Below are 56239 nucleotides of genomic sequence, written 5' to 3'. Positions count from 1 at the left end.
AGCGGCCGGCACTACCGTGTCCGTCTGCCGGAAGGGCTGGCGCCCCTCCGGCAACACAGTTGCTACATGGACGTATTCACGGCCTCCCCCTCAACCGGACCCGCCCCGCCAACCCACGGATAGCCAGCTTTTGACGTTGCCGTTGATTGCGGCGGGTGCAGGGCTGCAAGTCCTGCCAGTACAAACCCCCGGCCGGGCTGGCAGAATAGGCGTCTCTGCCGTTATCCGAAGCCGACGATGCGCCTCTCCCAGTTCCACCTGCACACCACCAAGGAAACCCCCAGCGACGCCGAGCTCACCAGCCACCGGTTGATGCTGCGGGCGGGCATGATCCGCAAGCTGGCATCGGGCCTGTACACCTGGTCGCCGCTGGGCCTGCGCGTGCTGCGCAAGGTCGAGCGCATCGTGCGCGAGGAAATGGACCGCGCCGGCGCCGTCGAATTCCAGATCCCGACCATCCAGCCGAAGGAACTGTGGGAGCAGACCGGCCGCTGGGAAAAGTTCGGCCCGCAGCTGCTGAAGATCAAGGACCGCAAGGAACAGACCTTCTGCTACAGCCCCACCGCCGAAGAAGCCGCCTGCGATTTCGCACGCAGCGAGCTGTCCAGCTACAAGCAGCTGCCGGTCAACTTCTACCAGATCCAGACCAAGTTCCGCGACGAGATCCGCCCGCGTTTCGGCGTGATGCGCGCGCGCGAATTCCTGATGAAGGATGCCTATTCGTTCCACCTGCACGATGACTGCCTGGTGCGCGAATACGAAAACATGAAGGCGGCCTACAGCCGCATCTTCACCCGCCTGGGCCTCGATTTCCGCATGGTGCAGGCCGATTCCGGCGCCATCGGCGGCGATGCCTCGCAGGAATTCCACGTGATCGCCGATTCGGGCGAGGACGCGCTGGTGTTCTCCACCGGCTCGGATTATGCCGCCAACATGGAAGCGGCCGTGGCCGCTGACCCGGCACCGCGCGCGGCTGCCGCCGAAGCCATGCGCAAGGTCGACACGCCCACGCAGAAGACCTGCGAGGACGTCGCTGCCCTGCTCGGCCTCGACCTGACCCGTACCGTGAAGTCGGTGGCGCTGATGACCGAAGGCGGCTTCGTGCTGGCCCTGGTGCGCGGCGACCACGACGTCAACGAGATCAAGCTGGGCAAGGTCGCCGGCCTGGAAGACCAGCGCTTTGCCAGCGAGGCGGAAGTCGCCGAGTACCTGGGCAGCGTGCCGGGCTTCCTCGGCCCGGTCGCCCCGGCCAAGGCCATCCGCGTGGTCGCCGACCGTGAAGTGGCGGCCATGGCCGACTTCGTCGTCGGCGCCAACGAAGCCGGTTTCCACCTGGCCGGCGTCAACTGGGGCCGCGACCTGGCCGAGCCGGAAGTGGCCGACATCCGCAACGTGCAGGCCGGTGACCGCGCCGTGGACGGCGGCGAACTGAAGATCGCCCGCGGCATCGAGGTCGGCCACGTCTTCCAGCTGGGCCGCAAGTACGCCGAAGCACTCGACGCCACCGTGCTGGACGAGAACGGCAAGGCTGCGGTGATGGCGATGGGCTGCTACGGCATCGGTATTTCCCGCGTGGTCGCGGCGGCGATCGAACAGAACCACGATGACGCCGGCATCATCTGGCCCGACGCGATGGCGCCGTGGCAGGTGGTGGTGTGCGTGATCAACCCGAAGGGTGACGCCGGCGTGGCCGATGCGGCCGCCGGCCTGCTGCAGGAACTGCGCGATGCAGGCCTGGATGCGGCGCTGGATGACCGCGGCCTGCGCCCGGGTGCCATGTTCGCCGACATGGAACTGATCGGCGTGCCGCACCGGGTGGTGGTCAGCGAACGCGGCCTGGCCGCTGGCACCTTCGAATACCGTTCGCGCCGTGCCAGCGAGGCGGAGAGCCTGGACAAAACCACCCTGCTGCAGCGCCTGCAGGGTTGATTGGAAAGACCGGGGCCTGCCCCGGTCTTTTTTTGCCTGTTTTGTGCGCACCAGCAAAATGCCGGCGGACATAATCCGGTCAAAATGGACGGATTGGGGCCACCCGGCCGCCATGTCGCGACTGCCGGTATTTGTGCTGGGATTAATTCGTCATTATTCTGTCCCGCGACGCCACGGACCGGCTCGTCCCTGTCCCTAATTCAGTTTCCGGAGTAATCGTAAATGAGCATCGACCTGAGCGGCCTGTCGGCACGCGAGCTGGGCGCCCTGATCCGCACCGCCAAGAAGCAGCAGACCATCGTGGCCAAGCGTCGCCCGATCACCAAGGTACGTGCCCAGCTGAGCAAGCTGGCCAAGGCCGAGGGTTACACCATCGAGGAACTGTTCGGTGACGCGCCGGCCGCCCCGCGTGCGCGCAAGGCCACCAAGGCCACCAAGGCACCGGCGAAGACCGCGGGCCGCAAGCTCGGCAAGGTTGCGCCGAAGTACCGCAATCCGGCCAACCCGAAGGAAACCTGGACCGGCCGTGGCAAGCAGCCGCGCTGGATGGCCGAACTGACCGCCAAGGGCGGCAAGAAGCCGGAAGATTTCCTGATCAAGAAGGCCTGAGGCCCACGGTCGGAATGAAATGAAAAACGCCGGCGCAAGCTGGCGTTTTTTTGTTCCCCGGCGTGTGGACCAACGGTCCACACGCACCAAGGGCATCAAGGCGTGTGGACCAACGGTCCACACCCACCAAGGGCATCAGGGCGTGTGGACCAACGGTCCACACCCACCAAGGGCATCAAGGCGTGTGGACCAACGGTCCACACCCACCAAGGGCATCAGGGCGTGTGGACCAACGGTCCACACCCACCAGAGGCATCAGGGCGTGTGGACCAACGGTCCACACCCACCAGTCCACACCTACAGGGTTTTTCTCGCCGGCATCAGCAGGTTGCCGAACAGCAGGCCGGCCACCAGTGCCATCACCACGTTGAGCACGGTGAGGAACACGCTCTGCCCGGCGCCCACGTCCTGCTGCTGCACCAGGGTCAGCACGCCGCGCAGGCTGGTGCTGCCGGGCACCATCATGATGATGCCCGGCAGGCGGATGATCGCGCCCGGGCGCCCGACCAGGCGGCCGAACAGATTGCCACCGGCGGTGAGCAGCATGGCGGACAGGAAAATGCCGGCCGGTGCGCCCCAGGCGTGGCCACCGAATTTGGAAATGGCATAACCGGCCACCGACGCCGCCATCACCCACGGATAATCGCGGCGATTGGCCTTGAACAGCATGGCGAAGGCGAAGGCGGCGGTCAGCAGCGAGCCCCATTCCACCCACGGCCCCTGCGGCCGCGAGGCGCGGATCACCGGCTCCAGGCCCAGTACGTCGGCCAGGGTCACCGCGATCATCGCGCCGACGCTGAGTTTCATGATGGTGGTCAGCGCGCCGGCAAAGCGTGCCGTGCCCGATACCCAATGCTGGCTGGCCAGTTCATTGACCGCGTTGGTCAGCGACATGCCGGGCAGCAGCACCACCAGCGAGGCGATGATGACGGTATTGAGGTTGAGCGCGCCAACGAAGGCTGCCACCAGGGTGGCGACCATGCCGGCCAGCAGCGCGGCCAGCGCCTCGGCGGCCTCGCGGGTGGCCGGGCGACGGTCGGTGACCATGCCCAGCAGGCCGATCATCAGGCCGATGACACCGGCGGTGGCGATGTCCAGCCAGGGCAGCTTCCACATGCCGGCCACGCCGGCCGCGCCCAGGCTGAAGGACAGCATGGTGCGCAGCTTGCCGCGCCGGCCAGGGTCCTTGTCCAGCTGGCGCAGCGCGGTGTGGCCCTGGGCGATGCTCATGCGGCCGTTGGACACTTCCTCGGCGATACGGTCGGCCACGCTCAGCTTGTGCAGGTCGTTCTCGCCCGGCGCCAGGCGGATCACCCGGGTGATGTCGCTGGAACCGATGGCCTGCGCCGGGTCGCTGAAGCTGAGGATGATGCCGGTGGGGTTGGACCACGGTTCACAATCGAGGTCCAGCTGCACCGCCAGGGCCACCACGGCCGTTTCCAGGCGCTGGGCGGTGGTGCCATAACTGTGCAGGCGCCCGGCGATCTCGGAAACAAACGCCACGCGCTGTGCGTAGGTGGCCGGGGGCGTGGGGATCGTGTGAGCGTCTGCAGACATGCGCCGTAGTATTACCCACGCGGGCCCCGGCAGGAGAAATTCATCCCGGTTCGACGCGGCGCGCAGGGCGAAACGGTTATGCTGCGAGCCGAATGGCCCCCATGACCCCGAACCACGCCCCCCGGCTTGAACAGGACGCCCACGATCCCGGGCTGATCCGCCTGTCCGGGCATTGGACCCTGAAGACCGCGCTGGACGCGGCAGAGGTGCTGCGTGGCATTCCCGACACAGTGACCGGCATCGACGCCACCGGCATCGAACAGCTGGACTCGGCGGGCGTGCTGCAGGTGCTGCGCGTGGCCCATCGTGCCGACCTGGGCGAACAGGCGCTGCAGTTCCGCCCGGACCACCAGGCGCTGGTGTGCACCATCGAGGAAGTGGCCGACGACCGCCCCAGGCCCAAACGCGATTTCGGCGTGCTGGCCGCGCTCGAGCGCCTCGGCGTCAGCGTCCATGCCACCGGCCACAACATCAAGGCGCTGTGCAGCTTCCTCGGCGAGAACCTGGTGAAGGCCGCACGGCTGGTGAAGGAACCGCGGCGCTTCCGCCTGACCGCCACCGTGCACCAGATGGAACAGGTGGGGCTGGATGCGGTGCCGCTGGTCGCGCTGCTGTCCTACCTGGTCGGCGCGGTCATCGCCTTCCTCGGCTCGACCATCCTGCGTGACTTCGGCGCGGAGATCTACGTGGTCGAACTGGTCAACATCGCCTTCCTGCGCGAGTTCGCCGTGCTGCTGACCGCCATCGTGCTGGCCGGCCGTACCGCCAGTGCGTTCACCGCGCAGATCGGCGCGATGAAGGCGCGCGAAGAAATCGATGCGATGCGCACGCTCGGCCTGGACCCGGTCGACCTGCTGGTGCTGCCGCGCCTGCTGGCCCTGCTGGTGACCCTGCCGCTGCTGACCTTCATCGCGATGATCGCCGGCCTGGCCGGCGGCATCACGGTCGGCGCGTTCGACCTGGACATTCCGCCGCAGATGTACATCGCGCGCATGCACGAAACGATGGAAGTGCGGCACATGCTGGTGGGCCTGTCCAAGGCCCCGGTGTTCGCGCTGATCATCGGCCTGATCGGCTGCCTGGAAGGCCTGAAAGTTGAAGGCACGGCGCAGTCGGTGGGCGAGCGCACCACCTCCAGCGTGGTGCAGACCATCTCGCTGGTCATCATCATCGACGCCTTCGCGGCGTTGTGGTTCATGCACATGGACTGGTGACATGAACACACACGACACCGATACCGACACCGCGATGCACGACGACCAGGGCCACGACCTGGCCATCCGCGTGCGCGGGCTGGTCAACCGCTTCGGCAGCCAGACCGTGCACGAAGGCCTGGACCTGGATGTGCGCCGGGGCGAGATCCTCGGCGTGGTCGGCGGCTCGGGCACCGGCAAGTCGGTGCTGATGCGCTCGATCCTGGGCCTGCGCGTGCCCGACGAAGGGCAGATCGAGGTACTCGGCCGTGATGCACGCGCCGACGATGCCGAAAGCCGCCTGCACATCGAGCGCAACACCGGCGTGCTGTTCCAGGATGGCGCGCTGTTCTCCTCGCTGAGCGTGGGCGAGAACGTGCAGGTGCCGCTGAAGGAACACCACCGCGAGCTGCCCGAGCGCTGGCATTACGAACTGGCGCTGCTGAAGGTGAAGCTGGCCGGCCTGCCTGCCGATGCCATCAACAAGCTGCCCTCGCAGCTGTCCGGCGGCATGCGCAAGCGCGCCGGCCTGGCCCGTGCGCTGGCGCTGGACCCGCCGCTGCTGTTCCTGGACGAACCCACCGCCGGCCTGGACCCGATCGGCGCGGCCGCCTTCGACCGCCTGATCAAGACCCTGCAGGAAGCGCTGGGGCTGACCGTGTTCCTGATCACCCACGACCTGGACACGCTGTATGCGATCTGCGACCGGGTGGCGGTGATCGCCGACCGCAAGGTGGTGGCCAACGCGCCGCTGCCGGAGATCGAGAAACTGGACCATCCCTGGATCCAGGAATATTTCCACGGACCCCGTGCGCGTGCTGCGCGCGGCGAACAGATCAAGAGTGCCTGAGCCATGGAAACCAAAGCCAACTACGTGCTGATCGGCGCGTTCACCCTGATCACCGGCCTGGCCCTGCTGGCCTTCGGCTTGTGGGCGGCCAAGTACTCCTCCGACCGCACCTGGCAGGAATACCGCGTGGTGTTCCGCGAGGCGGTCACCGGCCTGTCGGTGGGCAGCCCGGTGCAGTACAACGGCATCGCGGTGGGATCGATCACCGAGCTGAACCTGGTGCCCGATGACCCGCGCCAGGTGGTCGCGCGCATCCGCCTGAACTCCAATACCCCGGTCAAGACCGATACCCGCGCCAAGCTGGCCATCACCAGCCTGACCGGCCCGTCGATCATCCAGCTCAGTGGCGGCACGCCGCAGGCACCGACGCTGACCACCGTCAACAAGGATCCGGCGCCGATCATCCCGACCACGCCGTCGGCCCTGCAGAACATCACCGATGTGGCCAACCGCATCGTCGAGCGCATGGACCAGATCCTGAGCGACCGCAACGTCGCCTCGATCAACGCCACCCTGGCCAATCTGGAAACCATCAGCGGCGGCCTGGCCGACCGTGACCAGGGCACCCAGGCGCTGCTGCTGAGCGCGCGCGATGCCGCACGCAGCCTGGACACCACGCTGAAGACCACCAACGGCACCATCGAGCGCCTGGACAAGAACCTGGTGCAGCAGCTGCCGGGCATCATCGACAAGCTCGACGCCACCCTGGGCAAGCTCGATTCGGCCGCAGGCAATGCCGATTCGATCCTGGGCGAGAACCGTGCGGCCATCAACAGCTTCGCCAACGATGGCCTGGGCCAGCTGGGCCCGACGCTGAACGAACTGCGCGGCCTGATCCGCGACCTGCGCCGGGTCAGCGACCGGCTCGAGAACAACCCCGCGCGCTACCTGCTGGGCCGCGACGCACCGAAGGAGTTCGAACCCAAATGAGCCCGATGACCCTTCCGCGCCTGCTGCTGGCCGCCTCGGCCGTCGCCCTGCTGGGTGGCTGCTCGATCCTTGGCAGCGGCGACAAGAGCCCGGTCACCCTGTATTCGCCCGCGGTGCAGGTGAAGGTGGACCCGAGCTGGCCGCAGGCCGACTGGCAGCTGGTGGTGTCCAAGCCCAGCGCCGCGCGCATGGTCGACAGCCCGCGCATCAACGTGCGGCCGACGCCGTCGGAGCTGGAGATCTACAAGGGCGCCAGCTGGGCACAGCCGGCCACCGACATCATCGAAGACACCCTGCTGCGCGGCTTCGAGGATTCCGGCCGCCTGCGTGGCGTGGCACGCACCGCCGCCGGCATCCGCGCCGATTACAAGCTGGCCACGGATATCCGCCGCTTCGAATCGGACTACCAGGGCCAGGCGACGCCAACGGTGGTGATCGAAGTGAACGCCAAGCTGATCCACACCACCGACCAGCGCGTGGTGGCTGACCACACGTTCCGCCAGGCGCAGCCGGTGGGCAGTACCGACGTGCCGGCCGTAGCTGCCGCCTTCGAGCGTGGCCTGCAGCAGCTGGCGCAGGACGTGGTGGGCTGGACGCTGGTCAGCGGGCAGAACGACGCAGCGTCGATGAAGCGCTGAACCCTGTCCGCTGCGCTCGCCGGGCATGGCCCGGCGCTACCGCCGCGCGATGCAGGCAGCGCCGGGCCATGCCCGGCGGAGCGCGCTCAACGCGGCTGGATCCAGCGGAATGTCAGGTTGATGCGTTCGCCCTGCACCCGTGCCATCTTCGGCAGGGCGTGCTGGTAGAAGCGCTGGGTGCTGCCACCCATCAGCAGCAGGTCGCCGTGGCCGAGCAGGAATTCCGCCTTGCGCGCATGGTCCTCACGCCGCCGCAGCAGGAAGCGGCGCGCCGCGCCCAGGCTGAGCGAGGCGATGAGCGGCGACGGCCCCAGCTCCGGTTCGTCGTCGCTGTGCCAGCCCATGTAATCGCCGCCGTTGCGGTAGCGGTTGACCAGCACGCTGTTGAACGCACCGATGCCCTGCGCCTGCAGGCGCTCGCGCAGGACCTGCAGCCGCGGCGGCCACGGCTGCGGCACGAACTCGGCGCCGGAATAGCGGTAGCGCGCCTGCGGGTCACCGATCCAGCAGCTCAGCCGTGGCGAATCCACCCAGCGGCCGAACATGCGGATGCGATGCACCTCCCACGGCAGTTCCGACTGCAGGGCCGACAGCAGCGCATCGGCGGCGGCGGCGGGCAGCCAGCCCGGCAGGTGCTGGACGTCGGCATCAGGCAGGTCGTGGGGGAACAGCATCGCGGTCGTCCTCATGCGCGGGGCGGCAGAAGCGCCCCGCGCACGTTCACTCAGGCGCGCCGGAACGGCACGCCGGTCTTTTCCTTCAGTTCGTCATCGGCCACGCCCGGCGCCGCTTCCACCAGCACCAGGCCGTCGTCGGTCACGTCGAACACGGCCAGGTCGGTGATGATGCGGTCGACCACGCCGACGCCGGTCAGCGGCAGCGAGCATTCGGCCAGGAGCTTGTGCTCGCCGTTCTTCGCGGTGTGCTCCATCAGCACCACCACGCGCTGCACGCCGGCCACCAGGTCCATGGCGCCGCCCATGCCCTTGACCATCTTGCCGGGCACCATCCAGTTGGCCAGGTCACCCTTGTCGGTCACCTGCATGGCGCCGAGGATGGCCAGGTTGACGTGACCGCCGCGGATCATCGCGAAGCTGTCATGGCTGCCGAAATAGCTGGCACCGGCACGCGCGGTGACGGTCTGCTTGCCGGCGTTGATCAGGTCGGCATCCACTTCGGCGTCGGTCGGGAACGGGCCGATGCCGAGCAGGCCGTTCTCGGACTGCAGCCACACGTCCACGCCTTCGGGAATGTGGTTGGCCACCAGGGTCGGCAGGCCGATGCCGAGGTTCACGTAGGCGCCATCGGTCAGTTCGCGGGCGGCACGTGCCGCCATCTCGTCACGGGTCCACGCCATGTCAGTTGCCCTCCGCGCGGATGGTGCGCTGTTCGATGCGTTTTTCAGGATGGGCGTTGTGCACGATGCGGTGCACGTAGATGCCCGGCAGGTGCACCTGGTCCGGATCGATGGCGCCCACCGGCACCACCTCTTCCACTTCCACGATGCAGACCTTGCCGGCCATCGCGCAGGCCGGGTTGAAGTTGCGCGCGGTCTTGCGGAACACCAGGTTGCCCGCCTCGTCGGCCTTCCAGGCCTTGACCAGGGCGACGTCGGCGCGCAGCGCGGTTTCCATCACGTAGTGCTTGCCGTCGAACTCGCGGGTTTCCTTGCCTTCGGCCACCACGGTGCCGTAGCCGGTGGCGGTGAAGAACGCCGGGATGCCCGCACCGCCGGCGCGCAGGCGCTCGGCCAGGGTGCCCTGCGGGTTGAACTCCAGCTCCAGCTCACCGGCCAGGAACTGCCGTTCGAATTCCTTGTTCTCGCCCACGTAGGACGAAATCATCTTCTTGATCTGCCGCGTTTCCAGCAGCTGGCCCAGGCCGAAGCCATCCACGCCGGCATTGTTGGAGATCACGGTCAGGCCCTTGGCACCACTGTCGCGCAGGGCGGCGATCAGCGCCTCGGGAATGCCGCACAGGCCGAAGCCGCCCACGGCCAGGGTCTGGCCATCGGCGATGACGCCCTGCAGGGCCTCCGCCGCCGAAGCGAAGCGCTTGCTGCGCTTGCCGCTGGAAGTTGCGTGTTCCATTTCTACAGCCCTACGGGGGAAGAATCAGCGCATTCTAGCCGGACCCTGCCGATGGGCTGGGATGCGCCGCAGCAATTGCGGCGGGCAATCAACCGCGGGCGATCGCTGCCATCACCTGCTTGAGGCCGTGCTGCCAGGCCGGCAGCACGATGCCGAAATCCTGCTGCAGCCTGCGATTGTCCAGCACCGACCACGCCGGGCGCTTGGCCGGGGTCGGGTACTCGGAACTGGGAATCGCTTCGACGGCCGGCACGCGCGCCAACACGTCAGTGGCCAGTGCCTCGGCGAAAATCGCTTCTGCAAAGCCATGCCAGCTGGTCTGGCCGCTGGCGGTCAGATGCCAGGTGCCCGACAGCTGCCCCGGGTGCTGCAGCGCCTGTGCGGTGGCATCGGCGATCAGCGCGGCCGAAGTCGGCGTACCGATCTGGTCGGACACCACCCGCAGGTGGTCGCGCTCGGCGCCCACCCGCAGCATCGTGCGCAGGAAATTGGCACCGTGCGAGGCATACACCCACGCCGTGCGGAAGATCAGGTGGCGGCCACCGGCGGCGCGAACGGCCTCTTCGCCATCCCGCTTGCTGGTGCCGTAGACGCCCAGCGGTGCGGTCGCATCGTCTTCGCGGTAGGGCGCGCTGCCTTGGCCATCGAACACGTAGTCGGTGGAGTAATGCACGAACGGCACGCCCTGCGCTGCACACCAGCGCGCGATCACGCCCGGCGCCTGTGCGTTGGCCGCGAACGCGGCCTCGACATCCTGCTCGGCACGGTCGACCGCCGTGTAGGCGGCAGCATTGACCACCACCGACGGCTGCAACCGGTCCAGCAACGCTGGCAGGCTGTCGGGCTGGGCAAAATCGGCCACTTCGCACGCGCTGCCGTCGGGCAACCGGCCACTGCGGGTGGTCGCCACCACCGGCCCCAGCGGGGCCAGCGCGCGCAACAGTTCCTGCCCGACCTGGCCGTTGCCGCCGAAGACCAGCACGGTCATGGTGTGTAGACCGGCAGGCGGTCTTCGGCGATGTCCTTCAGGAAGGGCACCTTTTCGTCCTTGGTCGACAGGATCGGCGCGCTGATCGGCCAGTCCACGGCGATGTCGGCATCGTTCCAGCGGATCCCGGCATCTGCTTCCGCGACGTACACATCGGTGCACAGATAGTGGAACAGCGCCGTTTCGGAAAGCACCGCAAAACCGTGGGCGAAGCCTTCGGGAATCCAGAACTGCCTCCTGTTCTCCGCGCTCAGCATCACCGCTTCCCACTGGCCGAACGTCGGCGAGCCACGGCGGATGTCCACCGCCACGTCATACACTTCCCCTTCCAACACGCTTACCAGTTTGCCCTGTGGGCGTGGCCACTGGTAATGAAGGCCGCGGAGCACACCGCGGGCAGACGAAGACACGTTGCTCTGCACGAACCGGGCGGGTAATCCCTGCTCTGCAAAGCGTCCGGCATTCCACGTCTCGTAGAAGAAGCCACGGTCATCACCGAACACACGAGGTTCGATGACCGCACAGTCGGGAAGGCGTGTCTGGATCACTTTCACGGAACAACGCCCCTCAGCGAGAGCTTCTGCAGATACTGGCCATAGGCATTCTTGATGAGCGGTGCAGCCAGCGCCTGCAGTTGAGCCGCATCGATCCAGCCTTGACCAAACGCGATTTCTTCCGGGCAGCACACCTGCAGGCCCTGCCGGGTCTGGATGGTCTCGATGAAGTTGGACGCTTCCAGCAGCGACTGGTGGGTACCCGTGTCGAGCCAGGCATAACCACGGCCCAGCGCTTCCAGATGCAGCTGGCCCTCGGCCAGGTAGCGCTTGTTGAGATCGGTGATCTCCAGTTCGCCACGCGGCGACGGCGTGAGCTCGGCGGCGTAGTCGCTGGCATTGCCGTCGTAGAAGTACAGGCCGGTGACGGCATAGTTGGAACGCGGCTTCTCCGGCTTCTCCACCAGGTCGATCACCCGGCCGTTCTGGTCGAACTCGGCCACGCCGTAGCGCTCCGGGTCGTTCACCCAGTAGCCGAAGACCGTGGAACCGTCCACGCGGCTGTCGGCCCGCTTGAGCACTTCGGTCAGGCCATGCCCGTGGAAGATGTTGTCACCCAGCACCAGGCAACTGGGCTTGCCGGCCACGAAATCACGCCCGATCAGGTAGGCCTGCGCCAGCCCGTCCGGACTCGGCTGCACGGCGTACTGGATGTCCATGCCCCACTGCGAACCGTCGCCCAGCAGCTGCTGGAACAACGCCTGTTCGTGCGGGGTGTTGATGATCAGCACTTCGCGGATGCCCGCCAGCATCAGCACGCTGAGCGGGTAATAGATCATCGGCTTGTCGTACACCGGCAGCAGCTGCTTGCTGACGCCCTTGGTGATCGGATAGAGCCGGGTGCCGGAACCGCCGGCGAGGATGATGCCCTTGCGCTGGGTCATGTCGTCTCCTGGGTTCAGGCGGCCGTGCCGATGCGCTGCAGGCGGTAGCTGCCGTCAAGCACGCCGTTCACCCACTCCTGGTTGTCCAGGTACCAGTCAACGGTGAAGGCAATGCCCTGCTCGAAGGTGTAGGCCGGTTCCCAGCCCAGGTCGTTCTTCAGCTTCGAGGCATCGATCGCATAGCGGCGGTCATGGCCGGGACGATCGGCCACGCAGGTGATCTGGCTGCTTCGCGGCTGGCCATCCTCACGCGGGCGGCGCGCATCGAGCAGCGCGCAGATCGCCTGCACCACCTCGATGTTCTGCTTTTCCGAGTTACCGCCGACGTTGTAGGTCTCACCGACCTGGCCCTTGGCCAGCACGGTACGGATCGCTTCGCAGTGGTCGGTCACGAACAGCCAGTCGCGCACCTGCCTGCCATCGCCGTACACCGGCAGCGGCTCGCCGGCCAGCGCCTTGGCGATCACCAGCGGGATCAGCTTCTCGGGGAAGTGGTAGGGGCCATAGTTGTTGGAACAGTTGGTGGTCAGCACCGGCAGCCCGTAGGTGTGGTGGAACGCACGCACCAGGTGGTCCGAGGCGGCCTTGGAGGCGGAGTACGGCGAGTTGGGCGCGTACGGGGTGGTCTCGCTGAACTTGCCGGTCTCGCCCAGCGTGCCGTACACCTCGTCGGTGGACACGTGCAGGAAGCGGAAGGCCGCACTCTGTTCGGCCGGCAGCGCCTTCCAGTAGTCACGCGCCGCTTCCAGCAGGCCCAGGGTGCCGACCACGTTGGTCTGGATGAAGGCACCCGGCCCGTCGATGGACCGGTCCACATGGCTTTCGGCGGCGAAATTCAGCACCGCGTCGGGCTGGTGCTCGGCCAGCAGGCGGGCAACCAGCGCGCTGTCGCCGATGTCACCCTGCACGAACACGTGGTCCGGATTGCCGTCCAGGCTGGACAGAGTCTTCAGGTTGCCGGCGTAGGTCAGCGCGTCGAGATTGACGACCTTGATGCCGCGGGCGACCGCCTCGAGAACGAAGTTACCGCCAATGAATCCGGCGCCGCCGGTGACAAGCCATGTGGGCACTACGTGTTCTCCTGTTAACTGTTCACCTCGGCCTGGGGGCGCTCCGGTAGCAGGAAAGGATACATCGGAGGTGCCTTCACGACTGCCAGCAAGCGGTGAATGACAGCTTGGCAGCGGCATTTCCTGCTGCATCGCAGCAAAACCATACGCATTCGCATGGTCACCCCAAGCCAGCTAGAATCGGGGTCCCACCCCCGAACCGGTTGCTGTGCGAGGACCGGACGTTTCCCGTTACTGTGAGCCGGCCAGCGGCCGGCACTACAAGGATCGAGTACCAGATGAAAATCCTCGTCGCGTACAAGCGCGTGGTGGACTACAACGTCCGCATTCAGGTCAAGCCGGACGGCTCCGGCGTGGTCACCGACGGCGTCAAGCTGTCCCCCAACCCCTTCGATGAAATCGCCCTGGAAGAAGCCCTGCGCCTGCGCGACAAGGGCATCGCGACCGAAGTGGTGGTCGCCACCATCGCCCCGGCGGATGCCCAGGCGCACCTGCGCAATGGCTTGGCCATGGGCGCAAACCGTGCCATTCACGTCGTTACCGATCAGGCCATCCAGCCGCTGACCGCGGCCCGTACCCTGCTAAAGCTGGTCGAGAAGGAACAGCCGGACCTGGTGATCCTCGGCAAGCAGGCCATCGACGACGATGCCAACCAGACCGGCCAGATGCTGGCCACGCTGTGGGGCCGCCCGCAGGCGACCTTCGCCAGCAAGCTGGACATTGCCGACGGCAAGGCCACGGTCACCCGCGAGGTCGATGCCGGCCTGGAAACGCTGGAAGTGGACCTGCCGGCCGTGGTCACCACCGACCTGCGCCTGAACGAACCGCGCTTCATCAAGCTGCCGGACATCATGAAGGCCAAGGCCAAGCCGCTGGAGACCCTGCAGCTGGCCGACCTCGGCGTTGAAGCCGCCGATACCTTCAAGACCACCCAGTACGCCGCGCCGTCCAAGCGCAGCAAGGGCGTGATGGTCAAGGACGCGGCCGAACTGGTTGCCGCACTCAAGCAGAAGGGGCTGCTGTAATGAGCAAGATTCTCGTCATCGCCGAACACCACGACGGCAAGCTCAACGCCGCCACCGCCAAGACCGTCAGCGCCGCCGCCGCCATCAGCGGTGCCAGCATCGACGTGCTGGTGCTGGCCGCCGACCCGGCCGCTGTCGCCACTGAAGCGGCGAAGATCGCCGGCGTCGCCAAGGTCCTGACCGTGGCCAACGCCGCCAACGCGCAGGCCATCGCCCAGGTGCTGGCCCCGCAGATCGCGCAGCTGGCCAAGGGCTACAGCCACGTGTTCGGCCCGTCCACCACCTTCGGCAAGGACCTGATGCCGTGCGTTGCCGCCCTGCTGGGCGTCAACCAGGTGTCCGACCTGATGGCCGTGGAAGGCAGCCACACCTTCAAGCGCCCGATCTACGCCGGCAACGCCATCATCACCGTCGAAGCGCCGGCCGACCAGATCGTGGTCGCCACCGTGCGCGCCGCATCGTGGCCGGAAGCCGCCCAGGGTGGCAGCGCCGCCGTGGAAGCGGCCAGCGTCGATGCTGCCCTGCCGGCGCACACCCGCTTCGTCGGCCTGGCCGCCGGTGCCAGCGACCGCCCGGACCTGCAGAGCGCCAAGCGCGTGGTCTCCGGTGGCCGTGGCGTCGGTTCGGAAGAGAACTTCAAGGTCATCTTCCAGCTGGCCGACAAGCTCGGTGCCGCCGTCGGTGCCTCGCGCGCCGCGGTCGACGCCGGCTACGTGCCCAGCGACCTGCAGGTCGGCCAGACCGGCAAGATCATCGCGCCGGAACTGTACGTGGCCGTCGGCATCAGCGGTGCCATCCAGCACCTGACCGGCATCAAGGATGCCGGCACGATCGTGGCCATCAACAAGGACGCGGATTCGCCGATCTTCGAGATCGCCGACATCGGCCTGGTCGGGGATCTGTTCACGATTCTGCCGGAGCTGGAGGCGGCCCTGCACTGAACCACGCTGGAAAATGTCGCGTAATCAGTGGATTACGCGACATTCCCAAGCAATTTATGGCTTGCATGGACGCTGGCCCGGATCAACCGTCTTTGCACACCGTCTCGCTATAATCCGGGGTCAACCCGTGTAAGGACTGCATCGATGACGCTCCCGTGTTTCAAGGCCTATGACATCCGCGGCCGCGTTCCGGATGAACTGGATGAACGCCTTGCCCGCCGTATCGGCGCCGGCACAGCGGCGTTGCTGGGCCCGGGACCGGTGGTGGTTGGACACGACATCCGCCTGAGCAGCCCTGCCCTGCTGCAAGCCGCCATTGAAGGCCTCACCGCCAGCGGACGCGATGTCATCGACATCGGCATGTGCGGCACCGAAGAGGTCTATTTCCAGACGTTCCATCGCAAGGCGGCCGGCGGCATCATGGTCACCGCCAGCCACAACCCGATGGACTACAACGGGATGAAGCTGGTCCGCGAGGAATCCAAGCCGATCAGCGGCGATACCGGCCTGTTCGACATCCGCGATTTCGCCGCGTCCGACGCACCGCTGGGCAACGGCCACGGCACGATCACCCGTGACGCCGACAAGGCCGCCTACATCCAGCACCTGCTGGGCTACATCGATGTGGCCAGCCTGAAGCCGCTGAAGATCGTCACCAACCCCGGCAACGGCGGCGCAGGCCTGGTGATCGACGAACTGGCGCCGCACCTGCCGTTCGAATTCATCCGCATCCAGCACGAAGCCGACGGCCGTTTCCCCAACGGCATTCCCAACCCGCTGCTGCCGGAAAACCGTGCGGCGACGCGCGACGCCGTGCGCGCCAATGGCGCCGACTTCGGCATCGCCTGGGACGGTGACTTCGACCGCTGCTTCTTCTTCGATGCCGAAGGCAACTTCATCGAGGGCTATTACCTCGTTGGCCTGCTGGCCACCGCACTGCTGGCCCGCCAGCCGGGCGGCAAGATCATCCATGACCCGCGCCTGACCTGGAACACCGTGGAAATGGTCGAGCAGGCCGGCGGTGTGCCGATCATGAGCAAGACCGGCCATGCCTTCATCAAGGAGCGCATGCGCGCCGAAGATGCGATCTACGGCGGCGAGATGAGCGCGCACCACTACTTCCGCGAATTCGCCTACTGCGATTCCGGCATGATTCCGTGGCTGCTGATCGCGCAGCTGGTCTCCAGCACCGGCAAGTCGCTGGGCGAACTGGTGGCGGACCGCATGAAGGCCTACCCGTGCAGCGGCGAGATCAATTTCCGCGTGGATGACGCCAAGGCCACCGTCGCGCGCGTGCTGGCGCACTTCGAAGCGCAGCAGCCGCAGCTGGACCGTACCGACGGCATCAGCGCAGACTTCGCCGAGTGGCGTTTCAGCCTGCGCAGCTCCAACACCGAACCGCTGCTGCGCCTGAACATCGAAACCCGCGGCGACGAAACGCTGCTGCAGGACCGCATCCGCGAGCTGACCGCCCTGATTGGCGGCACGCCAGCCAATCACTGACCAGGACACTTTCGTATGACCCCCATTGTTCCCGTCATTCTTTCCGGCGGCTCCGGCACCCGGCTGTGGCCGCTGTCGCGCGAAGCCTATCCGAAGCAGTTCCTGCCGCTGGTCGGCGATGACACGATGCTGCAGGCGACCTGGAAGCGCGTCGCTTCCATTGCCGGCGCAGCCCCCATCGTGGTCGCCAACCAGGAGCACCGCTTCATGGCAGCCGAGCAGCTGCGCGAGTGCAAGGTGCAGCCGCAGGCGCTGATTCTTGAACCGGTGGGCCGCAACACCGCCCCGGCCATCGCCATCGCCGCACTGCAGGCGCTGGCCAGCGGCGATGATGCCCTGCTGCTGGTCCTGCCGTCCGACCACGTGGTCCGCAACGAAGCGGCCTTCCACGCGGCGGTCAAGCAGGCTGCCATCGCCGCCGAAAGCGGCAAGCTGGTCACCTTCGGCATCGTGCCGACGGCACCGGAAACCGGCTACGGCTACATCAAGGCCGCTGGCGGCGAAGGTGTGCGCGCCGTCGATCGTTTCGTCGAGAAGCCCGACCTGGCTACCGCCGGGCAGTATGTGGCTTCGGGCGAGTACTTCTGGAACAGCGGCATGTTCCTGTTCAAGGCGTCGCGCTACCTGAAGGAACTGGAGGCGCTGCAGCCGGCGATCCTGGCGGCATGCCGCCAGGCGCTCGACAAGGCCGCCCGCGACAACGACTTCATCCGCCTGGATGCCGAAGCATTCGCCGCCAGCCCGAACGATTCGATCGACTATGCGGTGATGGAGAAGACGGCTGACGCCGCCGTTGTCCCGCTGGATGCGGAATGGAACGACGTGGGTTCCTGGTCTGCGCTGTGGGAAGTGTCCGACAAGGATGCCGATGGCAATGCCTGCCACGGTGACGTGATCGCCCTGGACTGCAAGGACAGCTACGCCTACGGCAACCGCCTGATCGCGATGGTCGGCCTGCAGGACGTGGTGGTTGTGGAAACCGATGACGCTGTGTTCGTGGGCCACAAGGACCGCGTGCAGGACGTCAAGGAAATCGTTGGCCAGATCAAGCGTGATGGCCGCAGCGAAGCTGCCGCCCACCGCAAGGTCTACCGCCCCTGGGGCGCCTACGACTCCATCGACAACGGCGCCCGCTTCCAGGTCAAGCGCATCACGGTGAAGCCAGGCGCGACCCTGAGCCTGCAGATGCACCACCACCGTGCCGAGCACTGGATCGTGGTCAGCGGCACGGCCGAAGTGACCCGCGGCGATGAGGTGATCCTGCTGTCGGAAAACCAGAGCACCTACATCCCGCTGGGCGTGACCCATCGCCTGAAGAACCCGGGCAAGCTTCCGCTGGAACTGATCGAAGTGCAGTCGGGCAGCTATCTGGGCGAGGACGACATCGTTCGCTTCGAAGACAGCTACGGCCGCGCGTGATTCGACCTGCTCCGTCATGCTGAAGGGGCCGGGTAGCAATACCCGGCCTTTCTCTTTCACCCGTCAGACAATCAAAGGCATCGGGTCAGTTGTCACCGAAAAGATCGCGCGTGTAAACCTTTTCGGCGACATCGACGAGCGCCTCTGCCATTCGGTTGCTGATGATCACGTCTGACTGCGCCTTGAATTCCACCAGGTCATTCACAACTCGCGAATTGAAGAATTCGTCGGCATCAAGGGCGGGCTCGTGCACGATCACCTCGATGCCCTTTGCCTTGATCCGCTTCATGATCCCCTGGATGCTCGAGGACCTGAAGTTGTCCGATCCGGCTTTCATAATCAGTCGATAGACGCCAACGACCTTCGGATTGCGCGCAAGGATATCAGCGGCGATGAAGTCCTTACGGGTCGTATTGGATTCAACGATTGCCCGGATCAGGTTCTGCGGTACGGCTTGGTAATTCGCCAGCAACTGCTTGGTATCCTTCGGCAGGCAGTAACCGCCATAACCGAATGAAGGGTTGTTGTAGCCATCGCCGATCCGGGGGTCGAGCGAAATCCCTTCGATGATCTGCCGGCTGTCCAGCCCGTGGGTTTGTGCGTAGGTATCCAGCTCATTGAAGTAGGAAACGCGCATGGCCAGATAGGTGTTGGCGAACAGTTTGATCGCCTCGGCCTCGGTGGAGTCAGTAAACAGTACCGCCACGTCCTTCTTTTCCGCCCCCTCCTGCAGCAGCGATGCAAAGCTCCTCGCCGCCTCGCTGTGGTCGCCCACAATGATGCGGGAAGGATGGAGATTATCGTGCAGCGCACGACCCTCACGGAGGAACTCCGGCGAGAAGATGATGTTGCGGGTCCCGAACTGCTCGCGCGCCTTTGCGGTGAAGCCTACCGGAATCGTCGATTTGATGATCATCGTCGCCGCCGGATTGATCTCCAGGACCTGCGCGATGACGGACTCGATCGAACGCGTATTGAAGTAGTTGGTGACCGGGTCATAGTCGGTCGGCGTCGCGATGATCACGAACGCAGCCCCTTCGTACGCTTCACGCGGATCGAGCGTGGCCCGGAAGTTGAGTTGCCTACCGGCAAGCGCCTTCTCGATATCCGCGTCCGCAATGGGTGACTCTCCCCGGTTGAGCTTCTCGACCTTTTCTGCGATCAGGTCGAGGGCGACCACCTCGTGGTGCTTGGCGAGCAACACACCGTTGGAAAGGCCAACATAACCGGTACCCGCGATTGCAATTTTCATCGTGCCTCGATTGAAATCATCATGTAGTAGCTCGTAAATGGGCAGGCCGCACTCGCAGAAGGCTGTTCTCGGGCCGTCGCCGACTCATCGCCTCGGCAGCACAGCGCTAGGGCGGGTTGCGCGATATCAGTGAACTGGCATGGAGCGTTCATTGTCACCAACAGGAACCGTGGTGGGAACGAGACCGTGATCATGCAACCACGCTCGGCCCTCAAGCACCGCACTGATCCCGATCTGCTGCCCCGCAGCGGCCTCTGGTATCAGGAACGATACGTCACGCACCTCCCGTGGCGCGAGGATCCCAGAGCCGGCAAGTTCAACACGCGAAGACCATGCCCCCGGATCCAGGGCAGCGCCGTTGTGGAAAAGTTGCCAGGAAAGCCGCAGCGGCTGGGGAAGCCCAGCCTGGGTATTCAAAGCCATCGCGGTATTGTTGGTTACCCGTACTGATACCAGATAACCGCCCGAAGCATCTTTGCGCATGGAGGCAACCTGAATGGACACGCCTGCAGCATTTGCCAGATCGAGTACCTCACCGGCATGCACTGTGCAGGACAGCGGATCGATCACGACGATATTCTCCAGTACACCCAAAGCCGCCTTCTCCGCGGCGGCTACTGCCCCGTTGCTGGTGCCAGCGGTAATGCGATACAAGGCTTGGACGCAGGGCGCGATACCGTCTCGCGCCTGGTATCCCGGTGCGATGTTGCCGGAATAGCCATTCAGGGTGGGCCTACCGAGTTCCTGCGCCAGGATGACACCATCCAGCTCGGAAACGGAGGGGTTGACCTCCGGTCCAGCTGGATTGAACAGGATGGCATGCTCCGGCAGCGTACGGGGAAGTTGGTGGCGGAGTGCCTCGATGCGTTCGATGGCCTGCTCCCTGCCGAACTTGTCGGTGCGCAGCGTTGCGGCTTCCACCACCATCACCAGCGCGAACAACGCAGCGACGATCTTCCACGGCAGTGCGCTGGTACGGACGGACTCGATCCCCAGTGCCACCAGCAGTGATAGCGGCAGCACCAGCACAAGCCCGATCCGGGCCATGGCCCGGATCGAGCCGATTCCCGGCAGCTCAGCCAGCAGCAGATACAACGAATGGCCGCCGACCGCCAGCGTGAGAAGCACCAGTATCAGGACGGACGAAGCGGCAACCCAGCGCACACCTGACTTGGATCGCAGCAGGCCCAGCGCTGCCAATCCCAGTATGCCCACACCGAAGAATATCTGCTGCTCGTGGCGCATCGGAACGTCGTGCCCGATCCAGCTGCTTGGAACATGCCAGAGCGCGGAAAAGTCCGCCAAGAGGTAGCTCTGCGGCCTTGGAAGCAATGACAGAACTTCGTCAACCCCACGGCCGAATCCATACAACTTCGAATAATGAAGGTAGGGATACATCAGCACGATCATCGCTGCAGCCGCAGCCATGAGGGTAATCACCACCAGGACCAGCTCACAGCGAACGGGTGGCTGCTTCCATTGCAGCCATTGAGCCATCCACCGACGCGGACCCACGCCTTCGATCGCCCATTGGGCGAGGCACCACGCCACAAGCAGCAGTAGGGTAAAGTATCCCAGATAGATCGAGATGTAGAACTGGGCGACCACCGCAACGGCCAGCCCGGCGATCCAGCGCCAGCGTCCGTCGGCAGAAAAGCGCTGCCACAACAACAGCGCAACCGGCATCAGGAAGCGGTAAGTCAACTGAGCGTGGCCGTGCCGGGCAAGGACCGGCATGGCAAAGGTGAAGGCGAACGCCCCGACCGCACTAGCCAAGGGCGAAAAGTGCATCCGACGGAAGACAATGTTGCACACCACATAGTTCGCGACGAACCCTGTCAGGTACCAGAGGTCGAATGCCTGGTACCTATCCCAACCCAGCGCCCTGTACGCAGAGTAGATCCAGGCCGTTCCCCAGTGGTTGTCGGAGAACGTGAGTGCTCCTGGGACTGGATAGAAGAACGAAGGACTGAGCAGGTTCGCATCCACCCCGATCAACCAACGATAGAAGTGCTCCAGTACCACGCCGTTGAATCGAGCATCTGCCATGTCACCCGGTACGCAGGACAACTGGCATGTATGCGCCCACGGAACCAGGATCAACCCCACGGCGAACAGCAACAGGGGCGGCAACCAGCGCGAGGCAACAGTAGCGTGCGGCCGTGCGCTTGCGGGAGGATCGGAGATTGACATGCTATTCGGTCCGGCTGCTTACTGGCACCGATAGTCTGACGACATTCGGCTGTTTCTGAAGGGATCGGTCAGGGCGTCGGTGTATTGACCCATGAGCAGACGGTGCGTAGGCAGGAGGTTCTGACGATAGAAACGGCTGAAGCCAGCCAGACGCTTACCGCGCGGAGTGAGCTTCACGCAACCCGACTGAATCTCGATCGTCCCGGACTGCAGCTGTTCGGTCAGGCGGACCTCGACCAAGTGATGCTCCCGCACATACTCTTCGGTGAACACCTGCCGAAATGCATCTTCGCGAATACCGCCGCCGCGCTGGTCAAGCTTCTCCAGAATGTAGAACGAAAGCGATCGATCGATCACGGTGGGAACGGATATCGCGAACAGATAGCCGCCAAGAAGCCAGATTGCCCCCAACTGGATCAGTTCGAGTCGGCTGAAATCACGGAACCACTTCAGCAGGTGCAGACCGGCAAAGACCACTACAAGCGCAACCAGGGCATCCAGGATGCTGGCATACAGCACCACGTCGACCCTCAGGTAACGCATGTGTATGTAATAGATCAGCAGCAATGCAACGATGAAAATCGCGGTCGCAAGAAATGCGCGCAGGTACTTGTTCATTTGAATACCAGGAATTTATTGGCGAGGAAGCTCAGCACCATCTGCATGCCGGTGGCCAGCAGAAAGCCGATCCTGTAGTCCATGCCCAGATAATCGGCCCAGACATACATGACAGCGGCGTGCAGAAGTGCGATGAGCACGTAGACCAGGACGAAGTGCGCACCTTGCCTTACGACGCTCGACTGCTGGCCCCGGAACACGAAGTAACGGCTGCCGATGAATGAGACCGTGATGCCGAATACCGCTGCAATGGCGTTGGCCACACTCGCCAACTGAACGTGGAGGACTTCAATGTTGAACTGCAGCACACCATAGTGGACGGCTGTTGCAACGACGCCATTGATCAGATAGCGCACTACCTGCCCGCCAAGCACGCCGTCAGCAGCGGCGGGCATGACGCACTTCTTCCACAAATTCATGGTAGCTACCCGTACCCAGCACCCCGCCGCTGCGCAGCATGCCTGACAGCAGCAGGATGATCAGAGTAAGCGCCGCAGTCTGCAGGAACACAAGCAGCAGGATTCCGAATGCGAGCGAGAACCAGCCCGGGGTTGCAAACCCCGATGCCTTGAGCAGCAATGCAGTTATCCCGCCGACGACGGAAAGCCCTGCCACGAGGGTGCACGCAATCCCCACCCTTACCAGCACGTCTTCAGCAAATACCATCAAGGCACGGAAGCCGTGCAGGGCAAGCCCCACGAAGTTCATCTTGCTGCGACCGGCATAACGCGAGCCGCGGTCAAGCGCGCATGTCTGGATGCGCAGCTTGGAACTCAGCACTGATGCAGCTACATGAGTCCACGTCTCCTGCATGGAAGCCAGACGACGGACTGCCGGCATTTTCGCTGCCATGAAATTGCCGAAGCTGATCTGCCGACCACTGAGCAGCGAGAACAGCCACTTGTAGACGACATAGAACGCCTTGAACTTGAGCGACTCCACACGACTTCTGCGCGTGGCCACGACGACGTCAACCTCATCGGACGCAAGCCCCTCAACAAGCTGGGAAATACTTTCCGGTGTATCTTCGCCATCAGAATCCATGGCGACCACGATCACGTCGTCGCCGAATGTCTCGGCGACGTAGCTGAGACCAATCGCAATCGCGCGCTGGTGCCCGACGTTCCGACGCAGGCGTATGACTACGCCTTCCAAACCAGCCGCCTGAATGGCTGACACATCCAGTGGGCGTCGGACGGAACCATCATCAACGGCCACGACGTAGGTATCCAACCCTTGGCTGGCTGCCAGGTTCCGGAACAGTATCGAAGATGCTTCCACATCTTCGTACACGGGCATCACCACGACGGTCCGCATCATCTTCACACTCACCCCTGCAAACGATGGCGGAAGTAGGCGATGGTTTCCTTGAGGCCATCCTCGAGGCCGACCTTGGGCTCCCAGTCGAAGGTCGCCTTAGCCAAGCGGATATCCGGCTGGCGCTGCTTCGGGTCATCGGAGGGCAGCGGGCGATACTCGATGCTGGAGGTTCCGCCGACCAGCCGCAACACCGTTTCCGCAAGTTCAAGCATGGTGAACTCGCCGGGATTGCCGATGTTCACCGGGCCGGTGAAATCAGCCGGACTATCCATCAACCGCAACATACCTTCGACAAGGTCATCGACATAGCAGAAGCTGCGGGTCTGCGTACCATCACCGTAGATCGTAATCGGCTCGCCCTTCAGCGCCTGCACGATGAAATTGCTCACCACCCTGCCATCATTCGGGTGCATCCGCGGGCCGTATGTATTGAAGATACGCATGACCTTGATTTCCAGCTGATGCTGGCGCCAGTAGTCGAAGAACAACGTCTCGGCACAGCGCTTGCCCTCGTCGTAGCAGCTGCGGATGCCAATCGGATTCACTCGTCCCCAGTAACCTTCCACCTGCGGATGAATCTCCGGGTCACCGTAGACCTCGCTGGTGCTGGCTTGAAGAATGCGTGCGCCTACCCGCTTGGCGAGACCCAGCATATTGATCGCACCGTGCACGCTCGTCTTGGTCGTCTGAACCGGATCGTGCTGGTAATGCACAGGAGATGCCGGACATGCAAGGTTGAAAATGCGGTCCACCTCGACATACAGCGGGAAGGTCACATCATGCCGCATAAGCTCAAATCGCGGATGCTTCAGCAAGCCGTCGACGTTGGCCTTGCTGCCGGTGTAGAAATTATCCACACAGAGCACATCATGCCCTGCGTCAATCAAGCGATCACAGAGGTGAGATCCCAGAAAACCGGCGCCGCCGGTTACCAGTACGCGTTTTTGATCCTGAGCCATGTCTGATGCAGTCCTTGGAATAGGGAGTGGCGCCCGAGCACTGCATTAGCCGCAGTCGTGCTGCCCAGTAAATTGGATTTATTTTAAACCAGGTATGGTATTAACAGCGTTCCGCGCTTTACTCAGCGGCTGCTGCCGCCAGCATCCATTCCAACGTCTGCTCCAGAGGGGGCGTGTCCCAGCCGCCAATCAGGCGCAGCAGCCGCTGGTTGTCCCCGACCAGGACCTTCACATCGTTTGCACGGACAAATGCCGGGTTGATCCGCACCTCCAGCGAGTGCCCGCTCAGCGCACTGCAAAGCTCGACAATGTGTGCCAGCGTATGGCCAGCCCCGGTACAGATATTCACGACCTGACCGACTGCATCAGACGACTGCAGGAGTTGCCGATAGGCCCGCGCCACCGCCCGCACGTCGCCGAAATCGCGCGATACCTCGATGTTGCCAAGTTCCATCACCGGAGCCCGGCGAGCGAAGTGGGAAACGATCTTCGGCACCAGGAACTGCTCCCCCTGGCCGACACCGGTGTAGTTGAACGGCCGCGTGATGACAATAGGCAACCTTTCCCGCCAGAGCCCCGCGACATGCTCCATGGCCAACTTGCTGACGGCATAGTCGTTCGCAGGTGAGGGGGGTGTGCTCTCGTCCAACGTTCCTGAAGAACGGTTGCCGTAGATGTTTGCGCTGCTTGCCAGCAGGATCTTCTCTATCGGATGTTCACAACGTTCCAGCGCAGACAGCAGGTTTCGCGTACCCAGCAGATTGACGTTGTAGAAATCCTCTGCATTGCCGTGCGCAACAAAGGCGACCGCAGCAAGGTGCACCACCATGTCAGCACGAGCGGCGCTGACAGCTGCGGTCAATGCAGCCTCGTCCCTGAGATCGGCCTCTACGAACTCCCCCAGGTCATCTGGGCCACGTCGTGACCCCTGGCCAATGACCTGACAGCCCTGGGCGCGCAGTTCCGCAACCATGTAGCGTCCGGTAAAGCCGGACGCTCCAGTGACCAGAACACGCTTGCCTTCCAGGTCAGAACGAGAATCCACGCTCGTTCCTCTTGAGATCCGCCTCAACCATCATCTGGCAAAGCTGTTCAAGCGTCGTCTGCGGCTTCCAGCCGAGAATGCGCTCGGCCTTCTCCGGATTGCCGATCAGGAGATCGACTTCAGCGGGGCGGTGGAATTTCGGGTTGATCCGCATCACGGTCTTGCCCGTCGATGCATCCACTGCAACTTCGTCGATGTCCTGTCCCTTGAACTCCACGTCGATGCCTGCCCCCTTGAAAGCCATGCGGACGAAATCACGCACGGTTTCGGTCCGATTGGTTGCGAGGACGAACGTGTCAGGCTCATCGGCCTGCAGCATGCGCCACATGCCCTCGACGTATTCCTTGGCAAAACCCCAGTCGCGCTTCGCGTCCAGATTTCCAAGCTCCAGCACGTCCAGCTGTCCCAGTTTGATCTTGGCTACCGAGTCGGTAATCTTGCGTGTGACGAATTCACGGCCGCGCAGCGGGCTCTCATGATTGAAGAGGATGCCGCTGGAAGCGAAAATATCGTAGCTTTCACGATAGTTGACGGTGATCCAGTGGGCGTAGAGCTTTGCTACACCGTAAGGACTCCGGGGATAGAAGGGAGTCTCTTCGATCTGCGGAACGGCCTGCACCTTGCCGAACATTTCCGACGTCGAGGCCTGATAGAAACGGATCTTCGGATTGACGAGGCGGATCGCCTCAAGCAGGTTGAGCGCGCCAACCCCGGTAATCTGGGCCGTGGTGCTCGGCTGATCAAAGCTGACACCAACGAAACTCTGTGCGGCAAGGTTGTAGATCTCGTCCGGCTGGATCCTCTGCACCATTGACAAGGATGCGCCAAGATCCGTGAGGTCATACTCGACCAGTTCAAGATCGGGGTGGTTGGTGACACCCACCTCGTCCAGCCGCCAGAAGTTTACCGAACTCGTACGCCGATAGGTTCCATAGACTTTATAGCCCTTCTCAAGCAGCAACTGGGTCAGGTAAGCACCGTCCTGACCGGTAACGCCCGTGATGATTGCCTTCCTGATGCTCATTGCCACTCTACTCGGTTAGTTAAGAAAGTTGCGCGTCCCGCACTGTCCTCGCGGCGACCCACATCGACCCGTCTCTCTTCGGGCCAGACACACAAATGATCATACCGCATCTGCCGCGCCCGGATCCGGGGCCGGATTGCCGCTATCTGCCGAGGCGGGCTTTCGAGCAGGAACCGCCTGCCGAAGGCCCGCGTCAGTAGTCCCATCCCCCGTTAAGCAGCAGCTGCATGAATTTGGACGCCGATTCGGACCACGTCAGGCCAAGGTCGACCGGGGCCGCCGGCGGAAGCGATGAAACGAGCAGCCTTGCCAGTGACTCAGGACCCTCCAGCGTGAAATACGCTGCATGCTCTCTGGCCACCTCGCGGAACACCGGAATATCACTGAGCAGCAGGGGCACGCCGTGCCGGGCTGCCTCGACAATCGGCAAGCCAAAGCCTTCAGCGGACGATGCCTGTAGCAGCGCCACGGCAGAGGCGTAAGCATGCTCGAGGTCGGCATCGCCCACTTTCTCAAGCCAAAGCAGGCGCTTGCCCGCCTCGGGATGGTCACGCAACCTGGACGCCAAGGCCTCCACGTTCCAGCCTTTCTTGCCGATGATCACCAGCACCATGCTGGATCCGCGCTTCCAGGCCAGCTCGAAGGCGTCAAGGGCAAGGCCGTGACCTTTTCGCGGCTCCACCGTGCCGACCATCAGGACGGCAGGTTTCGCAAACGCGTTGCGGACTACCCGCGAAGGCTCACCTTTAGCCCCCTGCTCGACCAGATCGCTGCCCAGGTGGACGTGCCCGATGCGCTGGCCAATGCGCTGCTCGGGCGCGACTTCCCGAATCCACGCCTGCAGGTCATCTGCCACGGCACGGGAGATGCAGACAAGCACGTCGCAGTTGAGAACGACGTAGCGCAACCACTGCTCGAACACCGCCGGCATGAAATCCACGCAGTGCTGCGGATGGCGCAGGGGAATGAGGTCATAGACCATTGCTCCCACGCGCCCCCCTGCACGATGCGTATTTGCGATCGAGTGTTCAAAGCGCTCAGTCTTGTCCCATGCCGAGTCAAGCAGGAACAGGACGTCGCCTGCCCGCATATCTGATATTGGGCTGCGGCCTGCGTCGGGCACGCCGAGCACGTCACGGGTGAATGATTCAGCCGACACCATCGTGCCATCAGCCACATGCGCTACAGGGTGCACTACGAACCGGGTGGCTTGTTCGCCGAGCAGGCATTCGCGGGCCAGATTGCGCACCACGCGGTGTACACCAGTGCCATAGTCGGAGTGGACGACTTCACTAAGGTCCAGGAACAGACGCGGCGTGCCTCGCGCCTGCAACGTGCTGGCCACCGACGTTTCAAGCGCGTGATACTCACGGTCTGTTGGAGAGGCCTCTTCGAACACGTCCGCCAGGCGATTGGCCAACAGACTGCCGTTTCGCACCTTCACTGTCTGCCCCGACGACCAGAGCGCATCCACGTACGTTCTGGCGGTGAGATCAGGATCATGGTGACGGCGGATCTCCCCACGGGCGCCGGTTCCCAACGCCCTGCAGACTGCTTCACTTGACAGCAGCAAGGACAAGGCATCAGCAAGCTCGCTGATGCTTGGCTGGGCAGACACTTTTCGCACCGCCAACGGGGAGAGCTCACGGAATCCAGCGTAATCGTTGACGATGGTGGGGACACCATACGCCATGCAATCGTATACAGCCTTGGAGGTCTCCCCGCGGCTTTCCGCCCTGAGCTGGACGGCAACATCGGCCGCGACCAGATAGCGCCGATAGGTGTCCTCGGCGACGAACCCGGTGATCTCTACGCGCACGTCATTGCCCAGCTGCTGGATCCTCCGCTGGATCCGCTCTCCGTACTCGCCACCATCGCCCCCACCGACAAAGACAAGGCGCACATCGGCCCGGCGCTCCGTGGGCAGGCAGGCGACCGCATCGAGCAAAAGATGATTCAGCTTGGTGTCGGCCATGAAACCGAAGCTGACAATCACCTGTTCGGCAGGCGTGATTCCAAGCTCCGTTCGTGCAAGCGACTTTCCTTCCTGGCCGACGTCTTCCGGGAGGCGCAACGGCATCGGCGCGCGGGTGATCATCGCCCGGGAGGCGCCTGGGTAGAACGAATCAACGACCTCGGCCGAGTGTGCGGAATGAACGAGAATGCCAGCGGCGCCCTCGATGACCCCGAGCGATGCAGGGAACTGCATTCTTGCCTCGAGCGGCCCCTGCGCCCTCAGGACCTCCAGGGCGGATCTGCCATGGGACGTCAGCAGCGCCTTCCTGAACGCATCGGGATACCCGCCATGGCTCTCCATGTACCAGAACATGGAGCTGAGATAGACATCATGGAGGACAACCAGCCCAGGATGCTTCCGCAGCAGCTCCACCATGTGCATATGGAAGGGCGAATTTCCGAACTGGTAGACAATATGTGCGTAGCGTCCCGCACTGCGCTCAAGATCGCGCCAGTGATGGATCCTGTATCTGAAACGAAGATCACCGGTTTCGGCAATATCCGCATCGGTGTAGAGATCAATGTCGACATAACGGGACAGCGGGGTCAGCAGCTCGGCAACGTAGTCCGCGATACCACTCTTCTGCGGAGGCAACGGCGTAACCATGGCAATACGCTGGCGGACTCCCTGCCCCATGCGCGGCCCGCGCAGCGCCTTTGACTTCCGCTCCATTGCCTCACGCCACGCCTGTTCGCACAGCGCGGCAGAACGATCCCATGTGTACTCTGCGGCCCTCTTGATGCCGAACTCACGCAGCTCACCACGGTATTGCTGGTCGTTCAGTGCGCGACCCAGAAGGCGCGCCGCCGCCTCAGCATCGGACGCATCGAATGTTGCGTCCTTGCGCGCCATAACTTCGCCCAGGCTCGAGTTGTCGGCACAGATGGTCGGCGCACCACACGCCATCGCCTCAAGTACAGGTAGGCCAAATCCTTCGTACAACGACGGGAAGAAGAACGCCTCGCACGATCTGAACAAGCCAACCAGATCCGCATCACTGACCTTGCCGGTGATGACCAGATCATTCGCTGACAGACCCGCATGCTGTGCGAAGGCACGCAATGCCTGTTCGTCACCGACTTGGTTAAGAACCAACTGCACGCCGCTGCGCTCGGATGGCGCAATCCTCGCGAACGCATCGACGGCGCCGATCAGGTTCTTGCGGAAGTCGCCGTTGCCCGTGTAGATCACAAAACGGCCACCGATTCCGAAGCGCTTGAGCAGGTTCTCACGTTCCACAGCCCCCAACGCCTTGGCAGTGAACTCGCTGCCAACACCAGCATGGATTACCGCAAGCCGTTCGGCGGGGATACCCAGCAAACGCATCGCATCCCGGCGCGTAGCCTCTGAAATGCAGAGCATGACGTCGAACCGCTGCAGGGCCTGAAGGCGGCCTTGATACCATGAGCGATAACTGGCGTTGTCCAGGTACTGCTCGGAAAAGACCAGCGGAATGAAGTCGTAGACCGTCACCGAGCTGATCGCGCCTGGCACCTGGGCCAGGCCCGCCACCCCGCCTGCATGTTCCACGAACCCCTCGAACAGGCTGTTCGCATGCACGATGTCCGGCGCGAGGCCGGCATAGTGATTCATGCAGAGCACCTCCGCAGCAGGCCGGAGACAGTCGGCAGGATGGCCATGTGGCTGCGTCGGACCGGCGTAGTAGTAGCGCGACCACTTGTCTCGCGACAGACGCCCATCCAGGGCAGCCATCACTTCATTCGCTTCGCGCGGATACGTGCCGTCGAGGCCGATGGAGTAATCGACACCTTGGCCGCCGGACAACAGTGCGCCGGTAAGATCAAGCGTGTAACGACCGATGCCGCGATGGCGGGATGCCGTCTGGCATGCCTGCAAATCCAATGCTATCCGCATTATGTACATCCTAGTTGATTGGCGCCGGACACCGGTTGCCACTGCTGGTGCGCGACCGCTTTCATTCGCCTGGCCATTTCGTCCTGCACTTGACGCCTACCGTTTCCACAGGGGCTCCCCCAAGCGAATGACACAAGCCTGAGCAACAACATCCTGTATGGAATGAAAACACATCCAGCATTCGTCGATCCAACTACCGCAGAGCAGACACAGTCCGTTTACGAGGTTTTCCGCGAGATCACTGCGTAGTCCAGTGGCGCCCTGAACTGTTCGATGATCCGGTTGATCGACTGGGAGCCCGGCTGACTCTCGTCAAGCAGCTCCGGAAACACGACGTCGCGCGCCTGGGTAAGTCGATCGATTCGCACGTCGGCGAAGCCACGGGAGCGCGTGAGCCACAACAACAGGTCAGGAGGGATCGGGTTGCGATGGGTCGGGTCCATGTAAAAGGAGAAAGCACCAACGCTCAGGTTCTCTGGATTGGGGGTTTCCAGAATCAGCATCCCGCCAGGGCGAAGAGCGCGATGGCATTCATCGATCAGAGCAATCATCGTTTCAAATGGGAGATGCTCGACGAGGTGCATCGAGGTAATTACCGAGACAGAGCCCGGCGGCATTTTCCGCAGGACTTCAAATGCATCGCCGTGAATGACATCCAATCCCATCGAGCGACAGGTCTGGACGAACATTCCATTCATGTCTATCCCGCGCCCCGGGTAGCCGGCGTCGCGAACCAGCTCGAGCCACTCCCCGCGACCGCAGCCGATATCAAGTACCAGCGCGCTCGACGGATCGGCACCACAGACGAGTTCGACCTCCTGCAGATAGGGGCGGACACGCTCCTTGACCAGCTCGCGCGAACCACGAAATGAATCCTCCAGCGCGGCGTACATCACATCCATGTCCGATGCTGGCTTCACAGTACCCTGCGCCTCCGGACCGGGCAGGGCACCGGTCGTGCTGGTAGAGGAAGGCGCAAGCTCAGCTTGCAGCCTCCCACCCAGCTCCAGCGCGTCCAAGCGATCTTCATCGCGGCTCTGCCGCGCATTGATCGCACTGATGTCAAAATCAAAGCGGGTGTGATGATCACGCCTCGCCGCAGCACTTTCCTCGACAGTTACCCGCAGCGCCTCAAGCCGCTGCTCGTGCTCGCCAGCGAATGTCCTTGCCATGTCCAGTTGCCCCCTCAACTGCCGCAGCTCTGCCGCGTCATCCTCGAGTCGCTGCTCCAGCAGGCTCATCCTCACCAACATGCTGGGCCTGCGGACGGTAGCGGGTTCAGCAGGGTCCACTCCGGCCGCCGTCGCCAAGAGCACTTCCGGGCCGAACTCAGATTGGACGATCAGCTCAAGCGAAGCAAGGCGCGCGTCGTGCGCCTCATCGCGCACACCGGAACGGGACTCGGCCAACTGCAATTGGGTCGTGACCTCCGCCAACTGACGCTCGAGTTGGGTGCAGCGGCTACTGGCGAGGCTCGAAACTTCATTCAGAAGCTCACCAATCCGCTGGATCTCGCGAACGCTGTGGGCGTGATTCAGCGACTCGGTGCGGGCCGCGCGCGGCAGGCGGATGGCAGCATGGGCCCATTCGATGACAGGACCCACAAGACGCTTACGCTTCCAGCGCTGCAGTGTCCACAGAAGGCGCAGCCGATGGATGCGGGTACCGCGCTGCTCGCCCTCGCGAGACCAGCGCAGGGCGCCCAGCACCTCAAGCTTGGTTATGCTGCCATCACGTAGCCGCTGCGTATACATGGCCAATGCATCTTGGTCGACCGGTCGACCGAGCATTGCACGGTAAGCATTATCGACGAAGTCCATATCCTCGTATTGCAGCAGTTCCTGCAGCGTGTATTGATGCTTATCGGCGATCTGCGCGTTGTCCGGCGACCAATGCGGCGCCTGCTCCCGGCTTTGCTGCGCATCGCCACTGCGCTGGGCCGATCGCATTGCGAGCTCATGACGCACCTGTTGCATCAAAGCCCCTGCCTTCATCTCGTGCGGAGTCGTCATTCCATGGTCCTCACTTCAGTTGCACCATCGGTAGCCTCTTCCTGCCATTCAATGCGTGATGGCAGCCAGGCTGAACCGACGAAATGCTGGTGGGTGATGTTGGCAACTTGAAAAACCGTGGCCAGATCACGCCACTGGAAATTCTTCACAAGGTGGGTTTCCGTACTCGACAAGGCTACCGAAACGGAATAGCTGCCCGGCCCCAGGTTGAGATGGAACGATACGCTGAAGCGGATACGTTGACCCGGCGACAGGTCCCCAAGGACCTGCTCCGTGTAATGCGTGTTGGTGCCATAAATCGGCTGCCCGAGCCGATCCTTGATCATGTAACCAAACACCAACCTGTCGATCGGCTCATGTATTTCAACCGCGACATCCAGTGACACTGCCTCTCCCACACCCACGTACTCAACGGCCTCGCCAGCGGAATTGCGCAGAGTGATCGACCCGAAACTGGCCTCGCCCGTCCCTGACACCGTCTGCACCGGCCCACCCTCTTCCCGCACGGTCAGCAGCTTGCTGTTTTCTTTTTCGGCGATCAGGGCATTGTAGTAATCAAACACCTCACGGGGCTCTCCATCGAGCAGTTTCTTGCCGGCGACGAGCAGGATGGCGCGGTCGCAAAGCGCCTGCACGGCCGTTGGGTCATGCGAGACGAACAACAGCGTGGTCCCAGCGGCACGGAAGTCACGAATCCGCTGGAAACACTTATGGACGAAGTAAGCATCGCCCACCGACAGCGCTTCATCCACGATCAGAATGTCCGGGCGGGTCGCGGTTGCAACACTGAAGGCGACACGAACCTGCATACCGCTTGAATAAGCACGTACTGGCTCATCGAAGTAGGAGCCGATCTCCGCGAACTTCTCCACTTCCGGAACGATCCGCTCGATGTCCTCCCCCGAAAAACCGAGCAGCCCCGCAGCATGGCGGACGTTCTCGCGCCCACTCAGCTCCGGGTTGAAGCCCATGCCGAGCTCAAGGATGGCGGCCACCCGTCCAGTCAAGCGGATTTCCCCCTCAGTCGGACGCGCAGTGCCGGTCACCAGCTTCAGCAACGTGCTCTTGCCTGCGCCGTTCTGCCCGATGATACCTACCGCTTCACCGCGGGCAACCTCGAAATCGATGCCGCGAAGCACCCAGGCTTCAGAGTCCGGCTTGGGGTTCGCCCCAAACCATTTTGCAAAGCGCTTCCACTCGCTGCCCCAATGACGATATGCCTTGCCGACACCGGAGACGAAGATTTCGCCGCTCATAGCATGTCCACCATTTCTGCATTTGCCTTGCGGAAGACCACCAGCGCCGCCACGCCCATGATGACCGAAGCCAGCGCCAGCCACCCCAGGTCACTCCAGTAGGGGTCGCGACCGTAAACGAGAACGTTCTGATAGCTCGCTATCAATGGGTGCAGCGGATTCAGACGGAACCAGGCCTGTGTGCTGGCCGGCAGGATCTCCAAGCTGTAGACGATGGGAGTGAACCAGAAAAGTGCCTGCAGCACGACGGGGACGACCTGACCGATATCGCGCACGAACACATTGAACACACCAAGCAGGGTACCCAGCGAAAGCGACAGGACCAAAGTGATCAGGATCAGTACCGGCAACCAGAGCGCATGCGCATCGGGAAAGTGCCCCAGCGCCGCAAAGACCAGAAAAATGGCGAGTAACAGCAAGGTGTTCTGCACCAGCATCGTGCCGGCGAGGATGATGGGCAGGCAGATGCGCGGGAATGCCATCTTCTTCATCAGGTTCGCGTTGTCGATGAACAGGCTGACTGATTTCGTGATCGTCTCGGCGAACAATGTCCAGCCCAAGGTGCCCGACATGAGGTAAAGCGCGTAGGCGTACTTGTTGTCGATTCCCGGAAGCTTGGCGGAGAGCACTTCCGAAAGAATAAGCGCAAAAATGAGGACCTGGGCCAGCGGATGAATGATCATCCACATGGTGCCAAGCTTGCTGCGCAGGAACCGGATCTTCAGGTCACTGCGGATCGAGGAAAGGATGAAAAAACGGTATGCCCATATCGAGCGCATCATGTCACCCATGGTTCTCACCTACGTTGTTCATGCCTGCCTTGATTTCCCGGACTCTGTTCAGGATGATGCGCGCGGCATTTTCAGGCGACAGGCGCGCGAGCACTGCCGTCCGCGCTCGCGCTCCCAGCTGCGAGGCCGCGACAGGATCGTCGGCGAGTTTCCGCATGGCAGTGGCGGCGGCGCCAACGTCTGCCTCTGCCCACTCAGCCCCGTCGGGGTGGGGATAGTCCCCCTCCCTCACGGGTATCCTGCGGAATTCCACCAGCAGTGCGCTTTCGGAATCCATGAACTCAAGATTTCCAGACCAGCCCGTGGCAATGACAGGCTTGCCAAGCGCCATGCACTCCGCAAGTCCGAGGCCAAAACCCTCTGCACGGTGGAGAGACACATAGGCATCACAGCAACGCTGCAGGGCGTTCAGATGGGCGCGATCAATGACGTCGTCGCGGATAACGATGCGGTCATCTCCCTCACCGGCACTCAGCAACTTCCGGAACTTTTCCGGATGGCGGAAACCATTACTCGATTTCACCAGCAGGCGGACGTCGTCCCGATCTGCAGGGAACGCGGCACGGAAGGCCGACAGCACCGCGAATGGATTTTTCCTTTCAATCCAAGAGTTGAAATCGAAGGTAGCGAGGAAAGTGAACTTCCCGTCGTCCAAGCCGAAATCCTGACGCTGCAGGCCGCTGTCAGGTAGAGTACTTAATGGAAGGGGGACGCGCAGCACGGGTTTTTCGGTGACGCGTCGGAAAGCATCCTCAACGAATTTGCTGGCCACCATGATTTCATCCACCAAGGCCAAGGCATCAAGCCACTCGTCGGGGATCTTCTCCAGCTCCCAGAACCAGCAGGCGATCAGATAACGGCCACGCAGTCTTGCCTCACCGATCTGCTCCAGGGCCGGTTTCAGATAGTCAGGATTGACGAAGATGATGCTCACTTCGTGAGGTGCATCCGTGCCTATCCACGCGTCCAGGCTGCCATCTTCCCAGCCATGCGGAAGCGCCAGGTCAATGTCGTACAGCGCGACATCCGCGCCGTAATCGATCAATGCGCGTGCATACAGACGAGCGCTTTCAGCCAGGCCGAATTGGCCACGCATGTATCCCAACAGGTTGAGACCCGGACCATCCGCCTGTGCCGGCATCCTGACGGTGTCGTGAGCGACGCGCTCCAGACCCAGATCCCAGCGTGGAGTGCGCGGGAACCGGGCGCTTGCACTCGCACGCGACGCGAGCAAGGACGACGCCCAGTTACGCCATCGCGGAGGAAGCTGGCGGTAGACGAGTTGGAGTACACGCTGCTCCCTGATCCAAGCCGACAGGTTGAGCAGGTGCAGGCCGGGCCTGGCGCCTTGACGGCGTGTCAAACGGTCGGCCTCGTTACTCATGTGCCGGAAGCGCCTTTTCCAGGTCCACCTGCAGATCCCCCAGCTCCTCCACGCCCACGCTCAAACGCACCAGTGCATCGCTGATGCCCAGCTGCTCGCGGCGTGCCACCGGGATCGAGGCATGGGTCATCACCGCCGGGTGGTTGACCAGGCTTTCCACGCCACCCAGCGACTCGGCCAGAGTGAACAGTTCGGTCTTCTCGCAGAAGCGCTTGGCCGCGTCGAAACCGCCCTTCAGCACGATCGAGACGATGCCGCCGTAGCCGGACATCTGCTTGCCGGCCAGTTCATGCTGCGGGTGCGAGGGCAGGCCCGGGTAGATCACCTTGTCCACGGCCGGATGCTTTTCCAGCCACTGGGCCAGGGCCAGCGCATTGGCGCAGTGCGCCTTCATGCGCAGCGGCAGGGTCTTCAGCCCACGCAGGGCCAGGAAGCTGTCGAACGGACCCTGCACGCCACCCACCGAGTTCTGCAGGAAGGCCATCTGCTCGGCCAGCTCGGCATTGTCGCCGGCCACGACCATGCCACCGACCATGTCCGAGTGGCCGTTGAGGTACTTGGTGGCCGAGTGCAGCACCAGGTCCGCGCCCAGCTCCAGCGGACGCTGCAGCATCGGCGAGGCGAAGGTGTTGTCGACCACTACGATCAGGCCATGGCGCTTGGCGATGGCGGCGACCGCGGCGATGTCCACGATCTTCAGCATCGGGTTGGTCGGGGTCTCGATCCAGACCATCTTCGTCTTCGGCGTGATCGCCGCTTCGAAGGCCGCCAGGTCGGTCAGGTCGACGAAGCTGAAATCCAGCGCGGCGGTGCGGCGGCGCACGCGTTCGAACAGGCGGAAGCTGCCGCCGTAGATGTCGTCCATCGCCACCACGTGGCTGCCGGCGTCCAGCAGTTCGATCACGGTGGAGCTGGCGGCCATGCCCGAGGCGAAGGCGAAACCACGCGTGCCACCTTCCAGCGACGCAACGCAGCGCTCGTAGGCGAAGCGGGTCGGGTTGTGCGTACGCGAGTACTCGAAGCCCTGGTGTTCACCCGGGCTGGACTGGGCGTAGGTCGAGGTGGCGTAGATCGGCGGCATCACCGCGCCGGTGCTCGGGTCGGGCGACTGGCCGCCATGGATGGCCAGCGTGGCCAGGGCCAGCGCGCGGTCGGGCGAGGAAGGGTTGGACATGTCGTTTCCTGAATGGCGCTGACGTACGGCGCCGTCAAAGGATCGGGAGTCTATCAGCGCCGCCTTAACAGGCTTTGACGCGAATAAACCGGAATTCAGCGGTAATCGGTCGCGATCTGCCGCTTACTGAACGCGACGGCGCAGGTAGTTCAGCAGGTCGATGCGGGTGATCAGGCCGAGGAAGGCGGCGCCGTCCATGACGATGGCCACCTGGCCGCGGTCGAACACCGGCAGCAGCGCCTCGATCGGCGATTTCACGTCCAGGCGGTCCAGCTTGCTGACCATGGCCGTGGCCACCGGGTCGCGGAAGCGCGCTTCATCGCCGTAGACATGCAGCAGCACGTCGCTTTCATCGACGATGCCGACCAGCTGGTCGCCGTCCATCACCGGCAGCTGCGACACGTCGTACAGCTTCATGCGCTGGTAGGCGGTGGTCAGCAGGTCGTTCGGGCCGATCACGACGGTGTCGCGCTGGCCGTACGGGCGCAGGATCAGGTCGCGCAGGTCGCCGTGCTGCGGGCGTTCCAGGAAACCGTTGTCCAGCATCCAGTAGTCGTTGTACATCTTCGACAGATACTTGTTGCCGGTGTCGGGCACCAGCACCAGCACCTTCTTCGGCGTGGTCTGTTCCCTGCAGTACTTCAGGCCGGCGGCCAGCAGCGTGCCGGTGGACGAACCACCGAGGATGCCTTCCTTGCCCAGCAGCTCGCGGGCGGTGTGGAAGCTCTCGGCATCGGTGATGGGATACGCCTTCTTGACGCGGCTGAAATCCGAGATCGACGGCAGGAAGTCCTCGCCGATGCCTTCCACCAGCCAGCTGCCCGACTTGTCGTTCAGGTTGCCGTCGTTGATGTACTCGGCCAGGATCGAGCCGACCGGATCGGCCAGCACCAGTTCGGTCTTCGGCGACAGCTTGGCGAAGGCGCGCGACAGGCCGGTCATGGTGCCCGAGCTGCCGCAGCCGAACACGATGGCGTCGAGGTCGCCGCCCATCTGTTCGAGGATTTCCGGACCGGTGCCGAATTCGTGCGCGGCCGGGTTGTCCGGGTTGCCGAACTGGTTGATGAAGTACGCGCCCGGGGTCTGGTCAGCGATGGTCTTGGCCAGGTCCTGGTAGTACTCCGGGTGGCCCTTGGCCACGTCCGAACGGGTCAGGCGCACTTCGGCACCCATCGCCTTCAGGTTGAAGATCTTTTCGCGGCTCATCTTGTCGGGGACGACAAGGATCAGCTTGTAGCCCTTCTGCTGCGCCACCAGCGCCAGGCCCAGGCCGGTATTGCCGGCGGTGCCTTCGACCAGGGTCGCGCCGGGCTTGAGGTCGCCGCGCTGTTCCGCTGCTTCGATCATCGACAGACCGATGCGGTCCTTGATCGATCCGCCCGGGTTGGCGCTTTCGAGCTTCAGGTAGAGCTCGCAGACGCCGGTATCCAGGCGCTGGGCCTTGACGATGGGGGTCTGGCCGATGAGTTCGAGGACGGAGGAATGGATGGGCATTCGGAAACTTCGGTTCGCGCCACGCAGGGCCGGACAGATGATTATCCGCCGGATGGCTGCGAAAGTCAGGAGCCGTGGGCGTGCCGACCAACGGTCGGCACCCACCCGCTGAGCCTTTGTAGCGCCGAGCCCATGCTCGGCTGAGCCTTTGTAGCGCCGAGCCCATGCTCGGCTGAGCCTTTGTAGAGCCGAGCCCATGCTCGGCTGAGCCTTTGTAGAGCCGAGCCCATGCTCGGCTGAGCGCCCAAGGGGATGCGGACGGCCCCGGATCGACGAGGAGACCAGTACCGCCCGCATCGGTGGACTGAAGGTATGCGCAGGGTTGCAGGGCATGCCTGCAGGCCAAGGCACCACCGCCTGTGGTGCCTTGGCGCGGCCGCCGTTGCCGGCAACCGCGGGGCCATCGTTGGCCGGGTCACGCCGTTCCCGGCGCGACCGGAGCGTCAGTGCGTGGGGGACGTCGTTGCGAGCGGTGTTTCGTACATACGCAGAAGGCGTTGCTTGGCCAGCAGCTTCTCGCGCTTCATGCGACCCAGGGTGACATCATCGATCGGGAGTACACCCAGCTCCGCGTCCATGCACTTCTTGTTCAACTTGCGGTGCTGGTCATGGAGTGCCCGGAACTCCGGATCACGCGCGCGACGGGCGTCGATCTCGCTCTGGGGCTGATCTTCAAACATGATGGACCTCCTTCGACAGATACACGAACGCCCCGGCCGCAAGGCACGGGGCGTTGTTCATGGAGGAGCGCCGGTCGATTGCCACATGGGTGCCCACAACGACCTGCGGCACTGGCCTGCGCACGTCGGTCTGCTGCGGTTCGCGCCCTGCTTTCATCGGCCCGGCCCTCCCATCGTCCGGTCCGCGGCATTGCGTCCCGGACGATTGACCCTACGCCTGCTCCGGGCCGGGTACAAGACCCCCGCGACAAAAAGACCGAACCCCGCCGGGGCGGGGTTCAGGCTGAATACTCAACGCAACGAAAAACAAACAGATTCAAGCAATTACGGCGCGACGATGACCTCGGCCGAGCGGGCCTTGGTGGACGCCGCCTTCTTGCCGCTGACCTGGATGCGGCTGCTGGCGACACCGGCCGAAACCAGGGCATCGCGCAGGGCTTCGGCGCGCTTCTGGCCGACGCCATTGGCGCTGTCATAGGCCTCGATACGGACCCGGCCCTTCTTGCCGATGTTCAGGTACTCGGCCAGCGCCTTGGCCTGGTTCTTCGCACCACCGGACAGGCTGGCCGCACCGGCGCCGAAGGCGTCGCCGCCCAGGGTGAAGACTTCGCCACGGGCATCGAACTTCGACCCCGGCAGCTTCTGCCCGGACACCAGCTCGGCTTCCTCGCGGGCCAGCTTGGCCGCGTTCTGCTGGGCCGAGCTGAGGCGCTGCTGCTGCTTGCCGGCCACGCTGGTCAGGGCGTTCTCGGCGTCCTGGCGGGCCAGGGTCTCGGCTTCGGCCGCCTGGCGCAGGCGCTCGGCTTCCTCGGCCTGCATCTGCGCCTGCATGCGCAGCTGTTCCGCTTCCTGGCGGGCACGGGCCGCATCGCGGCGGCTGGCTTCGATCAGCAGGTCGCTGCGGGTGCGGTCCAGGCGGTCGACCTCGCGGGCGGCCAGGGCGGCGCGCACGCTGGTCTCGGCAATCTCGACCCGGCGCTCGGCCAGGTAGGTGGCCAGCTCCTGGTCGCGGCGCTTGGCCTTGTCCAGGGTGGTGATGGCCTGCTGGGCCTGCATGCGCTCGAACGCGGCCAGCTCGGCGGTGTCGGGATTGGCCTGGATGTTCATCAGGCGCTGGGTCAGCTGGCCGACCATCGGGTTGTCGGCGGCGTTGGCCAGGGCCGGCAGCGCCAGCGCGGTGGCCAGGGCCAGGGCGGAGATCGGCTTCATCGGCGGTCCTCCCCGGTCGACAGCTGGCGCTGCAGCTGGTTGACCTCGTTGCGGCGCAGCTGCAGCTGGGCGGTGGCGGTGGCTTCCTCGCTGCGGGCACGGGCCAGGTCGGCATCGGCGGCGGCGCGCAGGGCCAGCGCCGGGGCGTTCTTGCGTTCGCGGCGGTCGCCGGCGGCACGCTGGGCCTGCTCCAGGCCCTGGCGGGCCAGACCGATCAGATCGGGGGCGTACTGGTCGGCGTCGGCCTGGGTGGCCTTGTCCACCGCCTGCCGGGCCTGGGCCAGTTCCTGTGCGCCATCCTGCGCCCAGACGGGGGCAGAGAGTGCGAATGCAAACGCCATCACATACAGGCTGTGGCGCATTCGTGCGAAGCTAAGTCGTTTCATTGGGGAGGCCGTACCGGTTGTCGGTTCACGGCCATTGTCGTCAAGCCGACACCGTGCTTGCAACGGGCGTCGGCAGTTTCGTTGGGGAAAATTCGCAATGGATATCGGCTACTTCCTGAAGCTGATGACCGAAAAGAACGCTTCGGACATGTTCTTGACCACCGGTGCGCCGGTCTACATCAAGATCGAGGGCAAGCTGTACCCGCTGGGCAATACCGGCCTGCCGCCGGGGATGGTGAAGAAAATCGCCTATTCGCTGATGGACGAGGGCCAGGTGCCCCAGTTCGAACGCGAGCTGGAACTCAACATGGCCATCGCCCTGGCCGATGCCGGGCGCTTCCGTGTCAACGTGTTCAAGCAGCGGGGCGAGGTCGGCATGGTCATCCGCGCCATCCGCAGCCGGATTCCGAGCATCGAAGAGCTCAACCTGCCGCAGGTGCTTAAGGACGTCATCATGACCCCGCGTGGCCTGGTGCTGGTGGTGGGGTCCACCGGCTCGGGCAAGTCCACCTCGCTGGCGTCGATGATCGACCACCGCAACAGTACGACCACCGGGCACATCCTCACCATCGAGGACCCGATCGAGTACCTGCACAAGCACAAGATGTCGATCGTCAACCAGCGCGAGGTCGGGCTGGACACCCATGCCTTCCACAACGCGCTGAAGAACGCGATGCGCGAGGCGCCGGACGTCATCCTGATCGGCGAGATCCTGGATGCGGAAACGATGGAGGCGGCCATCGCCTTCGCCGAGACCGGCCACCTGTGCCTGGCCACCCTGCACTCCAACAACGCCGACCAGACCATCGAGCGCATCCTCAACTTCTTCCCGGAAAGCGCGCACAAGAACGTGCTGATGAACCTGGCGCTGAACCTGCGTGCGGTGATCAGCCAGCGCCTGGTGAAGAACAAGGAGGGCCGCCGGCTGCCCGCCACCGAGGTGCTGATCAACACGCCGATGATCCGCGACCTGCTGCGCCGCGGCCAGGTGCACGAGATCAAGGCCGCGATGGAGGCCTCGCTGGAAGAAGGCATGGAGAGCTTCGACCAGTGCCTGTTCCGGCTGGCCAAGAACGGGGTGATCGAGCAGGAGGAAGCGCTGCGCGCCGCCGACTCGCGCGACGGCCTCGCCTTGAAGTTCCGCCTGTCCGAAGGCAGCAGCGGCGAGCACGATCCGTACGCGGATTTCTCCTCGCCGACCCAGGCCAGCATCACCCACGGCTTCTGAGCCGCCCGGACGCCGGGCATGGCCCGGCGCTACCGGTATCACCGGGCCATGCCCGGCGGAATCCTGAAGGGTTAAGCGGCTGTCTCATCCAATGAGACCCGCTGTCCGTAGGTTTCCTCAATGGAAACCATCCGCAAGCTGGCCATCCTGGCCGACGCCGCCAAGTACGACGCCTCCTGCGCCTCCAGCGGCGCGGGCAAGCGTGATTCGCGCGCCAGCGGCGGCATCGGCAGCACCGAAGGCATGGGCATCTGCCACAGCTACACGCCCGATGGCCGTTGTGTGTCGCTGCTGAAGATCCTGCTGACCAACTTCTGCATCTACGACTGCGCCTACTGCGTGAACCGCGTGTCCAGCAACGTGCCGCGGGCGCGCTTCAGCGTGGACGAAGTGGTCGCGCTGACCCTGGACTTCTACAAGCGCAACTACATCGAGGGCCTGTTTCTTTCCAGCGGCATCATCCGCAATGCCGACTACACCATGGAACAGATGGTGGAAGTGGCGCGGCAGCTGCGCGAGGAACACCGCTACGCCGGTTACATCCACCTCAAGACCATTCCCGAGGCCTCGCCCGAGCTGCTGGCCAGTGCCGGGCGCTATGCCGACCGGCTGTCGATCAACGTGGAGCTGCCGACCGAGGCCGGCCTGAGCGCGCTGGCGCCGGAAAAGACCGTGCAGTCGATCCGTGGCGCGATGGGCGAGCTGCGCTGGCGCATCGAGGAGGCCAAGGAGGCACGCAAGGCGCCGGCCGTGGTCGCGCCGGCGGCCACCCGCAGCGCGCGCCCTCGCCCGCCGCGCTTCGCCCCGGCCGGGCAGAGCACGCAGATGATCGTCGGCGCCGATGGGGCCAACGACCAGCAGATCCTGGCCAGCGCCGATGCCCTGTATGGCAACTACCGCATGCGCCGGGTCTACTACTCGGCCTTCAGCCCCATTCCCGATGCCAGCCGCCAGCTGCCCCTGCAGCCGCCACCGCTGCAGCGCGAGCACCGCCTGTACCAGGCCGACTGGCTGCTGCGTTTCTACGGCTATGGCGTGGAGGAGATCACCGACACCACCCAGGACGGCATGCTGGACCTGGACATCGACCCGAAGATGGCCTGGGCGATCCGCCACCCCGAGCGTTTTCCGGTGGATCTGAACCGCGCGCCGAAGGAACTGCTGCTGCGCGTGCCCGGGCTGGGCGTGCGCAACGTGAAGCGGGTGCTGATGGCGCGGCGGCATGGCCGCCTGCGGGTGGCCGACGTGGCCCGGCTGAAGGCACCGATGAGCAAGCTGCTGCCGTTCGTGCTGCTGGCCGACCACCACCCGCGCAAGGCGCTGGATGATCCGGCGGCGTTGCGCGCGCAGCTGGCCCCGCCACCGCGCCAGGGCTCGTTGTTCGATGCACCGCCCGCCGCCTGACGCGCAGCGCTGGTCACTGCGGGTGGACCCGCCGTGGTCGCTGGAGGCCTGGCGGGATGCCGCGCGCGAGGCCCTGCTGCGCGGCGTGGCACCGGCGCAGCTGGACTGGCTGGAAGGCAGCGATGCCTCGCTGCTGGATGCACCCTCCGTGCAGAGTGCCGCCCTGCCCGCCGACGCCAGCGCGCCCAACGTGCCACGCGACTTCATGGAGCTGGCGGCGACCTGCCTGTGCCACCGCGAGCCGCAGCGCCTGGCCCTGCTGTACCGGCTGCTGTGGCGCATCGCCCATGGCGAACGCAGCGTGCTGTCCAATCCGGCCGATGCCGACGTGCTGCGGGCGATGGCCCTGGCCCAGGCGGTGCGCCGCGACACCCACAAGATGAAGGCCTTCGTGCGCTTCCGCGAGGTGCCCGGCCAGGCCGATGCCTTCATTGCCTGGTTCGAGCCGGACCACCACATCGTCGAGCGGGTCGCGCCGTTCTTCGCGCGCCGCTTCGCTGGCATGCGCTGGGCCATCCTCACCCCCGGCCGCAGCGTGCACTGGGATGGCCAGGCGCTGGCGTTCGGGCCCGGCGCCCGCCGCGAAGATGCGCCGGCCGAGGATGCGCGCGAATCGCTGTGGCAGACCTACTACGCCAGCATCTTCAACCCGGCCCGGTTGAACACCCGGATGATGCTGCAGGAGATGCCAGCGCGGTACTGGCGGCACCTGCCGGAAGCACAGCTGCTGCCCGGGCTGGTGCGCGACGCGGCCGATCGCGTGCAGGAAATGCACGACCGGCCCGCGCAGGCACCGCAGCGGAAGATTCCGCAGCGGCCGGCGCTGGCACCGTCTGCCTCCAGCGCCGACAGCCTGGAGGCACTGCGCGCGCAGGCCGCTGGCTGCCGGCAGTGCCCGCTGTGGGAGCCGGCCACCCAGGTGGTGTTTGGCCAGGGCCCGGCCGATGCGCGGGTGATGGTGATCGGCGAGCAACCGGGCGATACCGAGGACCTGTGTGGCCGGCCCTTTGCCGGGCCGGCCGGCCAGCTGCTGGACCGTGCCCTGGCCGAACTCGGCATCGACCGCGCCACGCTGTACCTGACCAATGCGGTCAAGCATTTCCACCACGAGCGGCGCGGCAAGGTCCGCCTGCACAAGCGGCCGGAAAGCCGCCATGTGCGCGCCTGCCAACCGTGGTTGCTGGGCGAGATCGCGCGGGTGCGGCCGCAGCTCATCGTCTGCCTGGGCGCCACGGCCGCCGCGTCGGTGTTCGGCGCGGGTTTCCAGCTGTCGCGCGACCGCGGGCGCTGGCACACGCTGGAAGACGGCACCCGCGGCTACGCCACCGTGCACCCGGCGTGGGTATTGCGGCAGGGCGATGACGTGCGGCGCGAAGAGGCCTACCGGCTGTTCCGCGATGACCTGCGCCGTGTGCGGGAGGACGACGCGGAATCCGCCGGGAATGGCCCGGCGCTGCCACCGACGTCCGACCGGTAGCGCCGGGCCACGCCCGGCGCGCGAAGCGGCTTGTCAGGCGGCGTCGGGCTGGTTTTCCGGGCGGGCGCGGTCGAAGGCGTCCAGTGCCAGGCAGGCGGCCTCGATGCGGCGCAGGGTCGGGTACGGGGTCAGGTCCAGACCGAAGCGGTGCGCGTTGTACAGCTGCGGCAGCAGGCAGATGTCGGCCAGGCCGGGGCGGTCGCCATGGCAGAAGATGCCGGTATCGGCACTGCCCGCGAGCATCGACTCCATCGCCGCAAAGCCGTCGGCCATCCAGTGCAGGGTCCACTGCGTGCGTGCGTCGGCCGGTGCTTCCAGGCGGCGTTCGAGGTACTGCATCACCCGCAGGTTGTTGATCGGATGGATATCGCAGGCCACCAGCTGGGCCAGTGCCCGCACCCGCGCGCGGCCGACCGCATCGGCCGGCAGCAGCGGCACCTGCGGGAAGCGCTCGTCGAGGTACTCGAGGATCGCCAGCGACTGGGTGAACGTGTGTCCCTCATGCAGCAGCGCCGGCACCAGCTGCTGCGGGTTGAGCGCGGCATAGGCGTCGGCATGCTGCTCGCCACCGTCGCGCACCAGGTGCACCGGCCGGCCCTCCCAGGCCAGGCCCTTCAGGAACAGGCCGATGCGCACGCGGTAGGCGGCGCTGGATCGCCAGTAGGTGTACAGCACGAGGCCGTCGTCAACCAGGATGTCCATCGCCGCCTCCATGCTCAGGGCCTGGCCGCCTGTTCGATGCGCTGTTCGATCGCACCGAAGATGCTGTTGCCGGCGGCGTCGAGCATCTCGATACGCACCACGTCACCGAAGGACATGAAGGGCGTGCTCGGCTTGCCGTCGCGCAGGGTTTCCACGGTGCGCTGCTCGGCGAAGCAGGAGGCACCCTTGCTGGTGTCCTCGTTGGCGATGGTGCCCGAGCCGACGATGGTACCGGCGCCCAGCGGACGGGTTTTCGCCGCATGCGCGACCAGCTGGGCGAAGTTGAACTGCATGTCCACGCCCGCTTCCGGCGCACCGAACCACTGGCCATTGATGTGGGTCAGCAGCGGCAGGTGCACCTTGCTGTCCTGCCAGGCGGTGCCCAGTTCATCGGGGGTGACGAACACCGGCGACAAGGCCGAGCGCGGCTTGGACTGCAGGAAACCGAAACCCTTGGCCAGTTCGCCGGGGATCAGGTTGCGCAGCGAGACATCGTTGACCAGGCCGACCAGCTGGATGTGGCCAGCGGCCTGTTCCGGGGTGGCGGCCATCGGCACGTCGTCGGTGATGACCACGATCTCGGCTTCCAGGTCGATGCCGTACTCCTCGCTGACCACCTTGACCGCATCGCGCGGGCCATAAAAGCCGGCGCTGGTGGCCTGGTACATCAGCGGATCGGTGTAGAAGCTTTCCGGCACCTCGGCGCCACGGGCGCGGCGCACGCGCTCGACGTGCGGCAGGTAGGCGCTGCCATCAACGAATTCGTAGGCACGCGGCATCGGCGCGGCCAGCGCCTGCGGGTCGAGGTCGAAGACGCCATCGGCGTCGCCGGCGTTCAGCGATTCGTACAGGGCGTTCAGGCGCGGGGCGATGTGGCTCCAGTCCTCCAGGGCCTGCTGCAGGGTGGCGGCAATGCCGGTGGCGCGCACGCCGTGGCGCAGGTCACGCGAGACGACGATCAGGGTGCCGTCGCGGCCGCCTTCCTTCAAAGAACCAAGCTTCATGGGTGGGTGTCCGGAGTCGTGGGCAAACAAGTTTCAAGTGTAATCAAATGCGCGGTGTAGCCAAGCTGCAGCGCGGCATCGGCCCACCCTACCGTAGTGGGGGGTTCGGCAGGGCTTGCAGCCCTGCACCTGCAGAAGCAACGTCAACGTCAAAAGCGGGCGATCCGTGGTTTGGCGGGGCGGTGTCGGATTGCGGGGACGCCGCAAGTACGTCCCTGTAGGCTTGGCCGCCGCATCCATGCGGCGGACACCCCGCAATCCGACACCGCCCCACCTTCGACAGGTTCACGCGGCTGTTGGTGGGTGTCGACCGTTGGTCGACACATCTGTCAGATATCGAATGAATTCATCCGTGCCGACCAACGGTCGGCACCCACCAAAGCAGAACGCCGTTCCGACAGATCGCAGGAAACTGTCGAAGGCGGGGTGGGTCCGGTTGAGGGGGTGTGAGCGGCATGGATGCCGCGACCAAGCCCCCATGGATGGGTTTACGGCGTCCCCCTCAACCGGACCCGCCCCGCCATCCCTCAGATACCCAGCTTTTGACGTTGACGTTGATTGCAGCGGGTGCAGGGCTGCAAGCCCTGCAGCCCCCCTACCTGAACAGGGGTTTTTGCGTGGAGTCTTGAAGATCGTTTAGACTTGCGGGGTCTGCAGCGGCCGTCCGTTTCCCTCCGGGATCGCCGGCGACCTGGGTCCGCCCACTTCGCCCGCCCCCACTCCGACGCCGTTCGTCACGCATTCCAGCCTGCGCTCCGTGCCGGCTGCACCCAATTCTCGCAGCGCGGTTCACGGGAACGCTCCGAGTCAGCCGATCAGTTTGATCTGCCCCCGTCTGTCCGTTCGGACAGGCGTTTCTTGTACTTGGAGCAATCTCAATGTCTTTTGAATCCCTGGGCCTCGCGCCTTTCCTGCTGCGCGCGCTCGCCGAGCAGGGCTACGAAAACCCGACCCCGATCCAGCAGCAGGCGATCCCGCTGGCGCTGGCCGGTCGCGACCTGCTGGCCGGCGCACAGACCGGTACCGGCAAGACCGCCGCCTTCGGCCTGCCGCTGCTGCAGCACCTGGGCACCGCCTCGCAGGAAGTGCGCAGCGGCCCGCGCAAGCCGCGCGCGCTGATCCTGGCCCCGACCCGCGAACTGGCCACCCAGGTGCATGACAGCCTGCGCGGCTACAGCAAGTACCTGCGCATCCCCAGCGCCTGCATCTACGGCGGCGTCGGCATGGGCAACCAGCTGGACATCCTGCGCCGCGGCGTGGACCTGCTGGTCGCCTGCCCGGGCCGCCTGATCGATCACCTGGAGCGTCGCAGCGTCGACCTGTCGGGCATCGAAGTACTGATCCTGGACGAAGCCGACCGCATGCTCGACATGGGCTTCCTGCCGTCGATCAAGCGCATCCTCGCCAAGCTGCCGAAGCAGAACCGCCAGACCCTGCTGTTCTCGGCCACCTTCGAGGACAACATCCGCCAGCTGGCGCTGGAGTTCATGCGCAACCCGGAACAGATCCAGGTGACGCCGAAGAACACCGTGGCCGAGACCATCACCCACCGCGTGCACCCGGTCGATGGCAGCCGCAAGCGCGACCTGCTGCTGCACCTGCTGGCGCAGGACAGCCGCGAGCAGACCCTGGTCTTCGCGCGTACCAAGCACGGCAGCGACAAGCTGGCTTCGTTCCTGGAAAAGTCCGGCATCAAGACCGCGGCGATCCACGGCAACAAGAGCCAGGGCCAGCGCCTGCGCGCCCTGGGTGACTTCAAGGCCGGTCGCGTGACCGTGCTGGTGGCCACCGACATCGCCGCGCGCGGCATCGACATCAACGAACTGCCGAAGGTGATCAACTTCGATCTGCCGATGGTGGCCGAGGATTATGTGCACCGCATCGGCCGTACCGGCCGCAACGGTTCCAGCGGCCAGGCGATCTCGCTGGTGGCACAGGATGAAGTGAAGCTGCTGCGCGCGATCACCCGCCTGCTGGGCCGCGACATGGACATCCGCGACGTGCCGGGCTTCGAGCTGCAGACGCCGATCCGCTGGGGCAACAGTGCACCGGGCAAGGCCGAGCACGATACCGGCGAGCGCGCACCGCGCAAGAGCCATGCGCGTCGCCCGCACGGTGATGCGCCTCGCCACGCGCACGCAGGCCCGAAGAAGGCCGGCGGCGGCCGTCGCGAGGGCGGTGGCAATGGCCAGCAGCGTGCCGGTGCGGGCGCCGGCCAGGGCCAGCGTCGTGGCGGTGGCGGCAATGGTGGCGGCCGTGGCCGCAGCCAGGGCGGCAACGGCGGCGGTCGCGCGGGCTGATCGCAGCTGACGGCTGTTGCGCTTCCCGCTGCGCGGGGGGCTATCGAGGGACGGCGCTGAGGCGCCGTCCTTTTTTTTTGCGCTGGCTACCTGGGTGGTTCTGGAGCCTGCGGTGGGTTCTGCGGGGGCGTTGGGGAGCGGGGGCGGCGCAAAACACGCTGTAAATACATCCATGTAAGCTCGTAGGCGCCATCCATGGCGCCTGCGGTTTTGCGCCGCCCCCGCTCCCCAACGCTTCAGACACTTCCAGCGCCTTCCTTCTCCCGCGGGGTAGCCGGAGGAAGAAAGATCAAATTCAAATTCAAATTCAAGAGCAAAAGCCGGAGCCGCTGCTTTTGCTTTTGCTTTTGCTTTTGCCCTTGCTCCCGCCTTGGGTTTGATGCGTCCGCGCCCGCAGGAAACTGTCTGGGGAGGACGGATGGGTCGCGCAGGACCGCAGGCGCCATGGGCCCGAGGCATGCCTCGGGCGGGTTGGGCAGGACGCCCAACCCCGGTCTTGCCGTGTGCGCAGGACAGCGCACACGAGCAAGGCGCCTACGAGCCTACACGGACGTACTTGCGGCGTGTCCTGCGCGGCCCATCCGTCCTCCCACCCCCAGCATCAACAAGGCGCGTAAAGCTTCAACCCCGCGCCTTCGCCGGATTCACCAGATTCCCGAAGAAAATCGCGTTGATCAGCAGGCGATCCGTGCCATGCCAGTACTTGCGATGCGCGGGGTCATCGGCAAACAACACCACGTTGCCCTGCCCCTGCGCCGACACCAGCAGCCATGCGCTGCCCGCCACCCGCGCCCGGTTGCGCTCGGACAGGTAGCCATTCACCCGCGGCGTCGCATCGATACGCACCACGGTCGAGAACGGGTTCGCGCTCGGCTGCAGCGTCACCGTGTTTTCCTTGTTGATCGCCAGCTGCCGGCGCGGCACGCCGAAGGCCAGCGGATGGCTGGTATCGACGTCGGCGCTGAGGATGTTGCCACTCACCCGCTCGATTGCAGCGATGTCACGCTGGTCACCGAATGCGCGACGGTCGGCGTCACCCGCCTCCTCATCCTTGCCCAGCGTCTCGCCATCGGCCAGCTTCTGCTCCACCGCCCACTTCGATGCGCTGCCGTAGGTCACCAGCGAGCCGCCGGCCTGCACCCAGCGCTTCAGCGCGGCCACGGCGGTGGCGTCGATGCCGGTGTAGGTGCCACCGGACAGCACGATCGTGGTGTAGCGGTCCAGCGGAACCTTGCCCAGCTGCTGCGGGTCCAGCTTGCTGGCCGGCAGGTGCAGTTGCTGGTCCAGCAGGAACCAGGCCGATCCGATCTCGGTGGCAGCCACGCCCTCGCCCATCACCAGCGCCACGGCCGGCTTGCGCAGTGCCTTGACGCCATCGCTGCCGAGGTCGATGCCTTCACTGCTGCGGCCGCTGGACAGGGCATGTACCTGCACACCGGCATCGCGCGCAGCGCCGCTCACCGCTTCGAGCAGGGCCGCACCCTGCAACGGCTGGCCGGCCACCGGAATGATCAGGGTGCCCGCAGCAAAGTCGACCTGGCCTTGTGCGGTGGCACTGCTGAACGGCTTGAATGCCGCGCGTGCGCTCAGCCCCTTGGCCTGCAGCGCGGCCAGCGCGCGGCCGGCATTGTAGTCGCGCCAGTCGATGGCATAGGCGAAGCCCGCCTGGCCGCCGTTCACCGCGCCCTGCAGCGGCGGCAGCGCGGTTACACGGGCGCCGCCATCGATGCGGCTGCGGCTGCCGGCAAACGCCACGCCGTAGGCCGGTGCGATGGCATAGCTGGTGCTGCCGTAGAACACGTCGCCCTTGATGGATGGGGTCTCGGCGAAGATCGAATGGACCAGGCGGAACTGCGCCTGCTGCACCGGCACCACGTATGCGCTGCCGGCGTCGAAGCGCTGGCCGTCGACCGTCACCGTGCGATCCAGTGCATGCACGTCGATGCGATGCAGCAGCAACAGCTCCAACAGGCGGCGGGTCAGTGCGGGGTCATGCGCATCGCCGAACACGAAGCTCTTCACCGGCTGCTGCGCGGCCTGCTTCAGGGCGCTCTGGAAGAAGCTCTTCTGCAGATCGAACAGGCCACTGCGCTCGGTCACCGCACCACGCACGGTCCCCAGGCCGGTGGCCACCTGGTTGCGGATGGTGAACGGGAAGGTCAGCAGGCCGTTCACCGATTCCTGCACGCGCCCACGCGAGCTGGCCTGTTCGACGGTGACGCCGACCGCACCGTGGAAGTCCGGATAGGTCGAGCCGTACACCGGCGAGAAGTTGTCGAAATTCTCGCCGGTGTAGTACAGCGAGCCCAGCGCATCCAGCGACTGCGCGTGGTACTTGGCCAGGGTCTTGTTGAACTCGTAGGACGCCGCCGGAATCAGCGGGCTGTGCATGCTCTTCGGCGAGGGCTCGAAGTAGTACGTGCTGTCCTTGCCCATCTCGTGGAAATCGATCTGCACGTTCGGGTACCACTGGTGGAACACTTCGAGCTTGGGCCGCGAGTCCTGCTGGGTCAGCGCCAGCCAGTCGCGGTTGAGATCGGTGAAGTAGTGGTTGGTGCGCCCCTGCGGGAACGGCTCGACGTGTTCCTTGTCGGCCGGGTCGGCCGATGCCGGGTCGGAGGCCCAGGCGTTGTGCCAGTTCGCCGCGCGGTCGCGGCCATCGGGATTCTGCGCCGGGTCGAACAGCACCACCGACTGCTGCAGCCACTGCTGGGTTTCGGCACTGCGGTTGGCCACCAGGTAGTAGGCGGTCAGCATCGCCGCTTCACCGCTGGAGGTTTCGTTGCCGTGCACGCTGTAGCCCAGCCACACCACCACCGGGCTGTCGCCGGCCGCGCTGCGCGGCTGCGCCGGGTCGACCAGGGTGGCGTGCTGCTGGCGGATCTGTTCGATGCGCGCCTGGTTGTCGGCGGCGGTGACGGTGGCGATCAGCAGCGGACGGCCTTCGTAGCTGCGGCCGATCTGCTGCACGCGGATCTTGTCCGAGTGCTTGGCCAGTTCCTGGAAGTAGGCCACCAGCTGGTCGTGCCGGGTGTAGCGGCTGCCGATCGGATAGCCGAGGAACTGCTCGGGGGTGGGAATGGCGGCATCGAACGCAGCAGCGTCGGTGGCCTGCGGGAAGAAGTACGCACTCTGGGCCTGCGCCGGCAGCGGCGAGGACAAGGCGGTGGCGGCGGCAAGCAGCAGCGGCAGAACGGCACGGCGGTGGAAGGACACGGTGACTCCCCAGGAGACAGGACAGCGGCAACGCGGCCGGCCACACGGGGTGGCCGGCCGCGGCGAGGGCATCAGAAGCGGTAATCGAAGCCGAGGGTGAAGTAGCGGCCGCGCAGGTCGTACTGGCTGAAGTCGTACGGCGCGCGGATGCCTGGGAACGAGGCGTCGTACGGCGGCGTCTTGTCAGCCAGGTTCTGCACCTTGGCATAGACGGTCAGCTTTTCGATGCCGGCGTACGCCAGGTACAGGTCGAACTGGTTGTACGCATCGACGCGGTCCTGCACGGCCGCGGCGGCGGTGCTGGCCTTCTGGTCGTAGCCACTGGTGTAGTACCAGGTGATGGCGGTGGTGAAATCACGGTAGGTCCAGTCCAGCGTGGTGGTCGCCTTGTTCTTCGGCAGCGTTGCGCCGAGGTTGCTGCCGGCGTAATCCACCAGCGGGCCACCGACCACGGTGGGACGACGGTAGTCGCGCACGTGGGTGTAGGCCGAGGACAGGGTGAAATCGCCCAGCGCGGCAGTCGGGATGCGCTGGCGCAGCTCGACGTCGATGCCCGAGGTCTTCAGCTCGCTCAGGTTCTGGTAGCGGTTGAACACGGCCTGCAGCTTGCCGCGCTCGTCGCGCTGCACGGCACCGGCCACGTTGTCGTTGACCAGGGTCTGGGTGTTGTTGGTGCCGACCAGGTTGTCCAGCTGGATGCGGTAATAGTCGACGCTGAGGTTGGTGTTGGCCCAGGGCGAGAGCACCACGCCGAAGTTCACGCTCTTGGTCCGCTCAGGCTTCAGCTCGCTGTTGCCGACGGTGAAGAAGGTCGGGTTCTGCCGCGAGCCCGGCACGTCCGGATCACGCGGGTCGACCACACTGCCGTAGGCGATGCTGGTGCTGTTGGAGTTCTCCGACAGCGACGGCGCGCGGAAGCCCTTCGACGCCGAAGCACGCACCAGCAGGAAATCCAGCGGCTGCCAGCGCAGGCCAAGCTTGGGCGAAAACGCGTCGCCGAAGTCGTCGTAGTGGTCGGCACGCGCGGCGGCGGACAGTTCCAGGCCCGAGGCCAGCGGCACGTTCACTTCGGCATAGGCAGCGCTGACCTTGCGCTCGCCGTGTACTTCGGCAATGGCCGGGCGCACCTGCAGGCCGGCGTCGATCTGCCAGGGATTGTTGGAATCAAGCTTCTCGCGGCGCCACTCGGCACCGGCGGCAAAGCCGATATCGCCCGCCCAGGTGCGGCCCAGGGTGCCGGAGATCTTCGCATCCACGCCCTGCAGTACCGATTCGGCTGGGCGCAGGGTGGAGATGTTGATGGCATCGATCACCGACTGCGGGGTGGCCGACGGGTTGAGCAGGTTGTAGCTGCCGCTGGCCAGCGCATCGGCCAGCGCCCAGCGGTTGGCGAAGCCGCCGGACACCGTTTCGCGCTCGCTGCTGCGTGCGCCGAACGCGGCCACTTCCCAATCCCAGGCGGCGGTACTGCCGCGCAGGCCGACCACGCCGCGGTAGGCGGTGGAGCGGTTGGTCTTGATGGTGCCGCCGAGGTCGAAGAAGGTGTATTCGATCGGCACGGCGCGGCCGTACGGGTTGTACGGGCTGCTGGCCGGCAGGTTGGACGAGACCGGTTCGGCCAGGCCGGTTTCGGCGTTCAGGGCGAAGCGGCCGCTTTCCAGGGTGAAGAACGGGCTGCTGCCGAACCACGCGGCGCTCTTGATCTGGCTATAGAGCACTTCGCCGAAGGCCTCGACGTTCTCGCCGAGGCGGAAGGTGCCGTTGGCGTAGGCCTGGTAGCGCTTGGTCGACGGAATGAGGGTGGTGTACGGTGCCTGGTTGAAGCCGCAGGTATCACCGGCCAGGCCGTCGATGGGCGCGCTGGCCACGCGGGTGGTGCCGGTGGGGCAGTTGCCGTTGGCATCCAGCATCGGCACCGAGACGCCGTTGACGAGGTAGCGCGCGCCCTTGGCCGACCAGCCGTTCCAGCGGCCGCCGGGCTGGTCGCTGTAGATGCCACTCTTGGTCAGGTTGCGCTCGTCCTGGTCCAGGCGTTCGCGGTTGTAGCCCTGCAGGCTGAAGAGGATGTTGTAGCCATCGGTATCCAGGTCACCGAGACCACCGACGAACTTCAGGTTCTGCTCGTGCAGGCCGCCCTGGTCGGCGCCGCCGAAGCTGCCGCCGATCTCGGCGCCTTCGAAGTTCTGCCGGGTGATGATGTTGACCACGCCGGCCACCGCATCGGAACCGTACACGGCCGAGGCACCGTCCTTGAGCACTTCGATGCGCTCGACCGCCACCAGCGGCAGCGCGTTGAGGTCGACGAAGGTGTCGGACAGGCCACCGGCCGGGAAGCCGTAGTTGGCCAGGCGGCGGCCGTTGAGCAGTACCAGCGTGTTCTTCTGCGAGAGCCCGCGCAGGCCGATGCCGGCCGAGCCGGACGCCCAGCCGTTGTTGGTGGTTTCGTTGCTGGCGTTGCCGGTGTTGGCCGAGATCGAGCGCAGCACGTCGGCGACGGTGGCCTTGCCGGTCTGTTCCAGCTGCTGGGGGCCGATCACCTGCACCGGGTTGGACGCTTCGGTGTCGGTGCGCTTGATGTTGGAACCGGTGACGCGCACGGCGGCCAGGGTGCTGGCTTCGCCACTGGCATCGGCGGTGGTTTCGGCGGCGGCAGACAAAGGCGCGGCCAGAGCGACGGCCAGGGCCGCCACGAGCAGGGTGTGCTGGGGCATGACGATGTGGGGGGTGGTAGTGGACGACGGAAGTTCCGCAGTAATCCATGCCAGGTCGGGCGCGACCAATAACATCTCTTCATACGGATATAAGAGAAACTATCATCTCTTCATCCGGATGGAAAGAATTCCTTTACGGAAACTCAACATCCGGGACGATCGCGACGACGGGGCCGGCGTACAATCGCGCCATGGAAATCTTCAAAGTCTTCATGCTCGAGGCGGCCCACCGCCTGCCCAACGTGCCGCCGGGCCACAAATGCGCGCGCCTGCACGGCCATTCGTTCCGGGTGGAACTGAAGGTGGAAGGCGAGCCGGGTGCACAGACCGGCTGGATCATGGATTTCGGCGACGTCAAAGCCGCCTTCCAGCCGATCTACGACCGCCTGGACCACCACTACCTCAACGACATCCCCGGCCTGGAAAACCCGACCAGCGAGAACCTGGCGGTGTGGATCTGGAACGAACTGAAGCCGGTGCTGCCCGCGCTGAGCGAGATCACCGTGCACGAAACCTGCACCTCCGGCTGCCGTTACCGCGGCCCGGCCGCCTGATCAAGCCGTTGATCCATAAGGCTTTCTGAAGGCGCCTCGAGCGCCTTCACGATTTTTGTTGCATTGCGGCATGATCGGCGTATGCTGCATTGCATCAACCGCTTTCGATGCCGCCATGGCCAACGCCTTCGCCGATCGTTTCAGTGATGCCACCCGCCAGCTGGCGGCTGCGGCAACGCGTGCGAACCGACTGGCGCTGGAAAATGCCGAGAGCATGTTCGGCGTGCAGCTGAAGGCGATGGAACGCAACCTGACCGCAACCGGCGGCTGGCTGGGCGAACTGGCCCGCAGCGAAGATCCGGCCGGGTTGCTGCCCAAGGGCGCACAGCTGTGGCAGGACAACCTGCAACGGCTGGGCCAGGCCCAGCAGGACGTGGTCGATCTGGGCCTGCAGGCCGGTCGCGCCTGGTCCGACCTGGTGCAGGGCCAGGCACATACAACGGCGGACGCCACCGGCAACAGCCACTGACGTCCCGCCCACGCTCATTGCATGGGTCCCTCCCCCCATGCAATCCGGACCCGGCAGATCCCTCCCTCTGCCGGGTCTTTTTTTGCCTGCGATCTGGTGAAACGCATCCACGCATGGCGTGGATCTACCGGTTACGTGCGATCTGGTGAAGCGCATCCACGCATGGCGTGGATCTACCGGTTACGTGCGATCTGGTGAAACGCATCCACGCATGGCGTGGATCTACCGGTTACGTGCGATCTGGTGACGCGCATCCACGCATGGCGTGGATCTACCGGGCATGGCCGGGTGACGCCCCAGAGACC

At 64.7% G+C, this 56239-nt stretch carries 45 protein-coding genes and 1 pseudogene; 16 read left to right on the top strand and 30 right to left on the bottom strand.

Going from position 1 to position 56239, the window contains the following annotated elements; translation table 11 throughout:
• Window positions 1-237: 237 nt before the first annotated feature.
• Both QMZ26_RS10480 and QMZ26_RS10475 read left to right on the top strand, forming a co-directional pair.
• Window positions 238-1929: a proline--tRNA ligase gene (locus tag QMZ26_RS10480; protein WP_283221410.1), complete on the top strand. Its 1692-nt coding sequence runs from the start codon at window positions 238-240 to the stop codon at window positions 1927-1929.
• A gap of 222 nt (window positions 1930-2151) precedes the next feature.
• Window positions 2152-2532, top strand: a pseudogene (locus tag QMZ26_RS10475) (H-NS histone family protein); the annotation flags it as partial.
• A gap of 303 nt (window positions 2533-2835) precedes the next feature.
• Here the strand turns inward: QMZ26_RS10475 and QMZ26_RS10470 are convergent.
• Window positions 2836-4095, bottom strand: a complete 1260-nt coding sequence (locus tag QMZ26_RS10470) for a threonine/serine exporter family protein (RefSeq protein ID WP_283221409.1) — start codon at window positions 4093-4095, stop codon at window positions 2836-2838.
• Between the two features lie 92 nt (window positions 4096-4187).
• Here QMZ26_RS10470 and QMZ26_RS10465 point away from each other — a divergent pair, with 92 nt between their 5' ends.
• From QMZ26_RS10465 to QMZ26_RS10450, 4 genes are read left to right on the top strand one after another with little or no spacing between them, the layout of a single operon-like run.
• A complete protein-coding gene (locus tag QMZ26_RS10465; protein ID WP_174208666.1) occupies window positions 4188-5309 on the top strand; it encodes an ABC transporter permease in 1122 nt (373 codons plus the stop codon).
• Window position 5310: 1 nt separating this feature from the next.
• Window positions 5311-6138, top strand: a complete 828-nt coding sequence (locus tag QMZ26_RS10460) for an ABC transporter ATP-binding protein (RefSeq protein ID WP_200733326.1) — start codon at window positions 5311-5313, stop codon at window positions 6136-6138.
• A 3-nt stretch (window positions 6139-6141) separates the two neighbouring features.
• Window positions 6142-7068, top strand: a complete 927-nt coding sequence (locus tag QMZ26_RS10455; protein WP_079220561.1) for an MlaD family protein — start codon at window positions 6142-6144, stop codon at window positions 7066-7068.
• Complete coding sequence (locus QMZ26_RS10450) at window positions 7065-7706, top strand: ABC-type transport auxiliary lipoprotein family protein (RefSeq protein ID WP_283221408.1); 642 nt, start codon at window positions 7065-7067, stop codon at window positions 7704-7706. The genes QMZ26_RS10455 and QMZ26_RS10450 overlap by 4 nt, the downstream gene beginning before the upstream one ends.
• 86 nt (window positions 7707-7792) lie before the next feature.
• Here the strand turns inward: QMZ26_RS10450 and QMZ26_RS10445 are convergent, their stop codons facing one another.
• From QMZ26_RS10445 to rfbB, 7 genes are all read right to left on the bottom strand, one after another.
• On the bottom strand, window positions 7793-8380 hold the full coding sequence (locus QMZ26_RS10445) for an alpha-ketoglutarate-dependent dioxygenase AlkB (protein ID WP_283221407.1): 588 nt from the start codon (window positions 8378-8380) through the stop codon (window positions 7793-7795).
• A 50-nt stretch (window positions 8381-8430) separates the two neighbouring features.
• On the bottom strand, window positions 8431-9063 hold the full coding sequence (locus QMZ26_RS10440) for a CoA transferase subunit B (protein WP_283221406.1): 633 nt from the start codon (window positions 9061-9063) through the stop codon (window positions 8431-8433).
• A 1-nt stretch (window position 9064) separates the two neighbouring features.
• On the bottom strand, window positions 9065-9796 hold the full coding sequence (locus tag QMZ26_RS10435; RefSeq protein ID WP_200733322.1) for a CoA transferase subunit A: 732 nt from the start codon (window positions 9794-9796) through the stop codon (window positions 9065-9067).
• 88 nt (window positions 9797-9884) lie between these two features.
• Window positions 9885-10784, bottom strand: a complete 900-nt coding sequence (rfbD, locus tag QMZ26_RS10430; protein WP_283221405.1) for a dTDP-4-dehydrorhamnose reductase — start codon at window positions 10782-10784, stop codon at window positions 9885-9887.
• Entirely contained in the window at window positions 10781-11338 is a 558-nt protein-coding gene (gene rfbC, locus QMZ26_RS10425; RefSeq protein ID WP_283221404.1) for a dTDP-4-dehydrorhamnose 3,5-epimerase, read from the bottom strand. Before rfbC ends, rfbD begins: the two co-directional genes overlap by 4 nt.
• Window positions 11335-12222 (bottom strand): glucose-1-phosphate thymidylyltransferase RfbA, encoded by an 888-nt coding sequence (gene rfbA / locus QMZ26_RS10420; protein ID WP_283221403.1) that lies wholly within the window; start codon window positions 12220-12222, stop codon window positions 11335-11337. The genes rfbC and rfbA overlap by 4 nt, the downstream gene beginning before the upstream one ends.
• 14 nt (window positions 12223-12236) lie before the next feature.
• Window positions 12237-13292 carry a dTDP-glucose 4,6-dehydratase gene (gene rfbB / locus QMZ26_RS10415; protein WP_200733318.1) on the bottom strand — a complete coding sequence of 352 codons (1056 nt, stop codon included), beginning with the start codon at window positions 13290-13292 and terminating at the stop codon, window positions 12237-12239.
• A gap of 278 nt (window positions 13293-13570) precedes the next feature.
• Between rfbB and QMZ26_RS10410 the strand changes: the two genes are divergently transcribed.
• The 4 genes from QMZ26_RS10410 (at window position 13571) to QMZ26_RS10395 (ending at window position 18180) form a co-directional block, all read left to right on the top strand.
• Window positions 13571-14317, top strand: coding sequence for an electron transfer flavoprotein subunit beta/FixA family protein (locus QMZ26_RS10410; protein WP_032976362.1), 747 nt, complete (start codon window positions 13571-13573; stop codon window positions 14315-14317).
• The gene (locus QMZ26_RS10405; protein WP_200733317.1) at window positions 14317-15258 is read left to right on the top strand and encodes an electron transfer flavoprotein subunit alpha/FixB family protein; all 942 of its coding nucleotides are present in this window, start codon (window positions 14317-14319) and stop codon (window positions 15256-15258) included. The genes QMZ26_RS10410 and QMZ26_RS10405 overlap by 1 nt, the downstream gene beginning before the upstream one ends.
• 144 nt (window positions 15259-15402) lie before the next feature.
• A complete protein-coding gene (locus QMZ26_RS10400) occupies window positions 15403-16761 on the top strand; it encodes a phosphomannomutase (protein ID WP_200733316.1) in 1359 nt (452 codons plus the stop codon).
• A 15-nt stretch (window positions 16762-16776) separates the two neighbouring features.
• Window positions 16777-18180 carry a mannose-1-phosphate guanylyltransferase/mannose-6-phosphate isomerase gene (locus QMZ26_RS10395; RefSeq protein ID WP_283221402.1) on the top strand — a complete coding sequence of 468 codons (1404 nt, stop codon included), beginning with the start codon at window positions 16777-16779 and terminating at the stop codon, window positions 18178-18180.
• Between the two features lie 85 nt (window positions 18181-18265).
• Here the strand turns inward: QMZ26_RS10395 and QMZ26_RS10390 are convergent, their stop codons facing one another.
• From QMZ26_RS10390 to QMZ26_RS10305, 18 genes are all read right to left on the bottom strand, one after another.
• Window positions 18266-19432: a nucleotide sugar dehydrogenase gene (locus QMZ26_RS10390; protein WP_283221401.1), complete on the bottom strand. Its 1167-nt coding sequence runs from the start codon at window positions 19430-19432 to the stop codon at window positions 18266-18268.
• A 126-nt stretch (window positions 19433-19558) separates the two neighbouring features.
• Complete coding sequence (locus QMZ26_RS10385) at window positions 19559-21625, bottom strand: hypothetical protein (protein ID WP_200733313.1); 2067 nt, start codon at window positions 21623-21625, stop codon at window positions 19559-19561.
• Window positions 21626-21643: 18 nt separating this feature from the next.
• Window positions 21644-22243, bottom strand: a complete 600-nt coding sequence (locus QMZ26_RS10380) for a hypothetical protein (RefSeq protein WP_283221400.1) — start codon at window positions 22241-22243, stop codon at window positions 21644-21646.
• A complete protein-coding gene (locus QMZ26_RS10375; protein WP_032968494.1) occupies window positions 22240-22638 on the bottom strand; it encodes a GtrA family protein in 399 nt (132 codons plus the stop codon). Before QMZ26_RS10375 ends, QMZ26_RS10380 begins: the two co-directional genes overlap by 4 nt.
• On the bottom strand, window positions 22622-23560 hold the full coding sequence (locus QMZ26_RS10370; RefSeq protein WP_200733329.1) for a glycosyltransferase: 939 nt from the start codon (window positions 23558-23560) through the stop codon (window positions 22622-22624). Before QMZ26_RS10370 ends, QMZ26_RS10375 begins: the two co-directional genes overlap by 17 nt.
• 11 nt (window positions 23561-23571) lie before the next feature.
• Entirely contained in the window at window positions 23572-24522 is a 951-nt protein-coding gene (locus tag QMZ26_RS10365) for a UDP-glucuronic acid decarboxylase family protein (protein ID WP_200733311.1), read from the bottom strand.
• A 118-nt stretch (window positions 24523-24640) separates the two neighbouring features.
• Window positions 24641-25567: an NAD-dependent epimerase/dehydratase family protein gene (locus QMZ26_RS10360; RefSeq protein WP_200733310.1), complete on the bottom strand. Its 927-nt coding sequence runs from the start codon at window positions 25565-25567 to the stop codon at window positions 24641-24643.
• Complete coding sequence (gmd, locus tag QMZ26_RS10355; RefSeq protein WP_004141629.1) at window positions 25551-26591, bottom strand: GDP-mannose 4,6-dehydratase; 1041 nt, start codon at window positions 26589-26591, stop codon at window positions 25551-25553. The genes QMZ26_RS10360 and gmd overlap by 17 nt, the downstream gene beginning before the upstream one ends.
• 193 nt (window positions 26592-26784) lie before the next feature.
• On the bottom strand, window positions 26785-30483 hold the full coding sequence (locus tag QMZ26_RS10350) for a glycosyltransferase (protein WP_200733309.1): 3699 nt from the start codon (window positions 30481-30483) through the stop codon (window positions 26785-26787).
• Window positions 30484-30701: 218 nt separating this feature from the next.
• Window positions 30702-32495 (bottom strand): methyltransferase domain-containing protein, encoded by a 1794-nt coding sequence (locus QMZ26_RS10345; RefSeq protein WP_283221399.1) that lies wholly within the window; start codon window positions 32493-32495, stop codon window positions 30702-30704.
• On the bottom strand, window positions 32492-33751 hold the full coding sequence (locus QMZ26_RS10340; RefSeq protein ID WP_200733307.1) for an ABC transporter ATP-binding protein: 1260 nt from the start codon (window positions 33749-33751) through the stop codon (window positions 32492-32494). The genes QMZ26_RS10345 and QMZ26_RS10340 overlap by 4 nt, the downstream gene beginning before the upstream one ends.
• Window positions 33748-34542 carry an ABC transporter permease gene (locus QMZ26_RS10335; RefSeq protein WP_283221398.1) on the bottom strand — a complete coding sequence of 265 codons (795 nt, stop codon included), beginning with the start codon at window positions 34540-34542 and terminating at the stop codon, window positions 33748-33750. The genes QMZ26_RS10340 and QMZ26_RS10335 overlap by 4 nt, the downstream gene beginning before the upstream one ends.
• The gene (locus tag QMZ26_RS10330; RefSeq protein ID WP_283221397.1) at window positions 34535-35926 is read right to left on the bottom strand and encodes a glycosyltransferase family 4 protein; all 1392 of its coding nucleotides are present in this window, start codon (window positions 35924-35926) and stop codon (window positions 34535-34537) included. Before QMZ26_RS10330 ends, QMZ26_RS10335 begins: the two co-directional genes overlap by 8 nt.
• Window positions 35919-37100, bottom strand: a complete 1182-nt coding sequence (locus QMZ26_RS10325; protein ID WP_283221396.1) for a cystathionine gamma-synthase — start codon at window positions 37098-37100, stop codon at window positions 35919-35921. The genes QMZ26_RS10330 and QMZ26_RS10325 overlap by 8 nt, the downstream gene beginning before the upstream one ends.
• A 123-nt stretch (window positions 37101-37223) precedes the next feature.
• Complete coding sequence (locus QMZ26_RS10320; protein ID WP_079220528.1) at window positions 37224-38594, bottom strand: pyridoxal-phosphate dependent enzyme; 1371 nt, start codon at window positions 38592-38594, stop codon at window positions 37224-37226.
• 443 nt (window positions 38595-39037) lie between these two features.
• Window positions 39038-39274 carry a YdcH family protein gene (locus QMZ26_RS10315; RefSeq protein WP_079220527.1) on the bottom strand — a complete coding sequence of 79 codons (237 nt, stop codon included), beginning with the start codon at window positions 39272-39274 and terminating at the stop codon, window positions 39038-39040.
• Window positions 39275-39598: 324 nt separating this feature from the next.
• Entirely contained in the window at window positions 39599-40483 is an 885-nt protein-coding gene (locus QMZ26_RS10310) for a hypothetical protein (RefSeq protein ID WP_283221395.1), read from the bottom strand.
• On the bottom strand, window positions 40480-40845 hold the full coding sequence (locus tag QMZ26_RS10305) for a DUF4398 domain-containing protein (RefSeq protein ID WP_079220525.1): 366 nt from the start codon (window positions 40843-40845) through the stop codon (window positions 40480-40482). Before QMZ26_RS10305 ends, QMZ26_RS10310 begins: the two co-directional genes overlap by 4 nt.
• 121 nt (window positions 40846-40966) lie before the next feature.
• Here QMZ26_RS10305 and QMZ26_RS10300 point away from each other — a divergent pair, with 121 nt between their 5' ends.
• The 3 genes from QMZ26_RS10300 to QMZ26_RS10290 all read left to right on the top strand — a co-directional run bounded on the left by QMZ26_RS10300 (window position 40967) and on the right by QMZ26_RS10290 (window position 44978).
• A complete protein-coding gene (locus QMZ26_RS10300) occupies window positions 40967-42097 on the top strand; it encodes a PilT/PilU family type 4a pilus ATPase (protein WP_079220524.1) in 1131 nt (376 codons plus the stop codon).
• 120 nt (window positions 42098-42217) lie between these two features.
• Entirely contained in the window at window positions 42218-43501 is a 1284-nt protein-coding gene (locus QMZ26_RS10295) for a putative DNA modification/repair radical SAM protein (RefSeq protein ID WP_283221394.1), read from the top strand.
• Window positions 43482-44978 (top strand): UdgX family uracil-DNA binding protein, encoded by a 1497-nt coding sequence (locus tag QMZ26_RS10290; RefSeq protein WP_283221393.1) that lies wholly within the window; start codon window positions 43482-43484, stop codon window positions 44976-44978. The genes QMZ26_RS10295 and QMZ26_RS10290 overlap by 20 nt, the downstream gene beginning before the upstream one ends.
• Before the next feature lie 33 nt (window positions 44979-45011).
• On the opposite strand, the gene maiA is transcribed toward QMZ26_RS10290, so the two are convergent.
• Window positions 45012-45680 (bottom strand): maleylacetoacetate isomerase, encoded by a 669-nt coding sequence (gene maiA, locus QMZ26_RS10285; protein WP_283221392.1) that lies wholly within the window; start codon window positions 45678-45680, stop codon window positions 45012-45014.
• Window positions 45681-45694: 14 nt separating this feature from the next.
• Window positions 45695-46684: a fumarylacetoacetate hydrolase family protein gene (locus tag QMZ26_RS10280; RefSeq protein ID WP_200734536.1), complete on the bottom strand. Its 990-nt coding sequence runs from the start codon at window positions 46682-46684 to the stop codon at window positions 45695-45697.
• A gap of 878 nt (window positions 46685-47562) precedes the next feature.
• Here QMZ26_RS10280 and QMZ26_RS10275 point away from each other — a divergent pair.
• A complete protein-coding gene (locus QMZ26_RS10275) occupies window positions 47563-48984 on the top strand; it encodes a DEAD/DEAH box helicase (protein ID WP_283221391.1) in 1422 nt (473 codons plus the stop codon).
• A gap of 621 nt (window positions 48985-49605) precedes the next feature.
• On the opposite strand, the gene QMZ26_RS10270 is transcribed toward QMZ26_RS10275, so the two are convergent.
• Both QMZ26_RS10270 and QMZ26_RS10265 read right to left on the bottom strand, forming a co-directional pair.
• A complete protein-coding gene (locus QMZ26_RS10270) occupies window positions 49606-52200 on the bottom strand; it encodes a M14 family zinc carboxypeptidase (protein ID WP_283221390.1) in 2595 nt (864 codons plus the stop codon).
• A gap of 71 nt (window positions 52201-52271) precedes the next feature.
• Complete coding sequence (locus tag QMZ26_RS10265) at window positions 52272-54911, bottom strand: TonB-dependent receptor (protein WP_283221389.1); 2640 nt, start codon at window positions 54909-54911, stop codon at window positions 52272-52274.
• 191 nt (window positions 54912-55102) lie between these two features.
• On the opposite strand from QMZ26_RS10265, the gene queD reads away from it, so the two are divergent.
• Together queD and QMZ26_RS10255 are read left to right on the top strand one after the other, a co-directional pair.
• Window positions 55103-55465 (top strand): 6-carboxytetrahydropterin synthase QueD, encoded by a 363-nt coding sequence (queD, locus tag QMZ26_RS10260; RefSeq protein ID WP_100554652.1) that lies wholly within the window; start codon window positions 55103-55105, stop codon window positions 55463-55465.
• Between the two features lie 115 nt (window positions 55466-55580).
• The gene (locus QMZ26_RS10255) at window positions 55581-55934 is read left to right on the top strand and encodes a phasin family protein (RefSeq protein WP_108747756.1); all 354 of its coding nucleotides are present in this window, start codon (window positions 55581-55583) and stop codon (window positions 55932-55934) included.
• Window positions 55935-56239: the final 305 nt, after the last annotated feature.

The organism is Stenotrophomonas sp. PFBMAA-4 (assembly GCF_030053215.1).
GTDB lineage: Bacteria > Pseudomonadota > Gammaproteobacteria > Xanthomonadales > Xanthomonadaceae > Stenotrophomonas.
Note: the sequence above shows the minus strand (reverse complement) of the source record. Positions and strands in the feature narration are given on the sequence as shown.

Excerpts from the sequence above, each read along its gene's own strand:
- QMZ26_RS10400 (WP_200733316.1), top strand. The coding sequence starts at position 15,403 with ATGACGCTCCCGTGTTTCAAGGCCTATGACATCCGCGGCCGCGTTCCG.
- QMZ26_RS10435 (WP_200733322.1), bottom strand. The coding sequence starts at position 9,796 with ATGGAACACGCAACTTCCAGCGGCAAGCGCAGCAAGCGCTTCGCTTCG.
- QMZ26_RS10265 (WP_283221389.1), bottom strand. The coding sequence starts at position 54,911 with ATGCCCCAGCACACCCTGCTCGTGGCGGCCCTGGCCGTCGCTCTGGCC.
- QMZ26_RS10255 (WP_108747756.1), top strand. The coding sequence starts at position 55,581 with ATGGCCAACGCCTTCGCCGATCGTTTCAGTGATGCCACCCGCCAGCTG.
- QMZ26_RS10460 (WP_200733326.1), top strand. The coding sequence starts at position 5,311 with ATGAACACACACGACACCGATACCGACACCGCGATGCACGACGACCAG.
- QMZ26_RS10275 (WP_283221391.1), top strand. The coding sequence starts at position 47,563 with ATGTCTTTTGAATCCCTGGGCCTCGCGCCTTTCCTGCTGCGCGCGCTC.
- QMZ26_RS10390 (WP_283221401.1), bottom strand. The coding sequence starts at position 19,432 with ATGAAAATTGCAATCGCGGGTACCGGTTATGTTGGCCTTTCCAACGGT.
- QMZ26_RS10455 (WP_079220561.1), top strand. The coding sequence starts at position 6,142 with ATGGAAACCAAAGCCAACTACGTGCTGATCGGCGCGTTCACCCTGATC.
- gmd (WP_004141629.1), bottom strand. The coding sequence starts at position 26,591 with ATGAGCATCAGGAAGGCAATCATCACGGGCGTTACCGGTCAGGACGGT.
- maiA (WP_283221392.1), bottom strand. The coding sequence starts at position 45,680 with ATGGACATCCTGGTTGACGACGGCCTCGTGCTGTACACCTACTGGCGA.
- QMZ26_RS10315 (WP_079220527.1), bottom strand. The coding sequence starts at position 39,274 with ATGTTTGAAGATCAGCCCCAGAGCGAGATCGACGCCCGTCGCGCGCGT.
- QMZ26_RS10340 (WP_200733307.1), bottom strand. The coding sequence starts at position 33,751 with ATGAGCGGCGAAATCTTCGTCTCCGGTGTCGGCAAGGCATATCGTCAT.
- QMZ26_RS10365 (WP_200733311.1), bottom strand. The coding sequence starts at position 24,522 with ATGGCTCAGGATCAAAAACGCGTACTGGTAACCGGCGGCGCCGGTTTT.
- QMZ26_RS10295 (WP_283221394.1), top strand. The coding sequence starts at position 42,218 with ATGGAAACCATCCGCAAGCTGGCCATCCTGGCCGACGCCGCCAAGTAC.
- QMZ26_RS10410 (WP_032976362.1), top strand. The coding sequence starts at position 13,571 with ATGAAAATCCTCGTCGCGTACAAGCGCGTGGTGGACTACAACGTCCGC.
- QMZ26_RS10370 (WP_200733329.1), bottom strand. The coding sequence starts at position 23,560 with ATGCGGACCGTCGTGGTGATGCCCGTGTACGAAGATGTGGAAGCATCT.
- QMZ26_RS10330 (WP_283221397.1), bottom strand. The coding sequence starts at position 35,926 with ATGAGTAACGAGGCCGACCGTTTGACACGCCGTCAAGGCGCCAGGCCC.
- QMZ26_RS10380 (WP_283221400.1), bottom strand. The coding sequence starts at position 22,243 with ATGAACAAGTACCTGCGCGCATTTCTTGCGACCGCGATTTTCATCGTT.
- QMZ26_RS10350 (WP_200733309.1), bottom strand. The coding sequence starts at position 30,483 with ATGCGGATAGCATTGGATTTGCAGGCATGCCAGACGGCATCCCGCCAT.
- QMZ26_RS10300 (WP_079220524.1), top strand. The coding sequence starts at position 40,967 with ATGGATATCGGCTACTTCCTGAAGCTGATGACCGAAAAGAACGCTTCG.
- QMZ26_RS10290 (WP_283221393.1), top strand. The coding sequence starts at position 43,482 with ATGCACCGCCCGCCGCCTGACGCGCAGCGCTGGTCACTGCGGGTGGAC.
- QMZ26_RS10335 (WP_283221398.1), bottom strand. The coding sequence starts at position 34,542 with ATGGGTGACATGATGCGCTCGATATGGGCATACCGTTTTTTCATCCTT.
- QMZ26_RS10395 (WP_283221402.1), top strand. The coding sequence starts at position 16,777 with ATGACCCCCATTGTTCCCGTCATTCTTTCCGGCGGCTCCGGCACCCGG.
- QMZ26_RS10345 (WP_283221399.1), bottom strand. The coding sequence starts at position 32,495 with ATGACGACTCCGCACGAGATGAAGGCAGGGGCTTTGATGCAACAGGTG.
- QMZ26_RS10325 (WP_283221396.1), bottom strand. The coding sequence starts at position 37,100 with ATGTCCAACCCTTCCTCGCCCGACCGCGCGCTGGCCCTGGCCACGCTG.
- queD (WP_100554652.1), top strand. The coding sequence starts at position 55,103 with ATGGAAATCTTCAAAGTCTTCATGCTCGAGGCGGCCCACCGCCTGCCC.
- rfbA (WP_283221403.1), bottom strand. The coding sequence starts at position 12,222 with ATGACCCAGCGCAAGGGCATCATCCTCGCCGGCGGTTCCGGCACCCGG.
- QMZ26_RS10305 (WP_079220525.1), bottom strand. The coding sequence starts at position 40,845 with ATGCGCCACAGCCTGTATGTGATGGCGTTTGCATTCGCACTCTCTGCC.
- QMZ26_RS10310 (WP_283221395.1), bottom strand. The coding sequence starts at position 40,483 with ATGAAGCCGATCTCCGCCCTGGCCCTGGCCACCGCGCTGGCGCTGCCG.
- QMZ26_RS10450 (WP_283221408.1), top strand. The coding sequence starts at position 7,065 with ATGAGCCCGATGACCCTTCCGCGCCTGCTGCTGGCCGCCTCGGCCGTC.
- QMZ26_RS10445 (WP_283221407.1), bottom strand. The coding sequence starts at position 8,380 with ATGCTGTTCCCCCACGACCTGCCTGATGCCGACGTCCAGCACCTGCCG.
- QMZ26_RS10465 (WP_174208666.1), top strand. The coding sequence starts at position 4,188 with ATGGCCCCCATGACCCCGAACCACGCCCCCCGGCTTGAACAGGACGCC.
- QMZ26_RS10440 (WP_283221406.1), bottom strand. The coding sequence starts at position 9,063 with ATGGCGTGGACCCGTGACGAGATGGCGGCACGTGCCGCCCGCGAACTG.
- rfbD (WP_283221405.1), bottom strand. The coding sequence starts at position 10,784 with ATGACCGTGCTGGTCTTCGGCGGCAACGGCCAGGTCGGGCAGGAACTG.
- QMZ26_RS10480 (WP_283221410.1), top strand. The coding sequence starts at position 238 with ATGCGCCTCTCCCAGTTCCACCTGCACACCACCAAGGAAACCCCCAGC.
- QMZ26_RS10470 (WP_283221409.1), bottom strand. The coding sequence starts at position 4,095 with ATGTCTGCAGACGCTCACACGATCCCCACGCCCCCGGCCACCTACGCA.
- QMZ26_RS10320 (WP_079220528.1), bottom strand. The coding sequence starts at position 38,594 with ATGCCCATCCATTCCTCCGTCCTCGAACTCATCGGCCAGACCCCCATC.
- QMZ26_RS10385 (WP_200733313.1), bottom strand. The coding sequence starts at position 21,625 with ATGTCAATCTCCGATCCTCCCGCAAGCGCACGGCCGCACGCTACTGTT.
- QMZ26_RS10405 (WP_200733317.1), top strand. The coding sequence starts at position 14,317 with ATGAGCAAGATTCTCGTCATCGCCGAACACCACGACGGCAAGCTCAAC.
- QMZ26_RS10375 (WP_032968494.1), bottom strand. The coding sequence starts at position 22,638 with ATGCCCGCCGCTGCTGACGGCGTGCTTGGCGGGCAGGTAGTGCGCTAT.
- QMZ26_RS10280 (WP_200734536.1), bottom strand. The coding sequence starts at position 46,684 with ATGAAGCTTGGTTCTTTGAAGGAAGGCGGCCGCGACGGCACCCTGATC.